This window comes from Pseudoalteromonas sp. 4NS20-0020, assembly GCF_057554385.1.
This window is the reverse complement of the sequence record NZ_BAAJMI010000002.1, coordinates 230685-288355: the sequence shown is the minus strand read 5'-3', so window position 1 is coordinate 288355 and position 57671 is coordinate 230685. Positions and strand designations below refer to the sequence as shown.

The window sequence follows — 57671 nt, the reverse complement described above, 5'->3', positions numbered from 1 at the left end:
GCTCGCCTTCAACTTCATCAATTTCAATGATTGATAAATCGAACGTACCACCACCTAAATCGTATACAGCAACAATGTTTTCACCTTTGTTTTTGTCCATGCCGTAAGCAAGGGCAGCAGCAGTTGGCTCATTGATGATACGTTTAACTTCAAGACCAGCAATACGACCGGCATCTTTAGTTGCTTGACGTTGTGAATCGTTAAAGTATGCAGGTACTGTAATTACCGCTTCAGTTACTTCTTCACCTAAGAAGTCTTCTGCAGTTTTTTTCATTTTTTTCAGTACTTCAGCAGAAATTTGTGGTGCAGCGCGTTTTTCGCCGCCCGCTTCTACCCATGCATCGCCGTTATCAGCTTTGATGATTTTAAATGGCATAATGCCGATATCGCGTTGTACTTCTTCGTCTTCAAAACGACGACCAATTAAACGCTTAATTGCAAATAATGTGTTAGTAGGGTTAGTAACCGCTTGACGCTTAGCAGATTGACCTACTAATGTTTCACCGTCTTGCGTGTAAGCAATGATAGACGGGGTTGTGCGATCGCCTTCCGCGTTTTCTATAACACGTGCTTTGTCACCATCAAGTACTGCAACACAAGAGTTTGTAGTACCTAAATCGATTCCGATAATTTTACCCATGAAACTTCTCCAACTTCAAAATTCGTTATACGTTAATTCGTTCGATGACTAGTAAATAGGGATGCCCTAAAACTAATTCAACTGTAAAAATGAAAAAAAATTCATTTTTTATGATTTATTTACAAAATAACCCCAATAATTGTAAGGAATGATGATTTTTAGAGCGTTTGACACACCTTTAAATACTGGCCTGACCAGTTTGGTTGTGTTATAAATTTATTAAATTGCACTTTTAAAGGATATTTCCCATGCATTTTGACCAACTACTTGAGCAAGCCGCTAAAATAGGTCAATCAGATAAAATCGAACAATCCGCACTTACCATGCAATTTCCTGAAAATTGGTGCCAAGGAAGAACCGCTTTTGGTGGTTTATCAGCTGCATTGTTATATCAGGCTATTAGAGGCAAAGTGAATAATGACCGCCGACTTCTTTCATTAAGTACTAATTTTGTTGGGCCTTTACTCGCCGACACCCCTTTTTCACTTTATGTTGAAGTATTACGTGAGGGTAAAAACAGTACACAAGTACTCGCTAAAGCAATTCAAAATGAGCAAGTAGCCGTAATCGTGCAGGCTTGTTTTGCTAAAAATAGAGAGTCAGCTATTAATGTTCCTGTTTCAAAGTCGTTAGGTTTAAGCCCTGTTAACGAGCGTTATACGTTACCCTTCATAAAAGGCCAAATGCCTGAATTTTTTCAGCATGTGGATTTGTGCCCACAGCAAGGCGCAATGCCTTTTACAGGGGCAGACACATCTCATTTAGGTGGGTGGATGCGACTTAAACATACACCTGAAACCATTACAGAAGCGCATGTAATTGCACTAACCGATGCATGGCCGCCCACATTGTTACAAATGTTTAAACAACCCGGACCAGCAAGTAGTATGTCGTGGTATTTAGAGTTTGTTCAGTCTCCCAATTTAACGCCTGGCGAGTGGCTTGGCTTTGAAGCAATTACGCATCACTCTAAAGATGGATATGGTTTAGAGGACGGGTGTATTTGGTCACAGTCAGGTGAGCTTATTGCTCTTACCCGCCAAACTGTTGCCGTGTTTGATTAGGGTCGGTTGAACTTTGCGGATTAAAATTTGTTCAAACTAGGGGGCTATATAATAGCGGCGCGAGATTTTTAACCTAGTGGGCTCGATAACTGCTCCTGCATTACTCTACTGGCTTACATCCATGTAAGAATAAGTAAAAACTGAGTAACAAAGAGTAAATAGCCCCTAGGAAGCCCCCCCTTGGGAAGCGCCTGTTTGGCATTAATGCTACGTTCTCGCCAATTTATGGGGAATAACCATACTAAATAGGCTCTTCCTTAATACTAAACAGACTCCTTCAAATTATCCTTGAAAGGTCAACAGACCTTAATATATAAAATGCATGCCAATCAGATACTTTCTGGCTTGGCCTGTATTCAAAATTAACAGTTCGCGTTGTATTACAGCTTCAAATATTGCAAAATCAAATAAATGCATTATTGTTTGGTACTAAATTGCAAACTGTTTGCCCCTGCTGTGACCTGATCATAGATATACCAAGAATTATCGCTAAGCAAATGGCGATATGCCCGCATTGCCATCATAAATTATGCGAAGCCAACGTTAACCACGATAATCGCATAGTGGCGTTGAGCTTTAGTGCTTTGCTAATGCTATTAAGTAGTATGTTTTATCCTTTTTTATCTTTTAGTAGTAATGGTATAACCCAAACTATCACCCTCCCCGACGCAGCCCGAATATTATTCAATTACGATAGTGAATTGTTAGGCCTTTTTATTGATTTAAGCATTATTGCCTTACCAATGAGTTTATTAATTATTTTAATACCCCTTCATTTAGGTGTTTTAAAAACATTGCCACAAGGCATTGCGCGTAGGTTGCTTAAGTTTACTTTGGCACTTGAGCCATGGATTATGTCTGAGATATTTTTAATTGGTGTTTTAGTCAGCATGGTTAAAATTATGTCTTTGGCTGATATAAGCTTTGGGGCAAGTTTTTGGGCTTATGCTGGCTTTGTTATTTTATACATTGCCGCTTTAGTACACTTAAATCGTCCAAGGTTATGGGCTCAAATAAAACCAATCAAAGTGTTAGAAGGTGCCGAGCACGCTAAACGTGCTATTGATGAAAATATTAAAGCCTGTCATGTGTGTCATCAGCTTTGTACAGGTAAGATCTGCCAGCGATGCCACACCAAAACACATGTACGTAATCCTCATAGCGTTCAAAAAGCAACTGCTTGGCTCATCACATCTATTGTTTGCTATATACCAGCCAACGTATTGCCTATCATGAATACAACAAGCTTGGGTGATGAAACCCCGTCCACACTTATTGGTGGGGTTATTTTACTTTGGAAAAGTGGTTCTTATCCCATTGCAGGTATCATTTTTTTTGCGAGTGTTGTTGTTCCTTTAGCCAAAGCATTTGTACTAAGCTTTTTGTGTATTATGGTAACAAAACCTGCAAACAGGCATACAAAAAGTTACACTAGGATTTACCAACTCACTGAGTTTATTGGTAAATGGTCAATGATTGACGTTTTTGTTGTCGCCATTTTAGTGGCTTTAGTACAGCTAGGTAATTTAATGTCAGTTACACCAGGCTTAGGCATTGCATTTTTTACCGTTATGGTAATATGCCAAATGATGGCTGCTCATTCATTTGATCCACGCCTTTTATGGGATTCACCTAAAAATAAATCATCAGAGACTAAAACATGACCGAAACTGCCCAAGTAACAGATGAACCAAGAATCTCTGCTATCTGGATTATTCCAGCCATAGCGCTTTTTGTCGGCGTGTGGATGCTTTATCAATATCAAGTAAATAAAGGCCCCACTATATATATTGAGATGCCGCAAGCCGAGGGCATTATTGCAGGCAAAACAGAAATAAAAGTGCGCAGTGTAAAAATAGGGCAAATAGACAGCGTTCGTTTATCCGACTCCCAAGACAGTGTGATTGCACGGGCTCAAATAGATAAAAGCTATGAAGACTTACTTACCGACGACGCAAAAATATGGGTGGTAAAACCACGTATAGATGAAACCGGCATAAGTGGAATGAGTACTTTACTCTCTGGGGTATATTTAGAATTTGCACCGGGCGAAAGTAATACACTTAAAGAAAATTTCACCCTGCAAGAAGAACCTGCATTAATAGGCAAAGACGTGCAAGGTGGTCGCTTTAAACTACTTAGTTATAACGCAGAAGTACTTGATGTTAGTACCGGAATATTTTTTAAGAATTATAAAATTGGCCAAATAGAAACCGCCACATTTGATTGGGAAAACCAAGCAATGAAGTACGGTATATTTATAAAAGCGCCTTACCAAAACTTAATTACCAACAACTCAATTTTTTGGGTCAACGCCGGTATAGAAATTGATTTATCTGCTGATGGCATAAATATTAATACAGGCTCTTTAAGTAAGCTTTTAAAAGGCGGAATTTCAGTTGGCTTACCCGATAACCAAACACCGGGGGAAATAGCTAACGATGGTCACAATTTCTCACTTAGCCAAAGCTATAAAGAAGCACTAGAAGAACGCTTTTACGACTTTGACTATTACATAATAGATTTTGAACAATCAATTAGAGGGCTCAGACCCGGTGCCCCTGTTGAATATCGTGGTATTCGCATTGGGTCAGTAGTTGAAGCGCCTGCAAACATAATTGTTAATGGCAAACCTGCTCACTTTAAAAGTGCAAACACGTCAGTACCTGTTCTTATAAAAATAGAGTACGGGCGTATTTATCACCACAGCGCAACAGCTAAAGACTTTTGGAAAGAAAGCTTAAAAGGCTGGATAGAAATTGGCATGCGCGCCTCTTTAAAGCCCGGAAATCTTTTAACTGGTGCAGTTTATGTTGATTTTGATATGTACCCCGATGCCCCAGAAGCGGAGTTTGAAAAACTGGGCCAGTATACCGTTTTTCCTAGTATATCGAGCGGAATTACCGTACTTGCCGATCAGGTTTCTGATGTATTAAACAAAGTTAATAATTTAAAAGTTGAAGAAAGCTTAGCCCAAATACAAGTTGCCTTTGCTGACTACCAGTCTCTTGCAAATGAAATGCGCACACTATTAAATGAAAAAGATACTCAAAATTTACCCGGTGATATAAATCGTAACTTTGCAAAAATGACCAAAAGCATGGAGCAATTTGAAGTGACCATGCGACAATTTGATAAAACAATGGCGAGTTATCAGGCTGGATCTGAATTTCATCATCAATTACAACAAACACTGCGTGAATTTAAGCGCTTAAGCGAAGAAATACAACCTTTGACACGCGGCTTAAATGAGCAACCAAACATGCTAATTTTTGACAAATCACTGCCCGCAGATCCAATACCAAGGAAGCAATAATGAAAACGCTATTACTCATAACAAGTTTGCTTTTAGTATTGTCGGGCTGTAGCTCAGCAATACAAAATGAGACTCAGTATTACCAATTTGAACAGCCTATTGATTCATCATCTCGAAATATTAGTGAAACCAACGCACAGTTGAGAGTGCAAACAGTTGTTTTAAGAGGCGCATTAAACAACTTAGGCATAGCGATGAAAATTGATAATAATCAAATTCATGCTGCAAATTATCATTTATGGGGCGAGTCTCCTGACGTTATGCTTACTGCCACTGCCCAACAAACTTTATTTAAAAATATGCCCTCTTGGATGGTTATTAAAGGGCTACCTGTAATAACCGAGCTTGATCAGCAAACATTTTATGAGCTTGAGTACGAAATTCACCATTTTAATGGTGATATGCAAGGCAATGCTGATATCTCTGGACTATGGCGCTTATATTATACTCACCCAGAAACCGGCCGCCGCTTGATTAGTGTGCATAACTTCTCACGCCTAGTGCCCATAAAAGACGACGGCTACGACGGTTTAGTAGCCACGCTTGAGCAAACGTGGCTAAACATAAACTTAGATGTAGCCAAAGCAATAGAACAAGCACGACTTTAATAACCATATATATCAATGGCGGTTTTATCATCACTAATAACCGCCTTGCCTACCCTGTTAAAATCTAACTTTAATAATAGACACTAATAAACATTGTTACTATCTGTATCACCATTTGCAGCAACGCGTTTTTTTATTCAGACTTCACCATGCTTACAGCACTACGTTCTCGTTGTAACTTAATGAACTTTGGAGTCATGCAATTACCTTACACATTAATAGCAGCATCGCTGGCTGTTATGAGTTTTAAAGCATGAGATAAGTACTTTGTAGATATTGAAATAAAAAAACCCCAATGTATCAGTACATTGGGGTTTATTTTTTGACTTATTTATCAATCTTATTTTTGTAACTTAATGCCATTGTAATAAGCGTCAAGTGTAGTGATTTTTGTTTGATTAGGTAAATCAGCAAAGTCACTTTCAATAAACTTAGTACCGCGCAGCTGCACATTTAAACGCGCAGCTTGTGGGTTTAGCATAGTTTGCTTGTAGTACTGTTTTATATCTGCAAGCGTTACTTTTTCTACTTCATTGATCAACTTTTGTTTTGAGTCAAAACTAAAGTTTTCTCGGTACCAATCGTTAATTAAAGGACCCATTTCATCATTTAAGTTTTTAGGTTGCTCTTTAAGTGACACCAAAGTCGCATTTTTAAGCTGTAAAAATGTGTCTTCTGTCATGTTATCGAGCTCTACCGCGTACTCTTTTTTGAACTGGTCGAAGCGAGCTTGTACTTCTTTAGGCCCTTTTACAGGGGTTTGTATGAACAAACCAACAGCAGAATAATCTTCGATTGAGCTTGCAATAGCACCTACTGCATAAGCGAGTTGTTCTTCTGTTCGCATTTTGTCAAATGCGATTGTTCTAAAGTGATCGCGTAATACAGCAGCTTGAGCCTTTTGTTTGTAACCCGGTATTGGGTGAACGGTCATATCAACCACGGCAACATCGGCTACATCTATATCCTTTTGTAATACTAACGTTTCACCCGGTTGCGGCAACCACGCTTTACTACGAGCAAACTCGCTCACAGTATGATTTTTAGGTAAAACGGCTGTTAACTCACCAGCTATTGACTCTATATCTTGCTGGTTATAATTACCGTAGCTAAATACACGCAAATCATTATTAGAGAATGTGGCTTCTTTTAACTTTGTAAGATCAGCAACAGTTAATGTTTTTGCGGTTTTGATTAATTCATCAGTATCAAAACTGCCTGTACGTGTTAGCTTAGAATAAGCACCAAACGCTTGAGCATAAGGAAATTGCTTTTGTTGATTCAATAAGTCACGCGTGTAACGGTCAATAGCTTGCTCGAACGCTTGCGAAGTAACCTTAACGTTTAATCCACTCAAAGCCTGTTTAAGCAATACATCTTGCTTATCAGTGAACCCATTAAGTGATAATACAAGCCCATTACTTGGTGCAAGTCTAACGCCCATACCGGCTACAGCAGCTTCAGTGCTTAATTGACTTTGCTGAATGTTATATAAATCTGCCCAAACAGAGTAAAGCACTTCAGCACTTATGTCGTTCAGACCCGGTTGTGTATTTATATAAACCTCAACGAGCCCTTTAGGTTGCTCAGCAAATTTTTGACTTGCTTGACGCCATACTTTTACGCCCTGCTTATCGAAAACAAGCTCTGGGTGTTTTTGCTCTTTAAATTCAGCCGTTTTAATTGCAAAACTTTCAGGTAATAAGTTGTTCACACTAGGAAGCGCTAATTTAAACTCACTTGGCTTATTCCAGCTTGCTATTTCATCATCACTAATGTCATTTATGCGGTATTTTCCGTCGTAAAAGTATAATTGAGAGTCTGTTTCTTCTTGTTGTGAAATGTACCAAATACGCAGTGAATCTGCGTTGAGCTGGTTTAGCACATCATTAACGGCGTCAGCATCAAACTTTGCATAGTGGTAAGGTGCGTTAATCGTGTGATTAAGCGGGTAAACTTGCATGCTGCCTGTTAGAGCACTCACATAGTTAAACTCGTCGCCCTTCTCTAAAAATTTAAATTGGTTATTAAGCGAGGTACGTATTTCGTTAAAGTACTTGCTATCAACCCCTTCTTTTTTAATTAAATCAATGTACTGCATAACCACTGCAACAATTGCTTCGCGGTTTTGCATACCTAAATCAGTAAGCTCAATATCAACCGTTAAGGCACCATAGTTTGCATATTGTGTTGGAGAGGCTGATGCCCCTAGCTGCGAAACCCAACCCTTATCTCTTAGTATTTGTGCTGGGCTACCCGGCATTTCATTGCTTAATAAATATGAAACAAAACGGTTAGGTTTAACAGCAAACTCATCACTGTTGTTGGTAATTGTAAAATCAAGTTTTAACTGTTTTACATCTTCATTTGGCGAGTAAAATACGCGTTTACCGCCCGCTTTATCAAAATCTAAATTAGCAGTAACACTTGGCTTTTCGATGTTTTTATTTTTAATGTCAGCGAAGTATTTTTGCGCTTTTTGTTCCATATCGGCGATTGGCAAATTAGAAATAAGTGCGACTTTCATAATATTTGAAGAATAATATTTATTGTAAAAATCAACGGTTTCTTGATGAAGCGAACTACCTTCTTTATCGCCTAGTGTTTCTAGGTTACCAATTAAAAAGCGATTTGCCGGATGCTCACCCATCATTTTACGCGCTAATTTAAATTGGCCAAAGAAGTCCAGTTCGCGGCGCATAGACCACTCAGCATTCACTGCGTTTTTTTCTTTTTCTGTGTATTCTGGGTATAACTTAGGGGCTTTAAAAAAGTCAGAAAAGCGGTCGAGCCCTTCATCAAACGCATCGTTATTTATTTTAAACATATAGTTTGTAATTTCGAGCCACGTGTAGGCGTTGTGCGCTCCGCCATTTTTGGTCATAAAATCTGAATACCCTTTTGTATCAGGGTAACGTTCTGTGCCTAAAAACAGCATATGCTCTAAGTAATGCGCCATACCCTGCTGAGACATAGGATCATGAAGTAAACCCACACCTACACTTAGTGAAGCAGCAGACTTTTCTGCGCTTGGATCAGACACTAAGATAACCTCAATTTCGTTAGCAAGCTTTAGTGTTTTATATTCTCTATTATCATTTGGGCTAACCACTAAAGTGTCTGATAGTAACGAGGCTTGTGGCGAGGTTGCTACTGATGAAGATGTATTAGAGCAACCGCTGAGAACAGCGAGTGCGATGGCACTGAGACAAATAATTTTTTTCATTTTATTTCCATTAAAAGCATGATGCAAAAAAGGTTATGCTAGTTCAAAAGCAGGTTTGATAATATAAACTAACACTTTGTACTGAATACTTTCTAGCAGTTAACGCTTTTTTGTGTAACACATTGTGAAAAATGTCTGCATACTGACTAAAACAATAACAAGGAACTACAATGGAAAAAATAATAATACTTGCCATGTTTGTGCAAGTCACCCTGTCTTTGGCTGTAATGATTATTATGGGGAGAAGACGCTTTGCAGCAGCTAAAAATAAACAGTTAAACTTAAACGATTTTGCAACGATGCGATTAGATAACGCAGGTGACCATGTAAGGGTTGCGGATAGAAACTTTACTAACCAGTTTGAAATACCCGTTTTATTTTACGCTGGTTGCTTGTTAGCTTTGCAATTAAACAGTGCAAGCGTTGTGGTTGCAATTTTGGCCTGCGTATTTGTAATAACACGCATATTACATAGCATTATTCATTTAGGATCAAATAACGTAAGAGCTCGATTTAACGTGTTTTTAATTGGCTGCGTGTCTGTATTTGCGATGTGGCTTGCGATGATTTGGCGGCTATTTATTTAATATAGGGCGCAGCTATATAATAGCTGCGCTGTTTATATTGCTCTGAATGAGGTTACTTCTTCTTTTTAAGGCGTGGAACAGCTAGTAAAAAAGCACCCAGTAACCATATTAGCGCTCCACCCGAGCTACCATCTGAGCTACCAGAGTTATCCGCGTCAATCAGTGTATTTTCAACAACGGTCAATCCGGCTGCCGAATTAGGATCGTCATCTAATACAGTAACGCTCTGGATTGTCACTAAATTAGCACTACTAATAGACACATCACTGCTCGCACATTGCTCTGTTGTTATATCGACTACTGGTGTTTCACCGCAATGAACAAGGGCCGCAATTTTATCAAGCGTTTCCTGACTTTCTGCTGTGATTTGTCCAAACACTGTAAACCCACCATTTTGCGTATCAAGTGCCGCACTTCCCCCACTATTATTAGCCATATTAAAAAACCACTGGCTAGTAGCACTATTAGGGTTGCCCCCTAACTTAGCCATGGCAATAGTACCTTTAACATTAGAAAATACAGGTTCATTGATAACAGCAGGTTTAGTTGTTATTGGGTCAAGTGTGTCTGAAAATGTAAAACCACCGCCTTGAATTACAAAATTGTCTATTGAACGATGAATAACTGTTTCATTGTATGAGTCATCTTGCACATAACTTAAAAAGTTTTCTACGGTTTTTGGTGTTTGCTGGTCAAATAAATTAATCTCAATTGTGCCTTGGCTAGTTTGCATTTCGACTATGGTTGCATGGCTAGCAAAGCTTAATGAAGCGAGCAATGAACACAGTAAACGTTTTTTCATGTTAGATCCTATTATTATATTTATTTAAAAATAAGTTTTGTTTAGGTTAATGCTACACATTAAGAAAATCGATAGCATTAAGATAGTTGATACAAATTAGACCGTTCTGGTAACATTTCAATTACACAATATTGATTTATATTTTCTATGAATATGTAAACCGAGTAAATGTTTAACTTTGCTCATTGTTAATTATTAAATAACAGAGATAACGGATACACATGACACACACACCACACACAATTTGCGACTTTGGCCTACACAAAGGCGAAGCATACACCAAACTCCCAGCAAGCTTTTTAAATTGGATGGTTGCTACAAAACACGAAAAGTCACATTACGCTAGCCAAGAACTCAAACGCAGGGAAAATGCGGCTACGAGTCGTAATTAGCCAAAAATATAAATATCTGCCTTTTTTATATTTCAAACTAGTTTAAACTAGCCACCTACAACATTAAGTACAACTTAATACACAGGTATTTTATGCGCATAATTTTTATTTTTTCGATCATTTTGGGTGTACTGGGATGCACATCTGCCACAACTAATGAAAAAACATCTTCTACACAATACTTAACCGTTCTTCATACTAACGATAATCATGGTCGCTTTTGGCATAACGAAAAAGGCGAATACGGTATGGCTGCTCGCAAAACACTACTGGATCAATTACGTAGTGAAGCGAAAATAAAAGGTCATGCAGTTTTACTGCTATCAGGTGGCGACATAAATACAGGTATACCAGAATCTGATTTACAGCATGCAGAGCCTGACTTTAAAGGGATGTCTTTACTCGGCTACGATGCAATGGCATTAGGTAATCATGAATTTGATAACCCACTTAGTGTTTTAGCCAAGCAACAAAACTGGGCTAACTTCCCTCTCTTATCGGCTAATATAGTGGAAAAGTCGTCAGGTAAGAACGCTTTTGACGCCTATAAAATATTTGAAAAAAATGGCTTAACTATTGCCGTGATAGGTTTGACTACAACCGATACAGCAAAAATAGGAAACCCTCAGTACATTGGTCACTTAGAATTTAAAGACCCTGTTCCAGTAACAGCCAACCTAGCTAAAGAGATAAAAGCAAAATACAACCCAGACATTACTATTGCTGTTACTCACATGGGTCATTTTATTGATGCTAAACATGGCATAAACGCACCGGGCGATGTAACACTTGCTCGCTCATTGCCTGCTAATACGCTTGATATGATCATAGGTGGCCACTCACAAGAGCCTGTGTGTATGGCATCAGAAAATGTAAACGATGATAGTTTTAAACCTGGCTTAGCTTGTAATCCTGATCAGCAAAATGGCACGTGGATAATGCAAGCCCACGAGTGGGGAAAGTACGTTGGTAAGGCTGAGTTCAAATTAGAAAATGGTGAATTGAGCCTACTTGATTATAAATTAATGCCAGTTAATTTATATGTAGAAAAAACACAAGCTGACGGCACATTAAAAGAAGTACTTGCGAACGAATATATTAAGCCAGACCCGTCATTAAAAGCGTTTTTAGCTAAATACCAAGCGATTGGTGCTAAACAAATTGAGGGGACTATTGGCTCTGTTGATGCAAGATTAGAAGGTGATAGAAACAAAGTACGCTATCAACAAACAAACCTTGCTCGCGTTATCATCCAAGCACAAATGAATGTGGTAGGTGCAGATTTTGGGTTGATCAGTGGCGGTGGTATTCGCAGCTCAATTGATGCCGGTGAAATAAGCTATAAAGACATATTAAAAGTTCACCCTTTTAAAAACCGTATAACGTATATGGATTGGCAAGGTGCTGAACTATGGGACTACTTAAATACAGTAACAAGCTTCCCAGCAGACGCTGGTGCTTACTTGCAGTATCACAAGCTTTCGTTTGACCGCAAAAATGGTAAGCTTACAAACGTATTTATTAACGGTAAACCGTTCGATAAAAGTAAAACATACCGCATGAGTTTAAATAGCTATAACGCATCGGGCGGTGATGGTTACCCAACTATAAATACGCTAAAAGGTTTTGTTAGCACTGACGAAACTGACGCCCAAGCACTTAAAACATTTATATCGCAACATAGTCCAATAAAAGCGGCTGAGTTTGCTCCTAAATAAACACGGTTAATAATAGGGAAGTAATATTACTTCCCTATTATTTCAACATTTCCCTTTGCAATATTTATGAGCCCGTAGCTGTGCAGACGAGAGCGAGAGCCTTCTCCATATGCTTTTGGAGGGTAATAAATCTCTTTTTCCTCAGGATATTCATTCAAAACGTCGTCAAGCGAAGCCCTTATTTCACTCAACGTTTTTTCAAGGCTATTATTGAAGTTCGGCCGTTTCCTTATCGTATGCCCTAGCTCTGTTAATCGGGAAAAATACTTGTTGGCAAGTTCAATAAGCTCATCGGGTACATTTTTATTATGATTTAAAATAACATCACCATTAGCTGAACAATACTCAACAAGGGCTAGGTAAAAACACAATGGTTTATTAGCTAATTGAACGCTGTGCTCTTTATCATAACTATGTGAAAGTGTTTTATTGCGTAAATCAATTATGACCGCCAAAGGCATTGGCATTGATGCAACGGAGTTAATACTCTTGTTTAAGCTTAGCTTGCTTTTCTTACTTTCTACCACTTTTAACCACACAGCAACAAAGAGACTGATAAGTAAAAAAAACAAAAAGAAGATTTTATTACTAGGTGTCAAGTAATGCTCATCTACACTAAAAATAATATTCACAGGGCCTTCACTCGTCGCTAAGCTACTGATAAATTGCTTTGCCTTTAAATCGCTGTGAGCAATCTCGCCTGTACTGATATCGATGACACGCAAGTTACTCATTCTTAGATAACTATTTAGTGAGTCAATATAGCCAACTAAAGCATCTTTATTACCTGCATGCTTATACAGTTCATTTGGCAAATCGAGTAATGGTAAATCTAGTGCAATTTGTTTTTCAATTTGGACCTTTTGCTGCTCGCTAACACGCTCGGTTTTATTAATCATAGATATATAAAACACTAAAGAAAGCATTAAAAAAACACATAAGGACACTGCAGAAAATTTAAGCCTACTCATTATTTTCACCTACCTTAAAAACAGCTGTATTATTCTCACATTGCCAAAAGGGCGAAACATTTTGATAATAATGAAGTTCTTGGTCTTTAGACATAGCCATTAGGTGTTCTTGTACAGCACATAACAAATCTGTGTTGTTTTGTTGCATTTTCAAGTACCAACGTGTGCCTGTTATGTTATTACTTAATGGGGTGATATAGTTTTTCGAGAAACGGTCTTTATCGTTTTCTTTCCAAAACGACGCAATAATATCTACTTTACCGTTGGCTAATAAATCTCGTAGTTCATTATGGGAACTTGCGTACAAAATATTTAAATTTGCAATATTTATATCGAGATCTTTAAAGACCTGTTTTGGAAGAATATGCCCAGAGCGACTTGTTGGGTAATCAAGCAGTCCTATTTTTTTGTCTAAAAAATAAGACTTTGAAATAATTGGCTTTTCTTTTGAAGATATAAAAAATGCAGTGTAATCAGAAAAACCAACAACGGGCATATAATCATAGGTAGATTCAGCTTTAAAAGCCGCCATAATGTTGTTTTTTGCGAGTATAAGGTCTGCAATTCCTTTACCTACAAACTCTAAACTGTCTGATGTTTTATACCCCCAATACCCTACAACCACCCCGTACTGTTTAGCAACGACATTATCATCACACAACTTCTGTGTAAGTTGCACTGCAATATTTTTAGAGGGTGTAAATACAATAAGCTCATTATCGTTTGCGGTCGCTGTTGTACGACATGTTGTTGATGTTTCAATAAGTACAGGAAAAACGAGTTCATCGTTATTTACAATTAATTGACCACACACCCAAGCAAAAACCATTACTATAAACAAAAATGTAACAATTGAAGTTTTATGCAATACCGTATTTTTAATATTCAAGCTAAAGACATCCTAAAATACATTACTTATTCATTTGAACAATTTTAATTACTTATTACAACAAGTAATTTTACCTATAGATGCTAAAGCACTGATTTATATTAATTATGAATAAGAAATTATGAATTTCATTGAGTCCTTCCTAATTTCAACAAAAGTAAGGACAATTGACCTTATTACAACGCAGCAACACCACTCCAAATTAATTAGGGAACCTTAATGCGTAGCAATGTAAAATATTCGATAACGTCAGCGCTTTTAATTAGTGCCATTTTTACAAGTAGCGATTCACTTGCTTGGGGCCAAAACGGTCACCGGGTTGTAGGTAAAATTGCTGAATCTCATATAACAGACACCACAAAGTCAGCTATTCAACCATTCTTAGCGGGTGAATCACTTGCACAGGTTTCAACTTGGCCTGACGAAATGCGCTCAAACCCGGGTAAATTTTGGCAAAAGCAATCTTCTCGTTGGCACTATATTAATGCCGCACCTAATAAGTCCTTCTCAATCAATCACGACCATACAAACAATAAAGAATCAGTTAGCAATATTCTTGAAGGCATCCACTACTCTATAAATACACTTAAAGATGAAAACAGCAGCCTAGATGCAAAGCAATTTAGTTTACGTTTTTTAGTTCACTTGGTTGGTGATAGCCATCAACCCTTCCATGCAGGAAGAAGCGAAGATAGAGGCGGAAACCGAATTAAAGTGTCGTTTTTTGGTCAAGATACAAACTTACACAGCTTGTGGGATACTAAATTAGTTGAAAACGAAAACTTATCATTTACTGAGTACGCGCAGTTTATAAACACTAACAACAGTGAACTAATTTCAGAATATTTAGAAAGCACACCAACTACCTGGGTTGAAGAGTCTCACAATTTAGCAAATACACTTTATAAATCTACAAATGAAGAAGTTGGTTACAGCTATGTTTATAAAAATACACCTATCGTAAAAACACGTCTGCTACAAGCAGGTGTTCGATTGGCTGGTTTGTTAAACGCTATGTTTGACCCTTCAGCTAAAGAGCTGGAAACAGCGTTAAAAAAAGTATCTATGTAATTTGTGACACATAAAACCTACACACGGGGATTTTTTGTAAAAGCTTGTTTTACATTTCACAAGTTTGTCATAAAACATCGGTAGTATGAGCTCGCTAATAGAGTGATTACTCAAAAAAAGGTAAAAAATAGTCAAAATTTGTACTATTTATTAAAAAAACATTGCAGTTGTATTTTATTTGTAACAAACAATTGGGGTACAATAGCGATGGTTTTTGAAATATAAACCTGCATTTAGTTTATTTTTTGAAAACCGAAAAATAAAAATATAAAAATTTAATTATTAACTACACGGGAAAATTAAATGAAAACTCAAATACGCAAAACGGCTCTATCACTTGCTATTGCAGCATGTGTTGGTGTTAGTGGCGCTGCAATTGCAAATGAAACAACATCTGCAATTAAAGGTCAAATCACTGGTCCTAACGGCAACCCTGCTGCTGGCACTAAAATTACAATTTTACACGTTCCTTCAGGCTCAGTTAAAACAACTGAAACTAATGATGCTGGTTACTTTACAGCTAAAGGCCTGCGTGTTGGTGGTCCATACAGAGTAGTTGTAGATTCTGACACTTATGCAGACCAAGAGTTCAATAATATTATTCTTAACATTGGTAACGATTACCCGGTAAATGCTTCTTTAGAGAATATCTCTAACATCGAGCAAATTGTAGTTACGGGTGCTCCTATCAGTGCTATGTCTGGTGGTACAGGTCCTGCGTCTACTTTTACGCTAACGGATCTTGAAAACCAACCAGCCATCAACCGTGATTTAAAAGATATCATCCGTATTGACCCACGTATCACAATTGATGATAGCCGTGGTTCAATCAACTGTGGTGGTGGTAACCCACGTTACAACAGCTTAACGCTTGACGGCGTTCGCATGAACGATAACTTCGGCTTAAGCTCAAACGGTTACCCTACTATCCGTGCCCCTTTCTCTTTCGACTCTATTGAACAAGTTTCAGCTGAACTAGCACCTTTTGACGTTCAATACGGTGGCTTTACATCGTGTAACATTAACGCTGTAACTAAATCGGGTGGCAACGACGTTCACGGTGGTGTTTTCTTCGATTACACAAACGATTCAATGAAAGGCGACGAAATTGAAGGTAATGAAGTTGACAACGGTAACTACACTGAAAAACGTTACGGTTTCAACGTAGGCCTTCCGCTTGTTGAAGATACATTATTCTTGTTCACTTCATACGAAAAACTTGAAGGTGTTCGCCAGTTTAATTACGACGGCCTTAGCAGTGGTAGTGTTACAGCTGATGACATATCTCGTATTCAGAGTATTTCTCAATCAGTTTACGGCTACGATGCTGGCGGTATGCCATCAAGCATGCCTGTTGAAGATGAAAAAATCTTAGTAAAACTAGATTGGAACATCAACGAAGATCACCGTGCAAACTTAATCTATAACTACAACGACGGTAACACAATTTCTCAGTCTGATACTGGTTCTAGCCGCGTTTCTTTATCAAACCACTTCTATAATCAAAGTGCTGAGTTTACATCAATCATTGGTTCTGTATATTCTGATTGGTCAGACGATTTTTCTACTGAAATTCGTTTAGGTAAATCAGAGCTAGATGCAACGGTTCAGTCATTAGATGCTGCAAGCAGCTTTGGTGAAATGCAAATCCGCACTGATAATGGTGGTACGGTTTACATTGGTCCTGATGATTCTCGTCAATCAAACGATTTAGACTACGACACAACTACATTTAAAGTTGCCGGTACATACTACCTAGACCAACACACTATTACTGCTGGTTACGAGTTTGAAGAGCTATCAGTTTTCAACTTATTCGTACAGCACACTCAAGGTGAGTACCGCTTCGATTCAATTGAAGACTTTGAAGCAGGTCAAGCAGCACGTATTTACTACAACAATGCTGCAGGTACTAACAACCCGAATGATGCGGCTGCAAGCTTTAAATACGCTCAACACACATTTTATGTACAAGACGAATACGCGTTTACTGACTTAGATGCAACAATTCAGTTTGGTTTACGTTACGACAAGTACACAAGTGATGACGTTCCTAACCTTAACAAGAACTTCACTAACCGTTACGGTTTCAGCAACCAGTCTACATTCGACGGTATTGACTTACTGCAACCACGTGTTGGCTTCCAATGGTACGCAACTGACGAACTTGAAGTACGTGCTGGCTTAGGCTTGTTCTCTGGTGGTAACCCGAACGTATGGCTGTCTAACTCATATTCTAACGACGGTATTACAAACATTAGTACGCAGTTCCGTGGTGTAGATTTATTTAACACAGCTAACGTAAACGGCGGTACTCCTGGTTTTGACGTACCTCAAGAAATGTTCGATATTGTTGCAAACACTGAAATTGGTGTAGGCGATGCAACTGTTAATGCTGTAGACCCTGATTTTGAAATTCCTTCAGAGTGGAAATATTCACTTGGTGCTACATACACAACTGAAGACGAATACGTAATCTCTGTAGATTACTTATACTCGAAGAAAAAAGACGCTGCATTAATGCGTGATATCGCACTTCAAGATAGCGGTGAAACTACGTTTGATGGTCGCCCAATTTACGAGTCTATCGAAGGCCGTGGTAACGAATATTTATTAACTAATGTTAGTGGCGATAGCGGCGATTCTTCAGTTATCTCTGCAGCAGTTAGCAAAATGTTTGATAACGGCGTTAACTTCAGTTTTGGTTATGCATACACAGATGCAGACGATGTAAACCCAATGACTAGCTCTGTAGCCGGTTCTAACTATGGTAACATCGCGCTTACTAATCCAGGTAACCCAGGTGTTGCGTCTTCAGATTATGAAATTCCGCATCGTTTTACTATGACGCTTGGTTACAAACATGAGTTTGTAGATGGCTTTGAAACACGCTTTAACCTTTACGGTGAAGCATACAAAGGCCTACCTTACAGCTTCACGTTTGACGGAAGTGACCGTAATGTATGGGGCGATAACAACTGGAATGGTAACCGTCAGTTATTATACGTTCCACTTGAAAACGATCCTAACGTTGTATACGACATGTCTGCAGCTGAAATCAATGAGTTCAACGACTTCATTGCATCTGAAGGGCTTAAACGTGGTGAAATCGCAGGTCGTAACCAACAAAATGCTGACTGGTTTGTTAAGTTTAACTTTAAAGTTACACAAGAATTACCAGGCTTTATGGAAGGTCATAAAGGTGAAGCATTCTTTGTAATCGACAACCTTACAAACATGCTAAATGATGACTGGGGCGTTCTTAAGAAAGGTCCTTTCGTAGGTGCAAGCATGATCTCAACATCTTTAGATGACCAAGGTCGTTACGTTTACTCAGGCTTTAACGGTAATAACGCTAATACTTCAGTACAAACTGGTGCTTCAGTATGGGAAATGCGTGTAGGTGTACGTTACACTTTCTAATCTAAATTGTCAGATTAGTTAAAATTATAAAAGCCCATCATTTGATGGGCTTTTTTATGCCTGTAATTTATTTTTTAGCTTATTAAGTACACTTATTAATAAACCTTGTTCATGTGTGTTTAACGAAGCCAATAGTTCTTTTTCCCACTTTAACGCCTCGGGTACTATTTTTTTATACATATCTTTTCCAGCTTCACTTAATGAAAGTATGGCTGCGCGCTTATCCTCTGAATTAATTTGAGTCATTAGCAACTTTTTTTCTACTAATATTTTTATTGCACGCGACACGGTCGATTTATCCATATTTGCCTGCGTACATAAATTTTTGGCATTACTTTGACCAAATTGCGCTAAATTCGCCAAAATTCGCCATTGAGGTATCGTTAAGTCAAATTTGCTCTGGTATACCTTAGCAAGATCATTACTTACCAAACTTGCTACATTAATTAGTTGATATGCTAAAAAAGTGTCTAAATCCAGTTTCATTGTTATCCCGTTAAATAGGTTTACTAGCTGTTCATTTATATTTACATACACATTCATAGAGCAATTTGAAATTACTCTCACTTGAGAGTATCTTAACTTAAATAAATAAAACATAAAACTAGCCTTCTCTCACAGGAGTCAGTAATGGCAGAACAGTTAAAGTACATGACCGGTTTTGGTAATGAATTTGAAACCGAAGCGCTACCCGGTGCCTTGCCTATAGGGCAATTTACTCCTCAAAAAGTTAAGTACGATCTTTACACTGAACAATTTAGCTCTACAGCATTTACCGCGCCTAGAGCAGCTAACCGCAGAACATGGCTGTATCGGTTACGCCCTTCGGTAGTGCAAGGTGATTACACCGCTGTTGATAACGGCTTGATTCGAACTGCGCCTATAACTGAAGCCGTAACACCTCCGACTATGCTTCGCTGGAACCCCGTTGAAATTCCTACAAAGCCAACTGATTTTCTAGATGGACTCATAACAATGGCTGCTAACGGCAGTGCTAATGGGCAATCTGGCATCGGTATTCATGTTTATGTTGCTAACAAGTCTATGGTTGATCGCTACTTTTACAACGCTGACGGTGAAATGCTATTTGTACCCCAACAAGGCGAGCTACTCCTGCATACAGAATGCGGTAAGCTCTGTGTAAAACCAGGTGAAGTTGCAGTTATACCCCGAGGAATGAAGTTTTCTGTTGATTTAATACAATCAACGGCCCGTGGTTATATCTGCGAAAACTATGGTCATGCTTTGGAGCTTGCAGAGCGAGGCCCTGTTGGTGCAAACGGCTATGCCAACGATCGTGACTTTCAATACCCAGTTGCAGCTTTTGAAGATAAAGAAGGTGATTTTGAACTGGTGTCAAAATTTAATGGCAACTTATTCAGCTGTGAGATTAAGCATTCCCCTTTCGATGTTGTTGCATGGACAGGTAATAGCGCGCCTTATAAATACGATTTATCGCGATTTAATGTAATGAACACAGTAAGCTTTGACCATCCGGATCCTTCTATATTTACCGTTTTAACCTCGCCATCAGCTACTGAAGGAATGGCTAATGTTGATTTTGTTATTTTTCCACCGCGTTGGATGGTTGCTGAAAACACTTTTCGTCCGCCCTACTATCATCGTAATATCATGAGTGAATTTATGGGGTTAATTGAAGGTGTATATGATGCAAAAGAGCATGGCTTTGTGCCAGGTGGCGCAAGTTTACATAATTGTATGTCTCCGCATGGACCTGAAGCGGATGTATTTGAAAAAGCATCTAATGCGGAACTGTTTCCACAAAAATACGAAAATACCTTAGCGTTTATGTTTGAATCCCGTTATGTCATTTCACCGACTAAATACGCATTAGAAGGTAAAGAACGTCAACCAAATTACACAGATTGTTGGCGAACAATTAAAAAACACTATTCAGGCAACAAGGATTAATTATGAAGCTTTACAGTTATTTTCGATCATCAGCTGCATACCGAGTGCGTATTGCGTTAAACCTAAAAAAAATTGACCATGAGTTGGCAATTGTAAATCTTTTAAAATCAGAGCAGCTTGAGGAAGGTTACCTAACACTAAACCCACAAGGGCTTTTACCAGCCCTTGAAACAGATGAAGGTGTACTTGGTCAATCATTAGCTATTTTAGAATGGCTTGATGAAACATACCCACAGTCACCATTAATTAGCGGCTCTGCTTGGCAAAAAGCCCAAATAAGAAACTTAAGTTTTGCAATAGCGTGTGATATTCACCCAGTGAATAATTTGCGAGTACTTAAGTATTTGTCGAATGAATTAAAAGTAGACGATGATGCTAAAAACACCTGGTACAAACATTGGGTTGAAGTAGGTTTTGATAAAATAGAAATACTACTTGGAGACGACGATTACTGTGTTGGAAACAAGCCAAGCCTTGCTGATGTTTGCTTGGTACCTCAGGTATTTAATGCTATTCGTTTTAATGTAGATATGAGTCGTTATCCAAAAATTGCAGCCATTTATGAACGATGTAATAAATTAGCTGCGTTTAATGATGCCGCACCGCAAAATCAACCCGATGCGACCTAAATACTGCTGAGCTTAACTTTTGAGCGCGCTATGAATAATCGTAACGTGCTCAATTAAATCTAATCCCAAATCCGTTAAGTAACCGCCATCAGGGCTATCTATAACGCCTTTATCAAATAATCGTTGTGCTGCTTCTATCAAGCTTGCTTCTGCGTCAGAATGTAATTTGATACCCTGCATTTTGCTATCAAGCGGAAACTTTGCAAGTAATGTGAATTCATCTATCATCAGCTGGTTAAATTTCATGTGTGTGTACCTTTTATTGTTCTGTTTATTTCTTAGTGTGTAATATTACACTAGCATGTTTTTTAGCATTACGTACTATTTTTAAAGTCAATTTTAGGAGAATGTTATGCGCGCATTAATAATTCTATCCGCCTGTTTTTTAAGCTTATCACTCTCGTTATTTTGTAATGCCGAGCCGCATAACAGCCGCACTTTTGTGAACGCAAGTCAGTTAACTCAGCACCAAACAATGTGTTGGTACGACGACAAACGCTATAGTGAAGGCGCATTAATTAGCTTTGATACGTTCAATTTACTGTGCGGTGCCAAAAACCCCAACCAAACCAATAGCGCATTAATGTGGCTTAAGCTCAATGAGCAAGGGAAAGTTATTTACCCAAATCGACCTAAAAAGATTACAGTGAAATAGCCTGCATATTGTATTTAAGCTACAATAAGCATAGTTTAAATAAGCAGTATGGCTATGGATAATCAACCTAAAAACCCACTACATGGGATCACACTAGAACAAATATTGGTCGAGTTAGAGCAGAGACTTGGCTGGAAAACGCTGGGCGAACAAGTAAAAATTAAGTGTTTTACGGATGCACCAAGCATAAAATCTAGCTTAAAATTTTTACGCAAAACCCCTTGGGCCAGAGACAAAGTTGAAGCGTTATATATTCATACAATAAATAACAAACCACTTCGCAAACCAAAAAGCGCACCTCGTAAAACAACAAACAAGGCTCCAGATACAACTGACTTTGTTTGGCCATCAATAAAAAAGTAAAAATATAAATAAAGGCGCACTTTAATGCGCCTTTATATTTTAGTTTTACTAAATTTCCTTACTGATCACATTAAGCGATGCTGGCTGTATTTCAATAACAAGCCTATCAGCCGTTTTCACTTCGCCATCAATGACATATTTAATTCCATTCTCTGAAGATATTTCGACTTTTTTAGCATTTGTGTGTTGAGAATTAATGGCTAAATGGCTTTGCGTTATGCTGCTAAACATAAGCTCGGCAATACTCAGTACCGTAGTGGAATTTTCTTTATTGGGTATAAGCCAATTTATATCAAGTAGCCCATCACTATGATTAGGCTGCCCTCCCCCTTGAGCAAGTAGCGTTGTAAACGGTGCTGCATTAGCAACAACAAAGCTGCTTGTAGTGATCATCATTGGGTTGTTATCGTCCAATTTAACGTTGAGCTGTTGCGATTTTTGTTCCGAAAACGCCTGAAAAAATCCTGTTAAATAAGCGAGTTGCCCAAATTTATTTTTAAATTCGCGGTCAGCTTTTTCAATCATTGCATGTTCAAAACCTATACCGGCTAAAAGTAGCATTAAATCGTCATTACAATATGCCGTATCTATTAACGTAGATTGACCATCAATAATTAAATCACACGCTTGCTCTACAGGTATAAATTTTGAACTTATTCCCATTAAAACGTGAGCAAGCGCATTAGCAGTCCCGAGCGGAATAATACCTAACTTACAGGGTGTATTAACTAATACGCTCGCAACTTCCGCTACTGTTCCGTCGCCACCGCAAGCAATAACAATATCAGGATTTTCACCAAGCGCTTGTTTGGCAAGCTCTATACCATTAATGTCAGGACTTGTGGTCATTACGGTTAAATCGTAATAAGTAGACAAACGGGCAATTATAAATTGCTCTTTTTCTTGCCATATTTTTGTACCCGACACGGGATTTGCAATTAAAAATGCACGATTTTTAATTACTAATTCGCCACTTTTATGTCGCTTTGCTAGGTGGCGCAGTTGGCGTTTATTTAGATTAGCGGTTTCACGTGTTTCTTTAATTTGGGCAAGCACATCATGCACATCGGCATGTTTATTTTGACTAAGTAAGTAAGCAGCCATTACAAACACTGAACGTCCGCGGCCCAACGCACAATGCACAACCACTTTATTGTTTTTTTGGATTTGATGATGAATCCAATTTATTGCTTGGTTAAGCTGAGAGTGTGTTGGCACGCTATGATCAAGTACTGGAATATTTAAGTAGTTAATACGCTCTTGTGTCGAGCTCCACTCTAAACCGTCAAACTCACAAGTAACATCTAATATAGCGGTAATATTATTGCTTTTTAACGTGTCTATATCCGAGGGAAATAAGCGGCATGCTAAAAAAAGGTTATCGTTAATTTGCTGAATTGGTGGCACTTTATCATGCTTACGCGACCACGCGTTGTACACTTGCGCCCCCAATAAAAAAGGAATAAACGCCCAGCGTATGTAAAATGGAATAACGCCGTTTTCTCGCTTTCTGAAAATTTTACCTATATTAAAAATGTATGCCCCACTGACCAATGACAGTGATAGCGCGGTCCAGTAAAAAAATAACGAAAAATAAATTGAATGTATTTCCCACCCTATAAAAATAAGTACACACGCTAATATCAAATAACTAATTGCAGCCCACATAAAATCTCCATTTATATTTATTGCTATTCATTAATTAATAAACAGCTTTTATAATTGTATTTGCAATTTACAAGCCACAAAACGGTAAAGCGTACGGCACCACTTTTTATTTATGTTATTGATATTTAATAGCTATTTAAATATCGTATTGTTTGGTTTGTATGGACTTTGCTCTTTTTACACAATGGGTGTGTTAATTTTTCACACGTATCATAGTAGTATCTAACTAAGTCTTAGTTCCATATTAGTGAATCTGACTCACCAAGCTAATTTATTTTAAGTTTAACTTAGCGTAGCGACTCTGCCATAAACAAAAACCGGCTCAACCATCACAGATGCTTTTCTCTAATATAGTTTTTAAACTCACAGAATCATACCTCATAATAAACCATAGATAGTCATTGCAAAAAAGAGCGAAAAGTATACTGTTGCAAGCTACTTAACTTTTTTGCATCCAAGTTCTAGCCTCAACCGTTTTTAAAAAAGAGAATAAAAATAAATAGGATATTTATGGAAAACGATAATTTACTGTCTCTGTTATACGATACATCACAGGGTGATAAGCATGCATTTTCAACCTTGTATCAACAAACAAGCGGAAAGCTTTTTGCCATTAGCTTAAATATGCTTTCTAACAGAGCACACGCCGAAGAAGTGTTGCAAGACGCATTCATTAAAATATGGCATAACGCCTCAGAATACAATGCTTCTAAAGGCACCGTCATAAGCTGGATGATAAGTATAGTAAGGTATAGAAGTCTTGATGCGTTGCGTTACAACAAAGTAAGAAAAGAGCAAACAATGGGAGATGATGACTTTGATATTCAGAGCGTCGATGTCAACTATGACGAAAATACTAAATTAGTAAACTGTATAGAGCAGCTTGAACCCCAGCAAAAGCAGGCCATTCATTTAGCTTACTATAAGGGGCTTAGTCACAGCGAGCTAGTAGACCATATAGAGTCGCCATTAGGCACAGTTAAAAGCTGGATCAGACGCGGGCTTACACAACTTCAGAGGTGTTTAACATTATGAATTATACAAAACCCGAGCTGTTAGACGCGCTAGCAGGACAATATGTACTTGGCACACTCAAGGGGCTGGCACGAAAACGTTTTCAGCGCTTGTTACTTAGCTCAAGCAAAGCACGTGAGGCAATTTTTATGTGGGAGCAAAACCTTAATAATCTAGCAAGTGCAATTACACCACAAGCACCTAGCGATTCTGTTTGGGAAAACATTTTGCAAGGTATTGAGTCAAAAACAGTGCCTAGTCAAACAGTGGTGCAAACTAAGCCGTCGATTTGGCAGACATGGTCGTTTATAGCCACCGCCGCGTGTATTGTGTTGGCATTTTTAGTCATTCAACCGGCCAAAAAAGTGTCGCAATATCAGCAAATTGCACTCGTGCAAAACCAAGATAAACAGTCTTTATGGTTTATTGAAGTAAACGAAGATGCATTAACTATTAAAGCCAGTAGTCAATTAGTTGCCCAAAGAGATAAAGATTATCAACTATGGATGATCTTAAAAGGGCAAGATTTACCTGTTTCGTTAGGTATATTACCTAAACAAGGCGGTAAATTTTTGCTAAAAGATAAACGCTTTAACGCTGACGATATCTCACTACTAGCAGTCAGTTTAGAGCCTTTAGGTGGTTCGCCAAACGGCTTACCTACCGAGGTACTTTATACAACCGAACTCGTGTTACTTTAACCACTTGTATGGCTGCTTATATAAGCAGCCATTTTTTATTTAAATAAAATTTAACTTTCTTGCATCCAATCTAAATCCCCCCCCGTTATTAGCTATGACTTCTATTTAAAACTAAAGGAAAAAGTCATGAAAGCTTTAACACCATCAATACTCGCAGTAGTAATATGCAGCACTTTTATTAGCGCACCAAGTAACGCATCAAGTCACCGAGAAGCGCCAAATATTAGTCGCTTTCCGACCTTAGATTCTACCGACTTTTATGTATTTAATAGCTATGAACAAGGAAAAGAAGAGTACGTCACACTAATTGCAAACTATATTCCATTACAGGATGCCTACGGCGGCCCTAATTATTTTGCAATGGACCCAGATGCAACTTACAGCATACACATAGATAACGATGGCGATGCCGTTGAAGACATTACTTTTGCATTTGATTTTCAAAGCATGCTACCAAACGATAATCAAGGTGTGCAATTAGCTGTAGGCCCAGAAGGCAACCAGCGTACTGTTTCTGTACCACTCAAAAATGTGGGTGGTGTATCAGCCGGTGATAATAGCGCAACTAACTTCAGTGAATCATATACTCTGAGTATGATTAATGGGCCGCAGCGCACAGGTGTTGCAACCTCATTAAATAATACCACTACGGGCACATCTACATTCAGTAAGCCACTTGATTATATTGGTAATAAAACATTTACCTCTAAAGCTGACTATCAAACTTACGCAGATCAATTTGTATATAATGTGTCAATCCCGGGTTGTGAAAGCATGGCACAAGTATTTGTTGGCCAAAGAAAAGATGCGTTTGTCGTTAACCTTGGTAAAACGTTCGATTTAGTAAACTACGTACCGGTAGAGGGCGACAGCGCTCCGGGTGCTGGTGACGCAGGTGGCTTCCCTGGAGGCATTACCCAATCGGCTGACAATGACGATCTTGCAGATAAAAACGTGACATCAATTGCTATTGAAGTACCAAAAAGCTGTATTGTAGGCGAAGGTAATGGCGTTATTGGTTCGTGGACCACTGCAAGTTTACCACAAGCTCGCATACTAAACCCGAATGCTAAATTTGCTAATAATGCAGTTAATGGTGGTGCACTTACTCAAGTATCGCGTTTAGGAAATCCACTTGTTAATGAGCTTGTTATTGGCATAAAGGATAAGGATACTTTCTCGACAGCACACCCTAAGGACGATGGACAGTTTTTAGATTATGTATCTCATCCAGCCCTTCCTGAACTTTTAAATATTTTATTCAAGGATGCAGTTAATACGACACTTGGCGCTAACCTCGAAACATTAGCCCCAACAAACTTTCCTCGTACCGATTTAATTACTGCATTTTTAACTGGTTTTGCTGGTGTTAATCAACAAGCAACCGTCACTCCCTCTGAAATGCTTCGTTTAAACACAAACATCGCGGCAACAGCGCAAAGTGAGCAGTCTGCATTTGGTGTTGCAGGAAACGATTTAGCTGGCTTTCCAAACGGCCGACGCCCTGGCGATGATGTTGTTGATATTGCTCTGCGCGTAGTAATGGGTCGTTTATGTCATCCTATTCCTGTTGCAGGCGAAGATACTGACCTAGGCTTGTGTACTCCCGAAGATGCAAGCGTTGGTACAGTACCATTTACCGATGGCGCACCTGTTGATGCAACAATGATGGACTCAACCTTTCCGTACTTAGCTACCCCACTTGCGGGCTCTAAATAAGGAGTAAACTAATGCAACACTTAAAAATAACGCATATAGGTATTCTGCTTAGCGCATTAACGCTGGGAGCGTGTAGCAATGATGACGACAATAAAAAGCCGTTGCCTGAGGTTAATACAGCACCCTCAGTTAGCGACATCATGTTAACAACGCAAACGGAGGTGAATATTACCGACTCACTGACAGCCATAGATAAAGAAGGTGATTCACTTACTTATTCATTGGTCAGTGAGCCTTCATTAGGCATGGTAAATATTGACGCTGATGGCAATTTTACTTACACACCAAATAAAGAGGTTACGGGCACAGATAGCTTTACTTTTGGCGTATCTGATGGCGTTAACAGCCAAGTAAGTGCAATGGTTAATATCACTATTGAAGCTTTGCAAGTCGACTTTGCTCAGTTTACTAGCGATGCATTTAACCAAGCACCGAATGCAGAGCCACTCTCTCTAAATGGAAGAGAGTTTACAAATAAAGACACAGATATTAATAATTTAATTAGTAATCAGTAAATAAGCTGACTGGCCATGGATGGCTATTTTAAGGATACAAATATGAAATCACCTCTAGTAAACCTGATGATTACATTAAGCTTAGTGTGCTCATTTGAGCTTTTTGCAGCGGCTTATACACCTAATGACAACGACGTAATAGCAGTCACTAAATCGGATTTAACTGCCTCACTATCGATAAATGAAATAGAAAATCTAGTCAATAAAAGTCAATTCGTTGGACAAACGGAGCATATGCAAGGGGTACTCAAAAACAGGCTCGCAGAAATATACTTAAATGAGCCAACGCCACAGGTAGGCTATTTATATGCACGCGTTTTACAAAAAGAGCATTTGTTTAATGATGCGATAAACATTGCTAATAGTGTTTTAAAAATAACGCCTGATCACAGCAACACTCATCTATTGCTGGCTAATTTGTACATGACACAAGGCCAGTTTGAACTTGCTAAACAGCATTGCTTAGCACTAATAACAAGGGTAAGCACATTAACGGCCAGTACTTGTGTACTAGACGTGCAAAGTCAGCACGGTAATTTATTAAGAAGTTATCAATCTTTAGTAAAGCTAACGAACAATAAGCCTATTGGACTCAATACAAAACATGTCCTAGCTGAAATGAGCTTTAGATTACAAAACTACACAAACGCATTAAAGCACCTTGAAAATATAAATTTAGTAAACTCTCCAGTAAGCCTAATTGCTTTATGGGCAGACATACAACTGGGCTTAAACAAGCCACAGCAAGTGATAACCAAATTAAGTAATTTATTAAAAGAATCGCACGATCTAGAAGATGCGCTTTTGCTGCGCTTAGCCATCGCAGAAAAAAAACTAAACACAACACAATACAAATGGCAAAACGCCATGAAGCAACGAGTAGAGCTCAGAGAAATTCGCCACGACAGCTTTCACGCAAGTGACCTCGCCAACTATTATATTCACGTGCAGCCAAACAAATCTAAAGCCTTGTATTGGGCCAATATTAATTGGCAACAAGCTAAAATGAATATCGACCAAGCGCTGATTGTTCAAGCAAAAAGGATGTAAATGTTATGAAAATATTAATACGCGTATTTTCTATTATGTTGTTAAGCTTATTATTTTCAACAGCAGCTTTTGCGCACCAGTTAAGCACCGGCTACATTACGCTTAATAGCAACAATACAGCTCAATACAGCGGCAATTGGGAAATCAATGTTGCAGATTTAGAGCACGTTATAGCACTCGACTTAGACCAAAACGCCAACATTACCTGGTCTGAAATAAAAGCAAAACGCGACTCAATTAACGCATTTATAAAAAACAATCTTATCGCAGAACAAAACGAACAAACTTGTGCACTCACTGTAAATAACAATTACCAGCTAAGTGAGCACTTTAATCAGCCTTACTTGGTATTACCTGTGTCATTTTCGTGTTTAACAAATAACGAGATTACGCTTAAGTATTCAGCCTTTTTTCAAGATGACGCAAATCATAAGGTCATTGTTAATGTGAATAAGATAGCACGTGTGTTTAGTATAAATGAGCCTAGCCAAACCTTTAATACTAAGCAGTCGAGCTATTTAGATACCTTTACAGAATATGTGTATCAGGGCGTATTACACATTTGGATAGGCATCGATCATATTTTATTTTTAATTGCGCTATTACTAACTTGTGTTTTAACCCGTGATAAAAACACCTGGCAGCCCATTAGCTCTAAAAAACACATTATCAAACACACTGCCTGGATTGTTACAGCATTTACACTTGCTCATTCTATAACGCTTACAGCAACAGCGCTTGATTTAATATCTCTCAATACTCGCTGGGTTGAACTAATTATTGCAATTTCTGTATTGTTTGCAGCCCTTAATAATGTTTGGCCCGTTGTTTTGCGTTTAGGCTGGCTGACATTTGCTTTTGGGTTACTTCACGGGATGGGATTTGCGAGTGTACTTGGTGAATTAGGTTTGTCGAGTAACTATCAATTAATGAGCATATTGGCATTTAATTTAGGGGTAGAGATTGGCCAACTAAGTATTTTATTAGTAGCGTTGCCTTTATTAATTGCATTTAGAAAAACCGCTTGGTATGTAAAATGGTTAATGCCTGCAGGGTCTATAGGTATTGCCGTTGTGGCTCTAAACTGGTCTATTGAACGCTTTTGAACATAACTATACCCATTCGCCTAATTAAGTAATCTATTTTGAAGATGGAAAAACGTCTTGATAGCTAGGAAAACAATTCGCTATTTAGTTGTTATCGGCAATTTCTACTGCATTGCTCTGCATTCATGCAGTCGTAAATGAGAGTTTTTTAACGTAAATAGCGAGACATTTAGCCCCACAAAATGATTAAGTATTATTGCGGGTTGGTATTAATTTAAACGGTTGTTAATACTATAAACCCGCTAATATAGCGGGCATATAGTTTATGCATTTTAATAGCACTATTTTAATCTTCAAACGGCATTAACAACGTTTTCATTGCCGGGCGAAGCGCAATTAAAACTGTCTCTTCGGTAAGTTCGGGGTAAAGCACTTTTCGCAAAAGTAAGCCTGCCATTACTGAAAAAATAACATTAATACGGCTTTCTAGCTCTACCTCATCTATGTCTTTTATCACACTGCGTTCACTTATTAGCAACTGGCGCATTCTATTTCGCGCTTGCGTGTCAGCATCACGTAATAGTTTAGCTACCTTTACGTTTCTACCAGCTTCAGCGAGCATTTCTAAATCAACCGCACATTCACCGGTATCCATATGCCTTTGAACGCCGATATTTAAACCGTTCAATAATACTGTGAGCGTATCTTCTGGTTGCCCTTCAAAATGCTCAAATATAGAAAACATTTCTTCCATATCTTTTTCAATAATACTTTCTATAATGGCTTCTTTACTTTCAAAGTAGTTATAAATATGCCCGGCACTCATTCCTGCTGTTCTGGATATTTCAGCCATACCTGCAGCATGAAAGCCTTTACGACGAAAGCATTCAGCCGCCGCAGTTAAAACCTGATCACGACGCGCTTTGGCTATCGCTGGATCTGTCTGTCTTTTAGTTTTCATACAAAGCTCCACTGCCAAGTGATTAGACTCGACAATAAGGCAAATACTTAATCATTTTGAAATACGCCTTTCACTCATAAATAAGTATTTAGTCCTATATAAATCTAGTTAATTAGCTGCAAAAAGGTGTTTACAGCTAAAACCCTTACTTAGTTGGTTTGATCGCTTTTCTCCCAGCCACCGCCCACTACTTTATACAGGCTAATTTGGCTAGCTAACAAAGCCTGTTGACCCAAAATTTGCTGTTGCTGTGCACTGTACCAGCTGCGTTGTGCATCAAGGACTTGTAAATAGCTATCAACACCTTTATCGTAACGCGCCTTTGATAGCGAAAACGTAGACTCTCGGCTTTGTAGTAACATATCAAGTGCGCTTAATTGCGTTTGATAGCCTTCGTTGTCTGCTAACGCATCGGCGACTTCGCGAAATGCTTGCTGAATTTTTTGCTGATAAGTAACTACAGCAATTTGTTGGTCGGCCTTAGCAACATCTAGCTGAGCTTGGTTTCTGCCCATATTAAAAATAGGTAAAGTAACTGATGGAATAAAACTCCACGTACCCGAACCTGCATCAAATAAATCACTTAAATCGTTAGAGGCAGTACCCGCATTAGCCGTTAAGCTAATACTGGGGTAAAAAGCAGCACGCGCTACACCAATGTTGGCATTAGCGGCCAATAACTGATGTTCTGCTGCTTTAATATCTGGGCGTTGAGTTAATAAATCAGAAGGTAAACCAACCGGTATTTTAGGCAACGCTAATAACGAGTCCAGCACCTTATTTGGCAGAAGTTCAGGGCTTACTGGTTTTCCTACTAATAAATCAAGTGCGTTTTTATCTCGCTTTAATAAACGTTTATACGTTGCAATATCAACCTTTGCGCTGGCAACGGTACTTTTCAATTGCTCTAACGTAATTTTAGATGCTGCGCCTAAATTAAAACTTTTTTGAGTAAGCCCAAGCGACGCTTGTTGCGATTTTAACGTTTCCTCAGCAAGCCCAAGTAACTGTTGATCGGTTGCATAATTAAGCCACGCATTAGCCAGCTCTGCTACCAACGACACTTGCGTACTGTATTGAGTAAGCTCAGTAGAGTATAAATTTTGCAGCGCTTGTTGAGTTTGGTTACGAACCTTACCCCATATATCTAATTCGTAAGAGGTAATACCTACAGTAGCACTGTATTGCGAGCTTATAGTGGCCTCATCAGTACTTGTTAAACTTGCAGGCAGACGCTGGCGAGTGCCCGAACCATTAACATTTAAGGACGGATACAATACTGAGTTTTCTATTTGATACAACCCACGTACCCGCTGCACATTGAGCATCGCAATTTGCAGATCTTTGTTGTGCTCAAGGCTTTGACCTATAAGCACCTGTAATTTTTTATCGCTAAAAAACTGCTGCCACTTTAATGTGTTAACTGTGGCTTGCTCTGTTTGAACTGAATACGTTTCGGGTACTGGCAGCGCTAAATTTTGCTGTTCGGGTGCCAACTGGCACCCACTTAAAGCAGCCAACGTAAGCACACTCAACGAAAAAGTTTTTATATGCATTATGCTGTCTCCTCGTTAGTGTTTTTTTCTTTTGCAGGGAATACACGGCGTACTAATACAAAAAACAGCGGCACAAAAACAACAACCAAAATAGAAGATGCGAGTGTTCCACCAATAATTGAAATGCCTAATGCGTTTTGCGCACCAGAGCCTGCACTTGATGCAATAGCGAGTGGAATAACACCACAAATAAAGGCCATTGAAGTCATTAAAATTGGGCGTAAACGCAGCCTTACTGCAGCCACAGCCGCTTCAACTAAATCAAGCCCTTCGTCCATTTTATGGATAGCAAATTCCACAATTAATATGGCATTTTTAGACGCTAACCCTATCGTAGTTAATAAGCCCACTTGCAGGTAAATATCGTTTGATAATCCGCTACCCAATGCAGCCATAGCAGCACCAAATATACCTAACGGAACAATCATCATAACCGCAAACGGTACCGACCAACTTTCATAAAGAGCCGCTAAACATAAAAATACAAATAACAACGACAAACCATACAATAAAGGTGCTTGGCCGCTGCTAGAGCGTTCTTGAAATGAAATACCGGTCCATTCAGACGAAATACCATTTGGCAGCTGTTTTACCAAGCGCTCCATTTCATCCATTGCTTGTCCTGTGCTGTAACCAGGTGCAGCGGTTCCTTGTATTTCCATTGCTGAAAAGCCATTGTAACGTTCTAAACGCGGCGAACCATAAGTCCAATAGGCCGTTGCAAAGGCAGAAAACGGAACCATATCACCCTCATTATTACGTACATACCACTTATTTAAATCTTCAGGCACCATTCGAGATTCAGCATCGCCTTGCATATATACTTTTTTAACACGCCCACGGTCAATGAAGTCATTTACATAACTACTACCCCAAGCCGTAGCAAGGGTGTTATTAATATCGGTTTGCGACACACCCAATGCTTGTGCTTTAGCTAAATCGGTATCGAGTTGTATTTCTGGCATATCTTCTTGACCATTAGGGCGTACACCAGCCAATATCGGGCTTTGGCTTGCTAAACCTAATAGTTGATTACGTGCTGCTAAAAGCGCATCGTGGCCCAAACCTACACGGTCTTGTAAAAATATATTAAAACCATTTGCTGTTCCCAGTTCTACAATTGCTGGTGGTGGAAAAGCAAACACAAACGCTTCTTTAATACTGGAAAAGTACCCCATGGCTTTACCTGCTACACCTTGTACAGATAAATCATCACGTTGGCGTTCATCCCAATGCTTAAGATTAACAAACCCTATTGCTGAGTTTTGGCCAGAACCTGCAAAGCTAAACCCGGTAACGGTAAAAATACCGTTTACTGCTTCAGATTGTTCGTTCAAGTAGTGGTTTTCTACTTTTTTAACCACTTCAAGTGTTTGCTCGGTTGTAGAACCTGCAGGTAACGAAACTTGGTTAAATAATATGCCTTGGTCTTCATCTGGTAAGAATGCGGTTGGTAAATTTGAAAACACATAAGCCATTCCACCTACAATTAAAAAGTATATAACAAGGTAGCGTTTAGCATGTTTGATCATACGGCTCACAAAGCTTTGCGCACCCGAGTTTGTTTTGTCAAACCCGCGGTTAAACCCTGTAAAAAATTTACCAAATAACGACTTATCATTATGAACATGGCTAGGCTTCAAAAGCGTTGCACACAGTGCCGGCGTAAGTATAAGCGCCACAAGTACCGATAAACCCATAGCAGAAACAAGGGTAATTGAGAACTGACGATAGATTATACCCGTCGAGCCGCTAAAAAAGGCCATCGGAATAAATACAGCAGAAAGCACCATTGCAATACCAACAAGCGCGCCTTTAATTTCGTCCATTGATTTGCGGGTTGCATCAAGCGCTGAGAGTTTTTCTTCGGTCATCAGTCGCTCTACGTTTTCTACAACAACAATGGCATCATCAACTAGTAACCCGATGGCAAGCACCATGGCAAACATGGTCAATGTATTAATTGAGTAACCAAAAGTGTATAAAATACCAAACGTTCCCAGCAGTACCACTGGCACTGCAATTGTTGGAATAAGCGTTGCTCTAAAGTTTTGTAAAAACAAGTACATAACAACAAACACCAACACAACCGCTTCTATAAGCGTATGAATTACTTTTTCAATTGAAAGCGCCACAAATGGTGTAGTGTCGTAAGGCACAACCGCTTCAAGTCCCTCAGGAAAAAATGGCTCTAATTCAGCAATGGCATCTTTTACACCCTGCGCAGTATCAAGCGCGTTGGCGCCACTGGCCAATTTAATCCCTAAGCCAGAAGCTGGTTTTCCGTCATAACGCGCGACAACCCGGTAGCTTTCTCCACCTAGCTCAACACGGGCAACATCACTCAACTTTACAAAAGAGCCATCTGCATTGGTTTTAACTAAAATATCTCTAAATTGCTCAGGAGTTTGTAAGCGGCTTTGCGCGGTCACAGTCGCGTTGAGTTGCTGTCCCGCCACCGCAGGCATAGCACCTAATTGCCCAGCCGACACTTGTGCATTTTGAGCACTGATAGATGCACTTATATCTGCAGGCGTTAATTTATAGTTTTGAAGCTTAGCCGGATCTAACCAAATACGCATTGCATACTGCGAGCCAAATAACTGTACTTCACCCACACCTTCAACACGTGAAACAATATCTTGCACGTTTGATGACACGTAGTCGCCAATATCAATGTTGGTCATGCTGCCATCTTTAGACATAAACGCATAAACCATCAAAAAGTTACGGGCTGACTTTGCAACCACAACACCTTGCCTTTGAACGGCTTCAGGTAATAGTGGCGTTGCAGTAGCTAACTTGTTTTGTACTTGAACCTGAGCAATATCAGGGTCGGTTTCAGCGCTAAACGACAGTGTGAGCGTTGCTGAACCGCTAGACTCTGACGTTGACGACATGTATAACAAGCCATCTAAGCCTTTCATTTTTTGCTCTATCACTTGTGTAACAGTATCTTCGAGCGTACGCGCCGATGCACCTGGGTAGGTAGCCGTAATACTTATTGCTGGCGGCGCGATAGACGGATACTGCGCAATAGGTAAACTTTTAATTGCTAATATACCTGCTAGCATCACTACTATGGCAAGTACCCAAGCAAATATAGGTCTATCGATAAAAAATCGTGACATGTAAATTCTCCGTTATTGCGCTTTAGCAGTTTGAACTTCAGATGGGCTAACTGGTGCGCCCGGGCGAATTTTTTGTAGCCCTTCTACAATCAGTTTATCTCCTTCCATTACGCCATCGGTTACAAGCCAATTAGATCCAATGGTGCGATCTGTTTTCAAAACGCGGCTCTCTACCGTATTGTTTTTGCTAACAACCATTGCGGTAGGTTCACCTTTCGAGTTTCGACTAACACCGCGCTGTGGAACTAAAATAGCGTCGTTTTTAACACCTTCAACAATTGAGGCGCGAGCATACATCCCTGGAAGTAGTAACTTTTCAGGGTTAGGAAATTTAGCGCGTAATGTAACCGAGCCTGTACTTGGGTCAACTGTCACCTCAGAAAACTGTAAAGTGCCTTTATGAGAATATAAAGAGCCATCTTCCATAGTGAGTTCAACATCGGTTTGACTGGTTGAATCTACACTTAGATCGCCAGAAACAATCGCTTTTTTAAGCTTGGTTAATTCGCTACTCGACTGCGTTAAATCAATATAGATAGGATCTAGTTGTGTAACTGTTGCCAAAGAAGTAGCTTGGTTGGCACTTACTAACGCACCTACGGTGACATTCGATTTACTAATTTGCCCACTAATAGGCGAAGAGACATGACTGTATTCTAAATTAATTTTTGAGGTTTGCAGCTGCGCTTGAGCAGTAAGGAGTTCGGCTTTTGCTTGCTTATAGGCTGCATCAGCCTCGTCGTAATCTTGCTGGCTAACCGCTTTAATTTTTAATAATTCACTATAGCGAGACGCTTTAGCTTTACTGCTTGCAATGCTTGCTTCAGCGCGGGCAACAGCAGCTTCACTTGCCGCTAAATTGGCTTCAAAAGTAGCAGGGTTAATTTGGTAAAGCGCTTGACCTTTTTCTACTTGAGACCCCTCGGTAAATAAACGTGATTGCACAATACCGCTTACTTGCGGGCGTATTTCTGCAATTTGAAATGCACTAATACGTCCAGGCAACTCTTGCCTTAAAGTTAGCGATTGTTTTTTAAGCGTAATAACCCCTACCGGCACAGCTTTAGGAGCAGCTGCCTGCGACTGCTCTGTCACTTGGTCACAACCAGTTAACGCAACTGAACCTAGGAGAACTGAAAATACAAATAAAGCGGTGCTAGAACGCTGCATGTCAAATACCTTTAATTTAGAGTGAACGATCATTCTAAATTAAATTTTAGTGAGAATACATCTTAATAAGCCGATCTTTACACAAAATTACACTCAACTATGCGGCCTCATACTTAATCACCAAGTAATGTTAATAAGGCTTTTATAATAAACATTTACACCTACAAGCTAACTATAATGCTCAGCGCACTGTATTTTTTAAAAATAGAAAAGTGCTTACGCAAAAACCTACTTTGTTTAAATTAAAGCCTAGAAGTACATAGTGAAGAGATTTTAATATTATATTTCAGTTAATTAGAGGTATGGTCATTTAGCCAGATACCCATTAGGCCATAGCCAAATACAATTGTTATAACGAACAAATTTATAAACTTTCATTAACAAAAAAGCCAAGGCGAACTTGGCTTTTTTATTCATGACGTGGTTAAGCGTTTATAAAGTGATTAGGATGGCAAGCTTTAAACTAATCTAGATACAAGCAATTGCTCTACACGAATACCTTCAACATCAACCACTTCAAATTTAAAGCCCGCATAACTTATATGCTCAGCACGTTTAGGTATACGTTTCATGGTGTAAATTAAAAAGCCTGCCACCGTCTCAAAATGTATTTGCTCTGGGAACTCCTCTATATCAAGCACTTTAGCTAAATCGGTAATTGGCGTCAGTCCGTCAACTAACCACGAGCTTTTATCTCGCTCGATTATTAGTTCATCCCCTTGGTGAGTTATTAAATCTCCCATAAAGCCTTTCATTAAATCTTTTACAGTAACAATACCAACAAGCAGCGCGTATTCGTTTACTACAATAGCAAATGGTTTAGCGGCGCTTTTAAATGCATTTAATGCCTCTGACAAACTTAATGTTTCTGGTAAGTAAAATACGTCAGTATCAACTAATTCGTCATTGATATTAGCGGCTTCACCTTTAAGTACTTGGCGTAAAATATCTTTTGATTCAACAGAGCCATGTAATTTGTCTAAGTTACCCGACACAACTAAAAAATGATTGTGCGGGTGATCAATAATTTTGGTCGCAATGTCATTACTGCTTTCGTTTAAATCGAAGTACACAATTTGGTCACGCGGGGTCATTACGCTTGATAAAAAACGAGCTTCTAAATCAAACACATTACCTATTAAATCATACTCTTGTTTTTGCAAACTACCATACTCAGCGCCAGCTTCCATCATAGCAACAATGTCTTCTGTGGTTACATTATCTTCACGCTCTGCGGGAACTTTAAACAGTCGCAGTACAAAGTTAGTCACGCCATTAAAAAACATCACTAAAGGCGTTAATGCAAATGTAACCCAGCGCATTATGTTAACGACCTTAACGGCGACAGCTTCTGGCATGATCATCGCTAATCGCTTTGGCATTAAATCGGCGAATAAAATAAATAACGAGGTAATAGTAAAAAATGAGAATAAAAAGCTAATTTTTTCTACATATGCACCCTGATAAAATAAAACCAATACTTTTTCAACGTATGGCGATAACGCTTGTTCACCTACAATGCCACCTAATATAGCGATAGCATTAAGTGCTATTTGTATCATGGCGAAAAACGCGCCCGGATTTTCTTGCAGTTTTAATACTGCAGCTGCATTTAAACTGCCTTCGTCTGCCATTACACGAAGTTTTATTTTTCGTGACGCTGCAATTGCTATTTCCGACATAGCAAACAACGCACTGATCAAGATCAATAGACTAATCCCGATTAAATCACCCATTTAACGCTCCAAAAAGTTAGCGCTTTTAATATAAAAAGCAGCTGATTATAGTCGCTTTTTTAATCGCAGCAATTGATATTTTTACTTTATGTTTAAGTTTTTATTATTCAGTTAGTTAAATGATTTTTAGCCACTAATTAAGAGAGGAGGTTTGTCTAAATGCAAGCTGTAACTGTGTAATTAACGACTCATCCATATTTATGTTACATGCAAAGTATAATGGAGATTGAGCCGTATTTAAATCTAGCACTGGCTCGAGTAAATTTAACTTTGGTGATGTTTTGAGACGGTAATTAAATTGTTTTTTACTCAGAATGACAAAATCAAGAATGTCACGGCGTGCACTAATTAACTTATCTATTTTATCTAAGTTATCAATCAGCAACAGATGCCGGGTTTCGTTAAAACCGCGTTCAAGTAAATAATGATGGCTAAAGTTATCTCTTAATACTGCTATTTTATAGCGCTTGGCATCATGTAAAGTCTTTAACTTTATGCCTCGAGATTTCAGCCCATAAATCGCTGACTCAAACTCTTCAAGTTCAGCTATCCACACAAAGTTATTTTCTCTTGGTGGCAAACGAACAATTGAGAAAATACAGGTGTTTTTATCTCGAAGGGCTGCGTTATAAGACACACTCCAATTGTTAGCCGACATAGTGTAACTAATACCAGCAGCATCAAGGGCGTTTTTTACCTTTTCTACAGAGCGACCTGCCAATTGGTTGTTTGCATCGAGATATTGAAAGTCAGGAAACACCTCCGTCACTATGTTAATTTCGTGTGCTTTTACTGTCGTACACAACACGCAAAGTAAAAAAACAAATCCCTTCATTGGGTAAAAGCCTCAACTAAATTAGTGCAATTATTCAATAAATATAGTTGAGGCTTTGTAGACTGCTAGTTTTGAGTATTTAATAAAATAAGATTAAGCCAATAGCATTCGTTTTGAAGCACTTATTTATTCATCGCATTAATTAAAAACGCTGAAATTTTTGCGCCTTCTTTTAATGTTGTTTCAGAACTTGCTTGGCCCACGAGTGAACTATCGGTAAATGGTGCTATTTCCATCATATCAGCGCCCGTAATTGGAAATTGATCGGCAATGGCTGATAAGATGTCTAGCGCGTGCTTTGGTGTTAAACCGTTATCTTCCGGTGTACCGGTTGCAGAAGCAAATTCGGCATCGAGTGCGTCAATATCAAAACTTACATACACTTCATCAACATTATCCGCTTTTAGTTGCGCGATAGTCTCTGCAGCAACAGCGGCTGCACCGCGTTCAATAATTTCATGCGCCCAATGTTGCTTAACCCCAAATGTGTTTTCCCAGTGTGATTTTGGTTTTCCACTTGAACGTATACCAAATTGAATTAAGTGATGGGGTGCAGGTAAAAACTCTAAAATATGTGTACACCAAGAGCCAAAACATAAATCTATACCCAAGCGCTCCACAAGCAAATCGGTGTGCGCATCAAAATGAATAATAGCTGTGCGCTTACCTTGCTCACGTTTAGCTTTTAAATACGCTTTGGTTAATGGATAACTAATAGAGTGGTCGCCACCAATACCAAAAACACCCTTATCTTTGAACGTCGCGTAAAAGCTGTCGCACACATCTTCAGTAATTGATAACGGACTTACGTAGTAGTCGTTATTTTCGTTTCCGTATAGCGCTTTTTGGCAATTAGAGATAGTTGCGTCGTTTAGGTATTTGTCATGTAACAAATGCGGAATAACACGCACATCACCTAAGTCGAACGAATGACATTCAGGGTGCTGATCAATTAATGCTGAGCGAACAAACAAAGGCCCCCAATTGGCACCACGTAAAATACCGCCACCACAATCAGAACTAATTCCAAGCATGACCGCTTTATGGGGAGAGTGAGGCAACTCATTTAACGATTCGCGCCATAGCGTATCTACATTTTCGGTTTGACCATACAGTTTATTTCGAAGTGCCGCTTTTCGCTCTTTTGCAGTATTAACGGTAAAAACACCATCGCCAGGAGCACATAAGCAGTGCTCTACTTTACTATTAAATGCTTGAATTTCTTGACTCATAATAAATCCTTATGAATTGTTCAGTGCGTATTTTAGTGATTATTTATGCAAAACGATTAAACAGGCCTAAACTTTAAATAATTAAAAAATTAAAAATTTTCTTTGTCTGTATCATTAAAAACCCTTTCAAAACCAACTTAAAATAAAAACATAAGAAACTGATATTTAATAACTTTTAATTAATGCAGGCAATCATCATTTATGACTAACCACTTAGTTGAGTGATACTTATAATGCTTGCGCACACAAGTCAACCGCACAAGTAAACCAGCAATCCATGGGTGTGCTTGAATATTCATAGTTGATGAATAAAATACGCTAAAGCCCTATTTTACTGGCTTAAACAAGCACTCAATTATATTAATACGGACATACGTCCTGTACTTAAGAAAGGTTTCTAGCAATTATGCTAGATTGATAAAAATTATTTTAAAAAGGCTTAGATATGGAAAAGGTATTTCACTTAGGACTATGTATTGACGATCTACAAGGTGCAAAACTTGCGATTGTGCCCGGTGACCCAGATCGCGCTGCACGTATTTCTCAATTCCTAGACAACCCAACCTGCCTTGCTCAAACACGTGAGTTTCATGTTTATCTAGGTCAACTAAATGGCCACTCTGTGGTTATATGCTCAACCGGTATTGGCGGCCCATCTACATCGATTGCAGTAGAGGAACTTGCTCAATTGGGCGTGCGTCAATTTTTACGTATTGGTACTACGGGTGCTATTCAGCCGCATATTAATGAAGGTGAAATTTTAATTAGCCAAGCGTCTGTACGTTTAGACGGTGCAAGCCAACACTTTGCACCACTTAGCTACCCTGCTGTGTCTGATTTTTATGCAACACAAGCCATGGTTGAAGCATGTAAAAACTTAGACATTGACTTTCATATTGGTATTACAGCGTCTAGCGATACATTTTACCCAGGCCAAGAGCGCTACGATACTCATTCTGGTTATGTGCCAAAAGCATTCCAAGGTAGCTGTGAAGAATGGCAAAAGCTGGGCGTAATGAACTACGAAATGGAGTCGGCCACATTATTCACTATGTGTGCAGCCCTTGGCTTGCAAGCAGCCTGTGTTGCCGGTGTATTAGTTAACCGTACTCGTCAAGAAATTCCTAACGTTGACCACGGTGAAATAGAAAGAAAATCAGTGGCTGTTGTATTAGAAGCCGCCAAGGTGCTACTAGGTTAATTTTACTTTATAAGTAAAATTAATATGAAAAAGCACAGCTTATTAGCTGTGCTTTTTTGACACTATTTAAGCGCTGCACTAATTACTTTTAGCTCTGGCAAATCAGTAAATCCCGATAGTACCGCTTTCGAAACACCCGCTTGATTTTCGTGCCCTTTCGTTTCTAAAAGTGTGATGCCTTTCACCGTCTCTTTATCAAAACTAAGGCCGGCTAAAAAGAACTGACTCAACGCACTTTGCAGAGGCGATAAACTTGGGCTATAGGCTGCGTTTTCTGCATAACTGCCGTAAAAATCCCCATTATCAAATGTACTTACCTTGACTGCACTAAAATTTTGACTGTACGGTACATATGCATTTAGCGCAAAGCCAGCAAAGGTCTCTTCGATCTGTTCGTCATCAAAAACCGCAAACTGAGGCTTTGGGTTAAACAAGCTAAATTCGTTACCTAAATCGGTTGGTCCAAACGAGTGAGGTAATAGCTCTACCAATTTAAAATGTTGACTTGGAAGTAAAATATCAAATTCTTTTGCGTCGGCTAATTCATTCATAAATTGGCGACAGTAGCCACACGGAGCGTCGCTTATAGCAATTTTAAGGATTTTTTTAGCGCCATTTAACCAAGCGTTATTAATGGCAGACTGTTCTGCATGAACAACGAGACTCAGTGCTTGATGATCAAACTCTACATTAGCGCCAAAATAAAAATTAACTTGTTGCTGCTCATCTATAGCTTTCACAATTGCACCAACATGAAAATGTGACACTGGAGCCACTGAAAACTCAGACGCTAAGGGCACTAAACCTTGTAACAGTGAATCGACAGAAACATTAAACTCTTTGCAAAGCTGTTCAATGTTGTTGGTGTTTAATATGCCGCGCTGCGACTTTAATTGGCTACGTAAGGACGCTGTTTGCGCTACGTTTAACGTGATATGAGAATTTGTAAGGGCTGTATCTTCTTGTACAGTAAAAGTTGCTGAAGCCATAATGTATTTTAATTATTCAATGGCTAAGTAGTTTAAAAGTTTAAGACCCAAATTGCTAGGGCCTGTTGACCTTTCAGGCTTAAAACTTGTTCAAACTAGAGACTATTTAATCGTGGCGCAAGGTTTGTAACCATGTGGGCTAAGTAAACCGAGCAAAACCTCCTCGCCCTGCTCATGCTCCTTACCTACATTCATGTAGGCAACAAAGAGTTAATCGCACCTAGGGCGAACCTTCGGGCAGCGCGTGTTTGGTATTCATGCTGCGTTATTGCCTATTTATCGGGAATAAACACACTACATAGGCGCTGCCTTGCCTAAGCACCAAATACACTGCTGAAAATTTAACCGCGAAAGGTAAATAGACCTTAGGTTATTAAACACAAAAAAAGGGAACACGGCGTGTTCCCTTGCTAAATAACAAACGTTAACGATTAACCGGTATTACGCATACCTGCAGCAATACCTGTCATAGTGATCATTAATGCATTATCGATGTCACCTTCGTTATGCTCCTCGTTAGAGCGGGCACGGCGAAGCAATTCAACCTGCAAGACATTGAGCGGATCGGTGTACGGGTTTCGTAAACTAATCGACTCTTTTATCCAAGGCTGAGCTGCAAGTAAGCTTTTTTGAGGACTTAACGACTGCACAAGCTCAATGGCTTCCTCAAGCTCTTTTCGCAACGTTACACCTAACGGCTTGTACATATCTTCCACCAGCGCATTATCATAGTGCTCACTTAACCAGCTATCGGCTTTACTAAATACCATTTCAAGCATTTCTAAACGAGCTCTAAAAAATGGCCAATTGAGGCTCATTTCGTTTAGTGTTTCTAAGCCATATTGATCTAGCGCCTTTTTTAAGCCTGTTAACGCACCTAACCAAGCGGGCAACATTAACCGGTTTTGACTCCATGCAAAAATCCATGGAATAGCACGTAAACTTTCAACGCCCCCATTAGGGTTGCGTTTTGCAGGACGAGAGCCAAGCGGAAGTTTAGAGAGCTCTAATTCTGGCGTTGCCATTCTAAAGTAAGGAACAAAATTCTCGTCGTGGCGAACAACATTGCGGTAATGCTCACACGACCGCTCACTAATAAGCTTCATAACTTCGCGCCATTGTGGTTTAGGCTCTGGCGGTGGTAATAAGTTACTCTGCAGTACTGCCCCTGCATATATATTTAAGCTTTGTAGTGCTACATCTGGCAAACCAAATTTAAAGCGTATCATTTCGCCTTGCTCTGTTACCCGTAAACCACCTTTAAGTGAGCCTGGCGGTTGCGAGTGCAGTGCTTGTGCAGCCGGTGCACCACCTCGACCAACAGTCCCTCCTCGGCCGTGGAATAACACAAGTTCAATGCCGCGCTCGTCTGCAAGCTGCACGAGTTTATCCATTGCTTCATATTGGGCCCAACCTGCTGCCATCATACCGGCATCTTTAGCCGAGTCTGAATAACCAATCATTACATTTTGCGTATTTTGAATATGGCCGCGGTACCACACATTATCGAGTAGCGTCGTGATCACGTCGCTGCCATTATTCAAATCGTCTAATGTTTCAAATAATGGGGCAACTGGCAATTCAAAACTACAGCCGCTTTCTTTAAGAAGTAACTGTACAGCTAAAATATCGGATGCAGTGCGTGCCATTGAAATAATATACAAACCAAATGTTTTTTCATCTTGCTTTGCAATTACATCGAAGGTGTCGAGCACTTCTTGTACATCAGGGCTTGGTTGCCAATGCTTAGGAATAAGCGGACGACGCGAATTAAGCTCCGCTAGTAAAAATGCTTGCTTGTCTTGCTCTTGCCACTGGTTGTAGTCCCCTAACCCTAAATAACGCGTAAGTTCAGAAAAAACGTCGCTGTGGCGTGATGAATCTTGACGTACATCCAGTTTTGCCAAACGAAGACCAAAACTGTTTAAACGATGCATTAAATCAAGTAGTAACCCATCGGCAACGACTTTCATGTTGCATTTTAATAATGAACGATAACATACCTCAATTGGGTGCTTAAGCTGGTTAATATCAGTAACAAGATCTTGTGCGTCAGTGCGTTTGTGTTTAATTTTTGCACCTAAATGCGCCACTGTTTCAGACACTTCGCCTTTAAGCTTTTTAAGCACAGTGCGGTAGGGTTCAAAATCTTGGCCTGCCAACTCAATGAGTTCGTCGCTGGCGTCAGACATAGATAGCTCAGCGCATAACGTATCAATATCTCGGCTATATAAATCAAGTGCCATCCAGCGACCATGGTCAAGAACTTGCGAAGTAACCTGTGCAGTAACGAATGGGTTACCGTCTCGGTCTCCACCCATCCAAGAAGTGAATTCAATTGGGCTGTAGTCAATGGGCAACTCTAGACTTAATTGCTCTTTAGCATGCTCCGAAAATTCACGTAAAAAACGCGGAACAGCATGCCAAAGACTATTTTCAATAACTGCATACCCCCATTTGGCCTCATCAACAGGCGTTGGGCGCGAACGACGAATATCGTCTGTATGCCACGCTTGGCTTATTAACTGAGCAATTCTATTTAAAATAGCTTCGCGCTCATGCTCCAAGTTATCTTTTCGCTCAAGCGATGCTAAACAATCGCTCAACTCTACGTGCTTGTTGATAATGGTACGGCGTGTAACCTCTGTGGGGTGTGCCGTTAGTACTAAATTAATGTGGAGTTTTGAGAGTGTGTCAGCAAGGTGGTTAGAGTCTAGCTGACCTTCTTGTGCTTTTGCGGCTAACGTTTTTAATGTTTGAGTGAGAGGGTTTTGCTGGCCAAGACCAGCGTCATTAAAACGCGATACAGTATGAAACTGCTCTGCCACATTGGCTAAATTTAAAAAATGATTAAATGAACGGGCAACCGGTAAAAGCTCTTCATCACTAAGCGCATGTAATACTTCAATTAACGCCTTGCGATCGTCTTCATTACCACTGCGAGAGGATTTTGATAAAGCGCGAATTTCTTCTACTTTATCTAAAATTGCTTGGCCTTGGGCATCTTTTATAGTTTGACCTAATAATTGCCCAAGTAGACCTACATTACCTCGCAAGGCGGCATATTGTTCACTCATTTCTCAGTCTCCTTTGTTTCATGGAGGACTATTAATATCATTAAGAGCGCATATTTAATAGATCCATTTGCAATGTCATGTCGTAAAAAAGTATAGATAAAATAATCACAAAGCACTGGTATGATCATTTTTTACGACGGTAACTGCCCACTTTGCAGCACTGAAATGCAACAGTTAAAACAAGCAGATAAACACAGCTTAATCACCCTTGAGGATTTAAATGCTGCTGATTTTAGCGAGCGCTACAGGCATATAAACAAAAACCAAGCATTTACATACCTGCAAGCGCAACTAAAAAATGGCGAGATAATTTATGGGCTAGACGTAACGTATCAAGCGTGGAAAACAGTTGGAAAACACCGCTGGTTGAAAATTATTCGCTTGCCTGTTATTCGTATTTTTGCAGATTGGGGCTATATTTTTTTTGCAAAACATAGGCACTCTATAAGTAGATTGTTAATGCCTAATACCCAGTGCAACAACGGCCAGTGCGCTATAAAATCAAAAGGAAAAAAATGAAGACAATTATTCTTTTTGGCGCTAGTAGCGCGATTGCTAAAGCCTACGTGAAGCACCTTCAAAACCAAACAATTGAATTTAACATTGTATGTGTCAGTTCAAGTAACCATGTTCCACAACACAGTAACAATATTACTTTTTACAATACTGATTACTCTACTGACAGTTTATTTGGCCTTACTCAACATTTAAAAGATGAGCAAGCCGACATACACCAAGTAATAATGTTCAACGGTAAGTTACATAACTCCGAGCACATGCCAGAAAAAAAGCTTGAAGACATCAACGCTGATTATTTTAATTTGTTACTAAACGCAAATACGCTCACCCCATTGCTCTGCTTACAAAGCGTTTTGCCTTTAATCAATCATAAAACGCACTGCACTATAACCGCGCTAAGTGCACGAGTAGGTAGTATTAACGACAACAAAATGGGAGGCTGGTACAGTTATCGGGCATCTAAATCAGCCCTTAACATGTTATTTAAAACTGCTGCAGTAGAGCTTGCTCGTCGTGCAAAGAACACCAAGCTTGTGCTATTTCATCCTGGTACAACTGACACTGACCTGTCTAAGCCTTTTCAAAAAAATGTACCCGAAGGCAAATTGTTTACACCTGAATTTGTAGCACACCAACTTTTTGACTTAACAAATAACAACCCTGATTTAGAACTAAATGGCGAGCCAGCTTATTTAGATTGGCAAGGCTCAACTATACCGTGGTAAGGATTTAAAATGCATTTTACTAAAGCGCGTATCGACGCACTTGAAAAACGTACTCGTACACATTTAATAAACTCGTTATCTGGGTTTAAAAGCGCAAACCTAATAGGCACACAAGACCTACTAGGCAACACTAATTTATCGATTGTTAGTTCGGTTATTCATTTGGGTGCTCACCCTCCCCTCGTAGGTATGATAATGCGCCCACACAGTGTACCGCGCCATACGTTTGAAAATATATTACAAACAGGTGTTTACACTATCAATCAGGTAAATAAGTCTATTTATAAACAAGCGCATCAAACCTCAGCACGCTACGACAAAGACGAATCCGAATTTGAGGAAACAGGGTTAACACCTGAGTACTTAAATGAGTTTTCGGCCCCTTTTGTCAAAGAGAGTCGCTTAAAATACTCAGTAAAATTTGTTGAAAGTAAACATCTTGAAATTAACGGAACTGAACTAGTGATTGGTGAAATTGTCGATGTGTATTTAGATGAAACCGCTCTGCAAAGCGATGGATTTCTAGATTTACAAGCCATTGATACTGTTGCGGTTACAGGCCTTGACAGCTACCACACAGCAAATAAATTAACGCGCCTTCCCTACGCAAAAAAATAACTTTTAGGGGTGCATGTCACCCCTTTGTCATGACAAACGCACAACCCAACTTAACCCCAACGCACTAAAAACCTCAATCGATGTTGCTGATCGCAGAACATTGAATTTTAAAAATGCATTGCGCACAATAGCGAAAATTCCAAGGAGAATCCCATGAGCACAATCGGTATTGGCACGCAAACCCCAGAGCAAGCATTGGCCAGCTTAAGTAATATGACCCAATCGTTAACACCTATTCAGACTGACGAACACATTGAACGTATAGCAAAAGCACAAGCTTATATGACAGCTAATAACATTGATGCAATTTACCTAAATGCAGGGACCAACCTAACCTACTTTACGGGTATGAAGTGGTATGCGAGTGAGCGTATGGTTGGCGCAATTTTACCTGCAATTGGTGAAGTACAGTACATAGCACCTTATTTTGAAATTGGTACCCTAGATGGCTTTAAAGTGGTTGAAGGGCCAATACACGGCTGGCAAGAGCACGAAAACCCTTATGCGCTATTTGTTAGCGTATTAAAGCAACTAAACATTAGTGACGACGCCACCATCGGCATCGATGAAAGCGCACAGTTCTTTATATTCGATGGTATTAACAAAGCGCAAAAAGGCTTGAATATTATCAATGCGCAAAGTGTTACTGCACATTGTCGTATGCACAAATCGGTTAACGAATTAGCACTTATGCAGTGCGCAATGGACATGACCTTAGCCGTTCACCAAGCCACTGCGAGTATGCTTTACGAAGGTATTACCACCACAGAAGTAGAAGCCTTTATAAAAAAAGCGCATCAAAAAGTAGGTGCTCCGGGCAACTATTTTTGTATTGTACTGTTTGGCGTAGCAACGTCGTTTCCACATGGTGTTAAAGATGCGCAAGTGCTTAAAAAAGGCGATATGGTATTAATAGATACCGGTTGTAAAGTACACGATTACCTTTCAGATATAACCCGCACCTATGTATTTGGTGAACCAACACCGCGCCAGCGCATGTTTTGGGATCACGAAAAAGCAGCGCAACTGGCCGCATTTAACACCGCAAACATTGGTACTACATGCGAAGATGTTGACGCAGGTGCTCGTAACTATTTAGCGGCTCAAGGGCTGGGCCCGCAGTACCAAACACCGGGTTGCCCGCATCGAACTGGCCATGGTATTGGTTTAGATATTCACGAATGGCCATACTTAGTTGGCGGTGATAAAACCCCACTTGCCCCAGGCATGTGCTTTAGTAACGAGCCAATGCTAGTGATACCCGATGAATTTGGGGTGCGTTTAGAGGATCATTTTTATATGACCGACAACGGCCCTCATTGGTTTACAGAGCCTAGCCACAGTATAGACGACCCATTTGGGCTTAACGCTTAATTCCTTCAAGAGCAGCTGTTTAGCTGCTCTTTTTATTTTATTCGTTGATAAAGTCCAGTTCATCCCAATATCCCTTTTATACAAAAGCAATCCGCAAAAGGATGAATATGAAAAATTTTAAAATTGATATCGTGTCAGACGTAATGTGCCCATGGTGTGTAGTAGGTTATAAAAATCTTGAGACAGCACTTGGCCAACTTAAAGACGAAATGAGTGCAGATATTACATGGCATCCTTTTGAGCTAAATCCAGATATGCCAGTTGAAGGTCAAGACTTAAACGAGCATTTAATGCAAAAGTACAACCTAACTGAAGAACAAGGCGATGAAAATCGTAAAAACATGTTTGAAGCAGGAAAGCGTGCTGGATTTACGTTTAACTTTGATGGCAAACGTATCATGATCAACAGCTTTGATTTGCATCGTTTATTAATGTGGGCACGCGAAGAAGGTAAGCAAACCGAGTTAAAACTCGCCTTTTTTGAAGCGCACTTCACCGATTTAAAATACTTAAACCAAGAAGACGCTCTGCTTGATGTTGTCGAAAGTGTTGGCCTTGATAAAGAAGAAGCCCGAAATATTTTGCACTCAGATAAATACGTTCAAGCTGTACGCCAAGAGCAAAATAACTTTAAACAAATGGGTATTACCTCAGTCCCTACGTTTATCATAAACGATAAATACGCACTCACTGGCGGACAACCAAGCGACTCATTTATTCAAGCACTAAAACAAATTAGCGAAGAAGAAGCCAAGCAAGACGCTTGATATACAAATAAATTTTAAAACAAAAAAAGGCTGCACATTGCAGCCTTTCTTATATATTTATGAGTTCAAAAATAATACAAACTTGTTATTTACCTTCGTTCTCTTTTGGTGTCATTATAGAAACTAAATTTAACAAATCAATAATAGTACCTATAAAGGGATTTATAATGAAATATATAATTACAACACTAACTTCACTGTTTCTTTTAACTGCATGTTCGACAACACCTTTAGCTGATAGCCCTCACTCTACGCTTATAATGCCGAGTCCTCCGGAATATCCAATTAAAAACGCCCGTGAAAAGATAGAAGGTAGCGTGACAATGTCTTTTGATGTAGATACATCTGGTAAGCCAGTTAATATTAAAGTGATCAAAGCTGAACCTGTTAAAACTTTTGATAAAGCTGCAATTCGCTCTCTTTCTAAATGGCGTTACGCACCTAAAGTAGTTAATGGTATTGCGGTAGTTGATGAAGACTTAGAAATGACTATAGATTTCAATTTAGAAAAATAATAACTAACTAAAACTAAAAAAGGCTGCACATTGCAGCCTTATTTATATACCTAAAATTACTTCTATACTTAAAAATAAATTAAGTACGATAAAGCACTTTAATAACATGCCAGCCAAATTTAGTTTTAACTAGGTGTGGCTCTAAAATAGCGCCATTAAAGGCTATTTTGTCAAACTGCGGAACCATTTGCCCGCGTCTAAACTCACCTAAGTCACCGCCTTTTTTACCCGATGGGCACGACGAATATTTTTTAGCTAAGGTTTGAAATTTTGCACCTTTACCTAATTGCTTAATAATGTCTTCTGCTATTTCTTTGTGCTTAACCAATATGTGGAGTGCGTGCGCTGTACTTGCCATTTCAAAGCCCTAGTAATTTAAAACGCGGCGATTTTAGCACAGCTCCTGTTTGAGAGCATCTAATTGATTTTATAAATAGTGAAGTTCATCACATTTAGAGGGAATACGGCAATACTGATATTTTCCAAATAAGGTATAGCGGTTTAAAGCTATTTTATCGTACAGCCAATTATTAAAGGTATTTGGTAAAACACTAAATACAGTGGCTAGTTTATAGGGGTAACCTAGCTGCTTAACCACTTCAAAAAAAGCATGACTTTGTGTGAACACTTTGCCGTTTTGTAAGTACACCATCGAGGCGTATTGGGTAGTTGAAAAACCAAAGTGAGTTAATAGCACTTCACCTTTTGGAGATTGCACGCTACATAATTTAAAAATGGCATTGGTATCGTTACTAATTATAAAATTACACCACGCACTACATAATTTACACTGCGCATCGAATAATATAATTTTTCGATTACGCATTAGTGTGACTGCATTTTCACTCATTTATTTTCCTTAAGCGATTAGTGCTGGACCGGCTTTTTTTGTAACTTACGTTGCAATGTGCGTCTATGCATATTTAACTGCCTAGCTGTGACCGATATATTGCCATTATTACTGTGTAGCACTTGCTGAATATGCTCCCATTCTAAGCGTTCAGGCGACATAACAGCATCATCAATATTCGTTGCAAGCGAACTGGCTTCATTATTAAGTGCTTTTAATAATGTTGCCATATCGATAGGTTTAGTTAAATAATCGTTTGCACCTAAGCGCATTGCTTCAACCGCAGTGGCAATGCTAGCAAACCCAGTTAATAAGACTATATGTGTATTTTCTAATAAGTTGCGCAGTGGCTTTATAAGCATTAAGCCATTGTCGTCCCCGAGTTTCATGTCTAATAAAATAGAGTCGGGTACTAATTGGCGCGCACGAAGTAACGCATCACTTTGGTTATGCGCAACATCACAGGTGAAGCCTTGCTTAGTTAAACGCCTAGCAAGCGTACTGGCTAAATTTATATCATCTTCAATTATTAGTAACTTCATTATGCTGTCTGCTCGTTATTAATAATGGCTAACTTAACCTTTGCTACGGCACCGCCTTCTTTATGGTTAAATAAGGTTAGTGAGCCATTTAGTCGCTCAAACGTGACGTTAGATAACAACACGGCCAACCCCATGCCTTGTTCGCTAGGCATTACCTGCCCCCCTAGTTCAGCTAGTTGTGAGGGCGTAAACCCATCGCCAAAATCACGGATTAATAAATCTATACATTGATCTTGCTGGTCAAGCTCCCAGCTTAACTCTAGCTCTGTTTTACCTTGTTTTTGATTTGCTATAGCCGCATTTTGCAACAAATTTAATATAGCTGGTAACAACATTGCGTCACTTAAAAGAATCGCATTAATGGAAGGTGTAGACCATTTAATATGTTGACCGGGGTATTGTAATAAAAAGGTATCGTTAATGGCTGTTTGTAATTGAGCTATGGTTATTTGATCTTTAGCATTTTTAACCCGTATTTGCTCCGATAGCGCTCTAAAACTATTGAGCTGATCGCGACATTGTTCAAGTGGGGTTTGCATCTGTTTAACTATAGTATTGTTTGGTTGCTCCTCTAATAATTCTTCAAACAACAGTTGTAAGTTAGCTATCGGTGTTGCTAGCTGATGAGTTATTTGTGCTGCAGCTCCATCAAGCGTTACTAGTTGCTCATTTCGTAATTGTTTTTCTCGGGCTTTAGCAATGACGCGTTCGCGTTCTTTTAGTGCACGGCTCATAGCCCCTATCACAAGCGCTATTACACTAGTACTTAAAACAAAATTAACCCACATACCAACAAAATGACCGCTCATGTTCATTTGATGCATACTGTGATCGGGCATGTTTATTAACAAAAAGCTGTATGCAGCAATGGCAAGCAAAGCAATATAGGCTAAGCCTTTTTCACGTAGTGTTACCGCTGCTATCATGATGGGTAGTAATAATAACGACACAAATGCATTAGTTGCGCCGCCACTTAAAAAAAGCAAAACAGTTAAAAACAAAACGTCAGCAGTGAGTTGCATCAGCATAACCGAGGGCTTAGCGTGGCTAACGTGTCGGTAAGCAAATAGACTGATTAATTGAAACGCAGCTTCTAAAGCAATAACACCAAGTAAGGGCAGTAATGCCAATTGGTAATCAAGTAAAAAATAAACACTTAATACTGCAATTAATTGTACTGCAATGGCGCCGCTTCTTAGCATAAGTAAACGGCTGATAGTGGGATCAGTTTGCATTAACAAAACAATGATTTTCCAATTTAATATATAAAAATGAGTTGAGGTAAAACGTTACTCGTCGTCCATTGAAATTGTAAAAGCAGCGCACGGTGTGCCTTGATGAAACACCATTTGCCATTGCTGTGCGCTATTTTTACGCCATAACGACATGCGAAGTGAATAATTAAATTCGGCACGAGCCGAACGTCTATACGCTGCTTGATAACTTATTTGCGCCACATCTATACTCAACATTCGGCCTTTAAAATGCTGATTATAAAACTGCGGCACCACTTCAGTAGGTAGGCGTGTGAGTACTTGGTATTTATTAAACGACGTGCCATTAGCAGCAATTTCGATAAACTCATCGTCGAGTAAAGCGTCGAGTGCACGCTCTGATTGGCGAACTTCAGGCTCTAGTAATTGACGCTCAGCCTCAATTAAATGATTAAACAACGACGCTTTAATTTTGCTGCTCATGTGCTTCCCTATTGCTTGTATATTTGCCCTGCTTTCATAACAAATTGCACGTTTTTAAGTACGTTTATGTCTTCAAGTGGCGAACCATTTACGCTGATAATATCTGCTTGCTTACCAACACTCAAGTCGCCTAACTGATGGCTTTGCCCTAACAATTTAGCAGCATACACTGTGGCTGACCTTATTGCATGCGCCTCACTCATTCCATTACTTACCATTAAACCAAACTCGTTTGCATTAAGACCATGACGCGATACACCCGAGTCGGTACCAAAGGCAATGTTTACCTTGTTTTTAAGCGCTAACTTAAACGATGCCTGCATTTTAGGCGTTACTTCTCGCACTTTATTCGCAATTGCCGCTGGCATATTAGGATTAGTAAGTACCTCTTCACTTACCGTGGCACCAGCAAGCAGTGTGGGAACTAAATAGGCCCGCGTTTTGTTGAATAAATCGACTGTTTTTTTATCTAAATAAGACCCGTGCTCTATTGAGTCAACCCCAGCTCTAAGCGCTGCTTTAATTCCTTCTGTTCCGTGGGCATGCGCTGTTACCTTTCGCCCTAAATGATGCGCTGTATCTACAATAGCTGACAGCTCATCATCAGTGAGTTGTTGATTCACTCCCGCTGCGGTATTACTCAACACACCACCCGTTGCAGTAATTTTAATTACATCAGCACCACTTTTAATAACTTCTCTCACAGCACGGCGGCAATCGTCAGCGCCATTACAAATGCCTAATGTCGTTTTAAAAACATCGGTTATGTCTTTTCTGTAGCCATGCATATCAGCATGACCGCCGCTTGGCGATATTGTATTACCCGCTGCAAAAATACGAGGTCCTGCAATGTCTTGTCGTTCAATTGCGCGTTTTAACGGAAAAATAACTTGATAGTCGCTGCCTAAATCACGCACCGACGTAAAGCCGGCATCAAGCGTACGCTGTAAATATTTAATAGAACGAAGCGCATAATCGGCTTCATATTCTGTAGCCCAACGGTGTGGGTTTGCTTTAGCGTCACGTTCAAAAGTTACATGCACATGCATATCAATCAAACCTGGCATAACAAACTGGTTTTTTAAATTAACTATTTCAGCATCGGGTAAATTAAGTACTGACTTTGATACATAACCGTCTTTAATAGCCGTTATTTTGTCATTGGTAACAACTAAGGTTTGTTCTTTTTTTAATGCCTGCTCAGGTGCTACAAGTAAACTACCTGCGTAAATGATTTTAGATTGTGCTGCGTTTATATTATTAACGAACATTGCCAATACAATTGACGATAATGTTATGAGTGTTGTTTTCATACATGCTCCTTTTTTATACTAGCTTTACTCTAAAAAACCTTTAATAGCGAATATTTACGATACAAAGCATGCTATAAACTAGTCTTATAAGTCGAATTTTGGTATAACTTGCCGGTAATAAATTGAAGTTATACCACCTTAAGAGAACACACTATGCCATACGCACATATCACTGGTTGGGGCAAATGCATACCACCAGCAAGTATTAGCAACGATGAAATTAGCGAAATAGTTGATACCACCGACGAGTGGATCACCACGCGTACTGGCATCAAATCTCGTCGTGTAAGCCATGTAAGCACGGCAGAGCTGGCAACTGTTGCAGCAAAACACGCACTTGCTTGCGCAGGTATTGACGCAAAAGACATTGATCTTGTCATACTTGCAACCTGTACGCCTTCAACAGTTGTTGCAAATACGGCATCCCAAGTGCAGAAAAATATTGGCGCAACAGGCGCAGCCGCCATGGATACGAATGCTGCGTGTTCTGGCTTTTTATACGCATTACAAGCTGCTACTGCGCAAATTCAAGCAGGCATGATCAAAAAAGCAGTCGTTATTGCTGCTGAACGAATGACTTGGTATGTAAACTGGGCGCGCCGCGACAGTGCAGTGCTATTTGGTGATGGCGCTGGTGCTGTGGTACTGGAAGCTGCAGAAACACCGGCAGGTTTACTTGGCACTAAAACAGGGTGTGATAGTGAAGACCGCGACATTCTTCATATTACTAACTTTGGTAGTGATTTGAACAAATATGAACCTATTGGCCCGTCTGATCTGTTATTTGAAGGCAGAGAAATATTCAAACGTGCCGTAAAAGGTATGAGTGAAGCCTGTGACGACGTTCTTGAGCAAGCTAATTTAAGCCTAGACGACATAAACGTACTAGTACCACATCAGGCTAATTTACGCATAATTCAGGCAATCCAGCACCGTTTAAAAGTACCTGATGAAAAAGTAATGGTTAACATTGCAGATTATGGCAACACATCAGCTGCAACCATTGCTATTGCGCTATGTGAAGCAGTTGAACAAGGATTAATAAAGCCTCATTCAAATATTATGTCTGCGGCTTTTGGCGCGGGTTTAACATGGGCTGCAAGCTACATAAAATGGGGCGAACGTGTAACTCCAATTAGCGTTAGCGACGCACAATTAGCACCTTGCACCCAAACAGGTTTAGAGCTTGTGGCGCCAGCTGTAAAAGCATGTAAAGACGCTGAATAAGCTTGCTTTAAAAACGTATAATTAAAACGCACTTTTTAGTGCGTTTTTTATTTAAGGTAGATAAATTTATGGAGCTTTTAGGTATTCATCATGCTGCAATTATTTGCAGTAATTATCCTCGCTCTAAACATTTTTATAGTGAAATTTTAAAACTCAACATTATTAACGAGCATTATAGGGAAAAGCGTAATTCGTATAAGTTAGACTTAGCAATGCCTGATGGTAGTCAAGTTGAGTTGTTTTCGTTTGAGGGTGCGCCCTCAAGGCCTAGTTACCCGGAAGCACAAGGCTTACGCCATTTAGCGTTTAAAGTCGACAATGTAACTAAAGCAAAAGAATATTTAGAAAGTAAAAGTGTGGCAGTTGAAGAGATTAGAATTGATGAAATTACAGGTAAAAAATTTACTTTTTTTGCCGACCCAGATAATTTACCGCTAGAGCTATATGAAGTTTAAGCTTCATATAGCGCTAATGTTTTACGGGTAATTAATGATTAAAGCGGTTTTGCAAATAGTTAAACACGGCTCTAATGCCAAGTGCTTCACCGCCAGCAGGGCGACCTGGCAGCGCACGTAAATTCCATGCCATCACATCAAAATGCACCCAAGGCGTGGTTGGCTCTACAAATTCTTTTAAGTAAAGTGCGGCGGTAATTGCGCCACCAAATGGTGTACTTGCACTATTAGCCATATCTGCGACATCACTTTTCAAAAATCCACGATACTGCTCAAATAAAGGCAACTGCCAAACAGGGTCATTCACACTGATTCCTGCATCAATTATACCATTTGCTACATCACGCTCTGTAGAAAAGAAACCAGGTAACTCAGTACCTAACGCTACACGACATGCCCCTGTTAATGTTGCAAAATCAATAATAAGCTCCGGATTATCGTTTTGTGCTTCACTTAACGCGTCACACAAAACTAAACGCCCTTCAGCATCCGTGTTATCTATTTCAACCATAATACCTTTGCGTGTTTTTACAACATCGCCCGGGCGAAATGCATTTCGCGACACCGCATTTTCAACTGCCGGTACTAATACTCTCAAACGGACAGGCAATTTAGCAGCCATAATCAGCTGAGCTAATGCAATAACATGCGCAGCACCGCCCATGTCTTTTTTCATATTACGCATACCATTGCTTGGCTTTAAGTCGAGCCCGCCAGAGTCAAAACACACACCTTTACCAACAAGCGTTATTAGTGGCGCATCATCTGCTCCCCACTTTAAATCAAGCAAACGCGGTTTATTCTCGCTTGCACGACCTACCATATGAATAGTTGGGTAGTTTTGCTCTAACAATTCATCGCCAATCCATTGTGAAAAATCACCGCCATGAGTTGAAGCCAAATCTTCCATCACTTGCGATAAATGTTGCGGCATCATATCAACGGCAGGCGTGTTTACTAAATCACGCGCTAAAAAAATAGCTTCCGCTTGCTGTTTGATAAGCGTGTAAAGCTGTTCATCGCCAATACACAACTCGGCTTTAACAGTCGGTTTTTCTTTGTATTCACTAAATTCGTAGCCACCAAGAACAAATCCTAATGCCACAAACTCTATAAACGTATCGTCACCTTGAATTTGATAACTACCCACTGGTAGCGTATTGGCCAAATTGCCAGCAGCCC

The 57671-nt window shown here is 39.4% G+C and carries 52 protein-coding genes (2 of these 52 cut by a window edge); 28 read left to right on the top strand and 24 right to left on the bottom strand.

The annotated features are described in order from the left end of the window. Nucleotides 1–640, bottom strand: the beginning of a protein-coding gene (dnaK, locus tag AC27JL_RS05240; RefSeq protein WP_008126292.1) for a molecular chaperone DnaK. It extends 1277 nt beyond the left edge of the window; only the first 640 of its 1917 coding nucleotides appear in the window; its start codon is at nucleotides 638–640; its stop codon lies off the left edge, out of view. A 248-nt stretch (nucleotides 641–888) separates the two neighbouring features. Between dnaK and AC27JL_RS05235 the strand changes: the two genes are divergently transcribed. The 4 genes from AC27JL_RS05235 to AC27JL_RS05220 all read left to right on the top strand — a co-directional run bounded on the left by AC27JL_RS05235 (nucleotide 889) and on the right by AC27JL_RS05220 (nucleotide 5628). Then, nucleotides 889–1704, top strand: a complete 816-nt coding sequence (locus tag AC27JL_RS05235) for a thioesterase family protein (RefSeq protein WP_006791695.1) — start codon at nucleotides 889–891, stop codon at nucleotides 1702–1704. Between the two features lie 497 nt (nucleotides 1705–2201). Next, nucleotides 2202–3368, top strand: coding sequence for a paraquat-inducible protein A (locus AC27JL_RS05230; protein ID WP_243534522.1), 1167 nt, complete (start codon nucleotides 2202–2204; stop codon nucleotides 3366–3368). Then, a complete protein-coding gene (gene pqiB, locus AC27JL_RS05225; RefSeq protein ID WP_243534020.1) occupies nucleotides 3365–5020 on the top strand; it encodes an intermembrane transport protein PqiB in 1656 nt (551 codons plus the stop codon). The genes AC27JL_RS05230 and pqiB overlap by 4 nt, the downstream gene beginning before the upstream one ends. Then, the gene (locus AC27JL_RS05220) at nucleotides 5020–5628 is read left to right on the top strand and encodes a PqiC family protein (protein ID WP_487195011.1); all 609 of its coding nucleotides are present in this window, start codon (nucleotides 5020–5022) and stop codon (nucleotides 5626–5628) included. Before pqiB ends, AC27JL_RS05220 begins: the two co-directional genes overlap by 1 nt. Before the next feature lie 340 nt (nucleotides 5629–5968). Here the strand turns inward: AC27JL_RS05220 and AC27JL_RS05215 are convergent, their stop codons facing one another. Then, a complete protein-coding gene (locus AC27JL_RS05215; protein WP_487195010.1) occupies nucleotides 5969–8854 on the bottom strand; it encodes an insulinase family protein in 2886 nt (961 codons plus the stop codon). Between the two features lie 170 nt (nucleotides 8855–9024). Between AC27JL_RS05215 and AC27JL_RS05210 the strand changes: the two genes are divergently transcribed. Next, complete coding sequence (locus tag AC27JL_RS05210) at nucleotides 9025–9441, top strand: MAPEG family protein (RefSeq protein ID WP_006791688.1); 417 nt, start codon at nucleotides 9025–9027, stop codon at nucleotides 9439–9441. 52 nt (nucleotides 9442–9493) lie between these two features. On the opposite strand, the gene AC27JL_RS05205 is transcribed toward AC27JL_RS05210, so the two are convergent. Next, the gene (locus AC27JL_RS05205; RefSeq protein ID WP_277055093.1) at nucleotides 9494–10243 is read right to left on the bottom strand and encodes a peptidylprolyl isomerase; all 750 of its coding nucleotides are present in this window, start codon (nucleotides 10241–10243) and stop codon (nucleotides 9494–9496) included. Nucleotides 10244–10464: 221 nt separating this feature from the next. On the opposite strand from AC27JL_RS05205, the gene AC27JL_RS05200 reads away from it, so the two are divergent. Continuing rightward, entirely contained in the window at nucleotides 10465–10635 is a 171-nt protein-coding gene (locus AC27JL_RS05200) for a hypothetical protein (RefSeq protein WP_006791686.1), read from the top strand. 92 nt (nucleotides 10636–10727) lie between these two features. After that, the gene (ushA, locus tag AC27JL_RS05195) at nucleotides 10728–12353 is read left to right on the top strand and encodes a bifunctional UDP-sugar hydrolase/5'-nucleotidase UshA (protein ID WP_008126271.1); all 1626 of its coding nucleotides are present in this window, start codon (nucleotides 10728–10730) and stop codon (nucleotides 12351–12353) included. A gap of 26 nt (nucleotides 12354–12379) precedes the next feature. Here ushA and AC27JL_RS05190 read toward each other — a convergent pair whose 3' ends face one another. After that, on the bottom strand, nucleotides 12380–13324 hold the full coding sequence (locus AC27JL_RS05190; protein WP_487195009.1) for a hypothetical protein: 945 nt from the start codon (nucleotides 13322–13324) through the stop codon (nucleotides 12380–12382). Beyond that, on the bottom strand, nucleotides 13317–14213 hold the full coding sequence (locus AC27JL_RS05185; RefSeq protein ID WP_487195008.1) for a hypothetical protein: 897 nt from the start codon (nucleotides 14211–14213) through the stop codon (nucleotides 13317–13319). Before AC27JL_RS05185 ends, AC27JL_RS05190 begins: the two co-directional genes overlap by 8 nt. 219 nt (nucleotides 14214–14432) lie before the next feature. On the opposite strand from AC27JL_RS05185, the gene AC27JL_RS05180 reads away from it, so the two are divergent. Together AC27JL_RS05180 and AC27JL_RS05175 are read left to right on the top strand one after the other, a co-directional pair. Beyond that, nucleotides 14433–15284, top strand: a complete 852-nt coding sequence (locus tag AC27JL_RS05180; RefSeq protein ID WP_487195007.1) for a S1/P1 nuclease — start codon at nucleotides 14433–14435, stop codon at nucleotides 15282–15284. Between the two features lie 303 nt (nucleotides 15285–15587). Beyond that, entirely contained in the window at nucleotides 15588–18707 is a 3120-nt protein-coding gene (locus tag AC27JL_RS05175; protein WP_487195006.1) for a TonB-dependent receptor, read from the top strand. Between the two features lie 54 nt (nucleotides 18708–18761). Here AC27JL_RS05175 and AC27JL_RS05170 read toward each other — a convergent pair whose 3' ends face one another. Then, nucleotides 18762–19193: a MarR family winged helix-turn-helix transcriptional regulator gene (locus AC27JL_RS05170; RefSeq protein ID WP_033024862.1), complete on the bottom strand. Its 432-nt coding sequence runs from the start codon at nucleotides 19191–19193 to the stop codon at nucleotides 18762–18764. Between the two features lie 144 nt (nucleotides 19194–19337). Between AC27JL_RS05170 and hmgA the strand changes: the two genes are divergently transcribed. Both hmgA and maiA read left to right on the top strand, forming a co-directional pair. After that, nucleotides 19338–20639 (top strand): homogentisate 1,2-dioxygenase, encoded by a 1302-nt coding sequence (gene hmgA, locus AC27JL_RS05165; RefSeq protein ID WP_487195005.1) that lies wholly within the window; start codon nucleotides 19338–19340, stop codon nucleotides 20637–20639. A gap of 2 nt (nucleotides 20640–20641) precedes the next feature. Beyond that, complete coding sequence (gene maiA, locus AC27JL_RS05160) at nucleotides 20642–21268, top strand: maleylacetoacetate isomerase (RefSeq protein ID WP_010556737.1); 627 nt, start codon at nucleotides 20642–20644, stop codon at nucleotides 21266–21268. Nucleotides 21269–21280: 12 nt separating this feature from the next. Here the strand turns inward: maiA and AC27JL_RS05155 are convergent, their stop codons facing one another. After that, nucleotides 21281–21514, bottom strand: a complete 234-nt coding sequence (locus AC27JL_RS05155) for a TIGR02647 family protein (RefSeq protein ID WP_006791677.1) — start codon at nucleotides 21512–21514, stop codon at nucleotides 21281–21283. A 106-nt stretch (nucleotides 21515–21620) separates the two neighbouring features. Here AC27JL_RS05155 and AC27JL_RS05150 point away from each other — a divergent pair, with 106 nt between their 5' ends. Continuing rightward, nucleotides 21621–21923 carry a DUF1496 domain-containing protein gene (locus AC27JL_RS05150; RefSeq protein WP_487195004.1) on the top strand — a complete coding sequence of 101 codons (303 nt, stop codon included), beginning with the start codon at nucleotides 21621–21623 and terminating at the stop codon, nucleotides 21921–21923. 54 nt (nucleotides 21924–21977) lie between these two features. After that, nucleotides 21978–22286: a VF530 family protein gene (locus AC27JL_RS05145; protein ID WP_008126252.1), complete on the top strand. Its 309-nt coding sequence runs from the start codon at nucleotides 21978–21980 to the stop codon at nucleotides 22284–22286. A 48-nt stretch (nucleotides 22287–22334) separates the two neighbouring features. Here the strand turns inward: AC27JL_RS05145 and AC27JL_RS05140 are convergent, their stop codons facing one another. Next, nucleotides 22335–23954, bottom strand: coding sequence for a diacylglycerol kinase family protein (locus AC27JL_RS05140; protein ID WP_487195003.1), 1620 nt, complete (start codon nucleotides 23952–23954; stop codon nucleotides 22335–22337). A gap of 510 nt (nucleotides 23955–24464) precedes the next feature. On the opposite strand from AC27JL_RS05140, the gene AC27JL_RS05135 reads away from it, so the two are divergent. The 6 genes from AC27JL_RS05135 (at nucleotide 24465) to AC27JL_RS05110 (ending at nucleotide 30059) form a co-directional block, all read left to right on the top strand. Continuing rightward, on the top strand, nucleotides 24465–24989 hold the full coding sequence (locus AC27JL_RS05135) for a sigma-70 family RNA polymerase sigma factor (RefSeq protein WP_006791673.1): 525 nt from the start codon (nucleotides 24465–24467) through the stop codon (nucleotides 24987–24989). Then, nucleotides 24986–25669, top strand: a complete 684-nt coding sequence (locus AC27JL_RS05130; RefSeq protein WP_487195002.1) for an anti-sigma factor — start codon at nucleotides 24986–24988, stop codon at nucleotides 25667–25669. The genes AC27JL_RS05135 and AC27JL_RS05130 overlap by 4 nt, the downstream gene beginning before the upstream one ends. 126 nt (nucleotides 25670–25795) lie before the next feature. After that, nucleotides 25796–27388, top strand: a complete 1593-nt coding sequence (locus AC27JL_RS05125) for a DUF4331 domain-containing protein (protein ID WP_058429784.1) — start codon at nucleotides 25796–25798, stop codon at nucleotides 27386–27388. A gap of 11 nt (nucleotides 27389–27399) precedes the next feature. After that, nucleotides 27400–27903: an Ig-like domain-containing protein gene (locus tag AC27JL_RS05120; RefSeq protein WP_487195001.1), complete on the top strand. Its 504-nt coding sequence runs from the start codon at nucleotides 27400–27402 to the stop codon at nucleotides 27901–27903. Nucleotides 27904–27945: 42 nt separating this feature from the next. Beyond that, on the top strand, nucleotides 27946–28953 hold the full coding sequence (locus tag AC27JL_RS05115; RefSeq protein WP_010556744.1) for a tetratricopeptide repeat protein: 1008 nt from the start codon (nucleotides 27946–27948) through the stop codon (nucleotides 28951–28953). Between the two features lie 5 nt (nucleotides 28954–28958). Next, complete coding sequence (locus tag AC27JL_RS05110) at nucleotides 28959–30059, top strand: HupE/UreJ family protein (RefSeq protein ID WP_487195000.1); 1101 nt, start codon at nucleotides 28959–28961, stop codon at nucleotides 30057–30059. Nucleotides 30060–30345: 286 nt separating this feature from the next. Here AC27JL_RS05110 and AC27JL_RS05105 read toward each other — a convergent pair whose 3' ends face one another. The 7 genes from AC27JL_RS05105 to AC27JL_RS05075 form a co-directional block, all read right to left on the bottom strand. Next, nucleotides 30346–30960, bottom strand: coding sequence for a TetR/AcrR family transcriptional regulator (locus AC27JL_RS05105; protein WP_039037614.1), 615 nt, complete (start codon nucleotides 30958–30960; stop codon nucleotides 30346–30348). A 149-nt stretch (nucleotides 30961–31109) separates the two neighbouring features. Beyond that, entirely contained in the window at nucleotides 31110–32516 is a 1407-nt protein-coding gene (locus AC27JL_RS05100; RefSeq protein WP_487194999.1) for an efflux transporter outer membrane subunit, read from the bottom strand. Next, the gene (locus tag AC27JL_RS05095) at nucleotides 32516–35647 is read right to left on the bottom strand and encodes an efflux RND transporter permease subunit (RefSeq protein ID WP_008126229.1); all 3132 of its coding nucleotides are present in this window, start codon (nucleotides 35645–35647) and stop codon (nucleotides 32516–32518) included. Before AC27JL_RS05095 ends, AC27JL_RS05100 begins: the two co-directional genes overlap by 1 nt. 12 nt (nucleotides 35648–35659) lie before the next feature. Next, the gene (locus AC27JL_RS05090) at nucleotides 35660–36817 is read right to left on the bottom strand and encodes an efflux RND transporter periplasmic adaptor subunit (protein ID WP_276755365.1); all 1158 of its coding nucleotides are present in this window, start codon (nucleotides 36815–36817) and stop codon (nucleotides 35660–35662) included. Nucleotides 36818–37275: 458 nt separating this feature from the next. Next, nucleotides 37276–38553, bottom strand: a complete 1278-nt coding sequence (gene paeA / locus AC27JL_RS05085) for a polyamine export protein PaeA (protein ID WP_006791663.1) — start codon at nucleotides 38551–38553, stop codon at nucleotides 37276–37278. Between the two features lie 133 nt (nucleotides 38554–38686). Further along, nucleotides 38687–39388: an amino acid ABC transporter substrate-binding protein gene (locus AC27JL_RS05080; RefSeq protein WP_487194998.1), complete on the bottom strand. Its 702-nt coding sequence runs from the start codon at nucleotides 39386–39388 to the stop codon at nucleotides 38687–38689. Between the two features lie 122 nt (nucleotides 39389–39510). Beyond that, nucleotides 39511–40620 (bottom strand): arginase family protein, encoded by a 1110-nt coding sequence (locus AC27JL_RS05075; RefSeq protein WP_487194997.1) that lies wholly within the window; start codon nucleotides 40618–40620, stop codon nucleotides 39511–39513. A gap of 445 nt (nucleotides 40621–41065) precedes the next feature. Between AC27JL_RS05075 and udp the strand changes: the two genes are divergently transcribed. Then, complete coding sequence (gene udp, locus AC27JL_RS05070) at nucleotides 41066–41821, top strand: uridine phosphorylase (protein WP_006791660.1); 756 nt, start codon at nucleotides 41066–41068, stop codon at nucleotides 41819–41821. A gap of 62 nt (nucleotides 41822–41883) precedes the next feature. On the opposite strand, the gene cdd is transcribed toward udp, so the two are convergent. Further along, nucleotides 41884–42810 (bottom strand): cytidine deaminase, encoded by a 927-nt coding sequence (gene cdd / locus AC27JL_RS05065; RefSeq protein ID WP_487194996.1) that lies wholly within the window; start codon nucleotides 42808–42810, stop codon nucleotides 41884–41886. 431 nt (nucleotides 42811–43241) lie between these two features. Next, the gene (gene ppc, locus AC27JL_RS05060) at nucleotides 43242–45887 is read right to left on the bottom strand and encodes a phosphoenolpyruvate carboxylase (RefSeq protein ID WP_487194995.1); all 2646 of its coding nucleotides are present in this window, start codon (nucleotides 45885–45887) and stop codon (nucleotides 43242–43244) included. Between the two features lie 120 nt (nucleotides 45888–46007). Between ppc and AC27JL_RS05055 the strand changes: the two genes are divergently transcribed. From AC27JL_RS05055 to AC27JL_RS05030, 6 genes are all read left to right on the top strand, one after another. Next, entirely contained in the window at nucleotides 46008–46406 is a 399-nt protein-coding gene (locus AC27JL_RS05055; protein ID WP_487194994.1) for a thiol-disulfide oxidoreductase DCC family protein, read from the top strand. Then, nucleotides 46403–47131 (top strand): SDR family NAD(P)-dependent oxidoreductase, encoded by a 729-nt coding sequence (locus tag AC27JL_RS05050; RefSeq protein ID WP_008126211.1) that lies wholly within the window; start codon nucleotides 46403–46405, stop codon nucleotides 47129–47131. Before AC27JL_RS05055 ends, AC27JL_RS05050 begins: the two co-directional genes overlap by 4 nt. 9 nt (nucleotides 47132–47140) lie before the next feature. Next, a complete protein-coding gene (locus AC27JL_RS05045; protein ID WP_006791655.1) occupies nucleotides 47141–47749 on the top strand; it encodes a flavin reductase family protein in 609 nt (202 codons plus the stop codon). Nucleotides 47750–47902: 153 nt separating this feature from the next. Next, the gene (locus AC27JL_RS05040; RefSeq protein ID WP_010556757.1) at nucleotides 47903–49123 is read left to right on the top strand and encodes a M24 family metallopeptidase; all 1221 of its coding nucleotides are present in this window, start codon (nucleotides 47903–47905) and stop codon (nucleotides 49121–49123) included. A 107-nt stretch (nucleotides 49124–49230) separates the two neighbouring features. Beyond that, on the top strand, nucleotides 49231–49890 hold the full coding sequence (locus tag AC27JL_RS05035) for a DsbA family oxidoreductase (RefSeq protein ID WP_006791653.1): 660 nt from the start codon (nucleotides 49231–49233) through the stop codon (nucleotides 49888–49890). A gap of 167 nt (nucleotides 49891–50057) precedes the next feature. Beyond that, entirely contained in the window at nucleotides 50058–50405 is a 348-nt protein-coding gene (locus AC27JL_RS05030) for an energy transducer TonB (protein ID WP_487194993.1), read from the top strand. A gap of 79 nt (nucleotides 50406–50484) precedes the next feature. Here AC27JL_RS05030 and AC27JL_RS05025 read toward each other — a convergent pair whose 3' ends face one another. The 6 genes from AC27JL_RS05025 to AC27JL_RS05000 all read right to left on the bottom strand — a co-directional run bounded on the left by AC27JL_RS05025 (nucleotide 50485) and on the right by AC27JL_RS05000 (nucleotide 54807). Next, a complete protein-coding gene (locus AC27JL_RS05025; protein WP_004588770.1) occupies nucleotides 50485–50763 on the bottom strand; it encodes a peptidylprolyl isomerase in 279 nt (92 codons plus the stop codon). 69 nt (nucleotides 50764–50832) lie between these two features. Then, nucleotides 50833–51255 (bottom strand): thiol-disulfide oxidoreductase DCC family protein, encoded by a 423-nt coding sequence (locus tag AC27JL_RS05020; RefSeq protein WP_487194992.1) that lies wholly within the window; start codon nucleotides 51253–51255, stop codon nucleotides 50833–50835. A 17-nt stretch (nucleotides 51256–51272) separates the two neighbouring features. Next, nucleotides 51273–51797: a response regulator transcription factor gene (locus AC27JL_RS05015; RefSeq protein ID WP_487194991.1), complete on the bottom strand. Its 525-nt coding sequence runs from the start codon at nucleotides 51795–51797 to the stop codon at nucleotides 51273–51275. Then, complete coding sequence (locus AC27JL_RS05010; RefSeq protein ID WP_487194990.1) at nucleotides 51797–53032, bottom strand: ATP-binding protein; 1236 nt, start codon at nucleotides 53030–53032, stop codon at nucleotides 51797–51799. Before AC27JL_RS05010 ends, AC27JL_RS05015 begins: the two co-directional genes overlap by 1 nt. A gap of 54 nt (nucleotides 53033–53086) precedes the next feature. Next, nucleotides 53087–53494: a nuclear transport factor 2 family protein gene (locus tag AC27JL_RS05005; RefSeq protein WP_008126189.1), complete on the bottom strand. Its 408-nt coding sequence runs from the start codon at nucleotides 53492–53494 to the stop codon at nucleotides 53087–53089. Nucleotides 53495–53502: 8 nt separating this feature from the next. Next, the gene (locus AC27JL_RS05000) at nucleotides 53503–54807 is read right to left on the bottom strand and encodes a metal-dependent hydrolase family protein (RefSeq protein ID WP_487194989.1); all 1305 of its coding nucleotides are present in this window, start codon (nucleotides 54805–54807) and stop codon (nucleotides 53503–53505) included. Nucleotides 54808–54960: 153 nt separating this feature from the next. On the opposite strand from AC27JL_RS05000, the gene AC27JL_RS04995 reads away from it, so the two are divergent. After that, on the top strand, nucleotides 54961–56034 hold the full coding sequence (locus tag AC27JL_RS04995; RefSeq protein ID WP_006791646.1) for a ketoacyl-ACP synthase III: 1074 nt from the start codon (nucleotides 54961–54963) through the stop codon (nucleotides 56032–56034). Between the two features lie 68 nt (nucleotides 56035–56102). Further along, nucleotides 56103–56489, top strand: a complete 387-nt coding sequence (gene gloA2 / locus AC27JL_RS04990) for an SMU1112c/YaeR family gloxylase I-like metalloprotein (protein ID WP_487194988.1) — start codon at nucleotides 56103–56105, stop codon at nucleotides 56487–56489. Nucleotides 56490–56520: 31 nt separating this feature from the next. Here gloA2 and AC27JL_RS04985 read toward each other — a convergent pair whose 3' ends face one another. Next, nucleotides 56521–57671, bottom strand: partial view of a leucyl aminopeptidase family protein gene (locus AC27JL_RS04985; RefSeq protein ID WP_487194987.1) — the 3' portion only. Its footprint extends 214 nt past the window's final position; 1151 of the gene's 1365 nt are visible here — the last part of the coding sequence; the start codon falls outside the window, past its right edge; the stop codon is at nucleotides 56521–56523.

What these genes read in the sequence shown, in the direction of transcription:
- AC27JL_RS05235 (WP_006791695.1), top strand. Translation starts at nt 889, where the DNA reads ATGCATTTTGACCAACTACTTGAGCAAGCCGCTAAAATAGGTCAATCA.
- AC27JL_RS05230 (WP_243534522.1), top strand. Translation starts at nt 2,202, where the DNA reads ATGGCGATATGCCCGCATTGCCATCATAAATTATGCGAAGCCAACGTT.
- pqiB (WP_243534020.1), top strand. Translation starts at nt 3,365, where the DNA reads ATGACCGAAACTGCCCAAGTAACAGATGAACCAAGAATCTCTGCTATC.
- AC27JL_RS05220 (WP_487195011.1), top strand. Translation starts at nt 5,020, where the DNA reads ATGAAAACGCTATTACTCATAACAAGTTTGCTTTTAGTATTGTCGGGC.
- AC27JL_RS05215 (WP_487195010.1), bottom strand. Translation starts at nt 8,854, where the DNA reads ATGAAAAAAATTATTTGTCTCAGTGCCATCGCACTCGCTGTTCTCAGC.
- AC27JL_RS05210 (WP_006791688.1), top strand. Translation starts at nt 9,025, where the DNA reads ATGGAAAAAATAATAATACTTGCCATGTTTGTGCAAGTCACCCTGTCT.
- AC27JL_RS05205 (WP_277055093.1), bottom strand. Translation starts at nt 10,243, where the DNA reads ATGAAAAAACGTTTACTGTGTTCATTGCTCGCTTCATTAAGCTTTGCT.
- AC27JL_RS05200 (WP_006791686.1), top strand. Translation starts at nt 10,465, where the DNA reads ATGACACACACACCACACACAATTTGCGACTTTGGCCTACACAAAGGC.
- ushA (WP_008126271.1), top strand. Translation starts at nt 10,728, where the DNA reads ATGCGCATAATTTTTATTTTTTCGATCATTTTGGGTGTACTGGGATGC.
- AC27JL_RS05190 (WP_487195009.1), bottom strand. Translation starts at nt 13,324, where the DNA reads ATGAGTAGGCTTAAATTTTCTGCAGTGTCCTTATGTGTTTTTTTAATG.
- AC27JL_RS05180 (WP_487195007.1), top strand. Translation starts at nt 14,433, where the DNA reads ATGCGTAGCAATGTAAAATATTCGATAACGTCAGCGCTTTTAATTAGT.
- AC27JL_RS05175 (WP_487195006.1), top strand. Translation starts at nt 15,588, where the DNA reads ATGAAAACTCAAATACGCAAAACGGCTCTATCACTTGCTATTGCAGCA.
- AC27JL_RS05170 (WP_033024862.1), bottom strand. Translation starts at nt 19,193, where the DNA reads ATGAAACTGGATTTAGACACTTTTTTAGCATATCAACTAATTAATGTA.
- hmgA (WP_487195005.1), top strand. Translation starts at nt 19,338, where the DNA reads ATGGCAGAACAGTTAAAGTACATGACCGGTTTTGGTAATGAATTTGAA.
- maiA (WP_010556737.1), top strand. Translation starts at nt 20,642, where the DNA reads ATGAAGCTTTACAGTTATTTTCGATCATCAGCTGCATACCGAGTGCGT.
- AC27JL_RS05155 (WP_006791677.1), bottom strand. Translation starts at nt 21,514, where the DNA reads ATGAAATTTAACCAGCTGATGATAGATGAATTCACATTACTTGCAAAG.
- AC27JL_RS05150 (WP_487195004.1), top strand. Translation starts at nt 21,621, where the DNA reads ATGCGCGCATTAATAATTCTATCCGCCTGTTTTTTAAGCTTATCACTC.
- AC27JL_RS05145 (WP_008126252.1), top strand. Translation starts at nt 21,978, where the DNA reads ATGGATAATCAACCTAAAAACCCACTACATGGGATCACACTAGAACAA.
- AC27JL_RS05140 (WP_487195003.1), bottom strand. Translation starts at nt 23,954, where the DNA reads ATGTGGGCTGCAATTAGTTATTTGATATTAGCGTGTGTACTTATTTTT.
- AC27JL_RS05135 (WP_006791673.1), top strand. Translation starts at nt 24,465, where the DNA reads ATGGAAAACGATAATTTACTGTCTCTGTTATACGATACATCACAGGGT.
- AC27JL_RS05130 (WP_487195002.1), top strand. Translation starts at nt 24,986, where the DNA reads ATGAATTATACAAAACCCGAGCTGTTAGACGCGCTAGCAGGACAATAT.
- AC27JL_RS05125 (WP_058429784.1), top strand. Translation starts at nt 25,796, where the DNA reads ATGAAAGCTTTAACACCATCAATACTCGCAGTAGTAATATGCAGCACT.
- AC27JL_RS05120 (WP_487195001.1), top strand. Translation starts at nt 27,400, where the DNA reads ATGCAACACTTAAAAATAACGCATATAGGTATTCTGCTTAGCGCATTA.
- AC27JL_RS05115 (WP_010556744.1), top strand. Translation starts at nt 27,946, where the DNA reads ATGAAATCACCTCTAGTAAACCTGATGATTACATTAAGCTTAGTGTGC.
- AC27JL_RS05110 (WP_487195000.1), top strand. Translation starts at nt 28,959, where the DNA reads ATGAAAATATTAATACGCGTATTTTCTATTATGTTGTTAAGCTTATTA.
- AC27JL_RS05105 (WP_039037614.1), bottom strand. Translation starts at nt 30,960, where the DNA reads ATGAAAACTAAAAGACAGACAGATCCAGCGATAGCCAAAGCGCGTCGT.
- AC27JL_RS05100 (WP_487194999.1), bottom strand. Translation starts at nt 32,516, where the DNA reads ATGCATATAAAAACTTTTTCGTTGAGTGTGCTTACGTTGGCTGCTTTA.
- AC27JL_RS05095 (WP_008126229.1), bottom strand. Translation starts at nt 35,647, where the DNA reads ATGTCACGATTTTTTATCGATAGACCTATATTTGCTTGGGTACTTGCC.
- AC27JL_RS05090 (WP_276755365.1), bottom strand. Translation starts at nt 36,817, where the DNA reads ATGCAGCGTTCTAGCACCGCTTTATTTGTATTTTCAGTTCTCCTAGGT.
- paeA (WP_006791663.1), bottom strand. Translation starts at nt 38,553, where the DNA reads ATGGGTGATTTAATCGGGATTAGTCTATTGATCTTGATCAGTGCGTTG.
- AC27JL_RS05080 (WP_487194998.1), bottom strand. Translation starts at nt 39,388, where the DNA reads ATGAAGGGATTTGTTTTTTTACTTTGCGTGTTGTGTACGACAGTAAAA.
- AC27JL_RS05075 (WP_487194997.1), bottom strand. Translation starts at nt 40,620, where the DNA reads ATGAGTCAAGAAATTCAAGCATTTAATAGTAAAGTAGAGCACTGCTTA.
- udp (WP_006791660.1), top strand. Translation starts at nt 41,066, where the DNA reads ATGGAAAAGGTATTTCACTTAGGACTATGTATTGACGATCTACAAGGT.
- cdd (WP_487194996.1), bottom strand. Translation starts at nt 42,810, where the DNA reads ATGGCTTCAGCAACTTTTACTGTACAAGAAGATACAGCCCTTACAAAT.
- ppc (WP_487194995.1), bottom strand. Translation starts at nt 45,887, where the DNA reads ATGAGTGAACAATATGCCGCCTTGCGAGGTAATGTAGGTCTACTTGGG.
- AC27JL_RS05055 (WP_487194994.1), top strand. Translation starts at nt 46,008, where the DNA reads ATGATCATTTTTTACGACGGTAACTGCCCACTTTGCAGCACTGAAATG.
- AC27JL_RS05050 (WP_008126211.1), top strand. Translation starts at nt 46,403, where the DNA reads ATGAAGACAATTATTCTTTTTGGCGCTAGTAGCGCGATTGCTAAAGCC.
- AC27JL_RS05045 (WP_006791655.1), top strand. Translation starts at nt 47,141, where the DNA reads ATGCATTTTACTAAAGCGCGTATCGACGCACTTGAAAAACGTACTCGT.
- AC27JL_RS05040 (WP_010556757.1), top strand. Translation starts at nt 47,903, where the DNA reads ATGAGCACAATCGGTATTGGCACGCAAACCCCAGAGCAAGCATTGGCC.
- AC27JL_RS05035 (WP_006791653.1), top strand. Translation starts at nt 49,231, where the DNA reads ATGAAAAATTTTAAAATTGATATCGTGTCAGACGTAATGTGCCCATGG.
- AC27JL_RS05030 (WP_487194993.1), top strand. Translation starts at nt 50,058, where the DNA reads ATGAAATATATAATTACAACACTAACTTCACTGTTTCTTTTAACTGCA.
- AC27JL_RS05025 (WP_004588770.1), bottom strand. Translation starts at nt 50,763, where the DNA reads ATGGCAAGTACAGCGCACGCACTCCACATATTGGTTAAGCACAAAGAA.
- AC27JL_RS05020 (WP_487194992.1), bottom strand. Translation starts at nt 51,255, where the DNA reads ATGAGTGAAAATGCAGTCACACTAATGCGTAATCGAAAAATTATATTA.
- AC27JL_RS05015 (WP_487194991.1), bottom strand. Translation starts at nt 51,797, where the DNA reads ATGAAGTTACTAATAATTGAAGATGATATAAATTTAGCCAGTACGCTT.
- AC27JL_RS05010 (WP_487194990.1), bottom strand. Translation starts at nt 53,032, where the DNA reads ATGCAAACTGATCCCACTATCAGCCGTTTACTTATGCTAAGAAGCGGC.
- AC27JL_RS05005 (WP_008126189.1), bottom strand. Translation starts at nt 53,494, where the DNA reads ATGAGCAGCAAAATTAAAGCGTCGTTGTTTAATCATTTAATTGAGGCT.
- AC27JL_RS05000 (WP_487194989.1), bottom strand. Translation starts at nt 54,807, where the DNA reads ATGAAAACAACACTCATAACATTATCGTCAATTGTATTGGCAATGTTC.
- AC27JL_RS04995 (WP_006791646.1), top strand. Translation starts at nt 54,961, where the DNA reads ATGCCATACGCACATATCACTGGTTGGGGCAAATGCATACCACCAGCA.
- gloA2 (WP_487194988.1), top strand. Translation starts at nt 56,103, where the DNA reads ATGGAGCTTTTAGGTATTCATCATGCTGCAATTATTTGCAGTAATTAT.